General features: G+C 71.2%; 56 protein-coding genes (2 of these 56 only partly in view). 29 read left to right on the forward strand and 27 right to left on the reverse strand.

Annotation, left to right across the window (positions count from 1 at the left end; translation table 11 throughout):
- Positions 1 to 92, forward strand: the 3' end of a protein-coding gene (locus KAH28_RS06035; RefSeq protein WP_290575077.1) for an AraC family transcriptional regulator. 940 nt of this gene lie to the left of the window's left edge; 92 of the gene's 1,032 nt are visible here — the last part of the coding sequence; the start codon falls outside the window, past its left edge; the stop codon is at positions 90 to 92.
- A gap of 101 nt (positions 93 to 193) precedes the next feature.
- Positions 194 to 1,075, forward strand: coding sequence for a metal-dependent hydrolase (locus KAH28_RS06040; RefSeq protein WP_290575078.1), 882 nt, complete (start codon positions 194 to 196; stop codon positions 1,073 to 1,075).
- Here the strand turns inward: KAH28_RS06040 and KAH28_RS06045 are convergent, their stop codons facing one another.
- Together KAH28_RS06045 and KAH28_RS06050 are read right to left on the reverse strand one after the other, a co-directional pair.
- On the reverse strand, positions 1,076 to 2,206 hold the full coding sequence (locus tag KAH28_RS06045) for an EAL domain-containing protein (RefSeq protein ID WP_290575079.1): 1,131 nt from the start codon (positions 2,204 to 2,206) through the stop codon (positions 1,076 to 1,078).
- A gap of 33 nt (positions 2,207 to 2,239) precedes the next feature.
- Positions 2,240 to 2,761 (reverse strand): FHA domain-containing protein, encoded by a 522-nt coding sequence (locus KAH28_RS06050; protein WP_290575080.1) that lies wholly within the window; start codon positions 2,759 to 2,761, stop codon positions 2,240 to 2,242.
- 153 nt (positions 2,762 to 2,914) lie between these two features.
- Between KAH28_RS06050 and KAH28_RS06055 the strand changes: the two genes are divergently transcribed.
- The gene (locus tag KAH28_RS06055; RefSeq protein ID WP_290575081.1) at positions 2,915 to 3,721 is read left to right on the forward strand and encodes a helix-turn-helix transcriptional regulator; all 807 of its coding nucleotides are present in this window, start codon (positions 2,915 to 2,917) and stop codon (positions 3,719 to 3,721) included.
- Between the two features lie 4 nt (positions 3,722 to 3,725).
- On the opposite strand, the gene mtgA is transcribed toward KAH28_RS06055, so the two are convergent.
- The 3 genes from mtgA to KAH28_RS06070 form a co-directional block, all read right to left on the reverse strand.
- Positions 3,726 to 4,415 carry a monofunctional biosynthetic peptidoglycan transglycosylase gene (gene mtgA, locus KAH28_RS06060; RefSeq protein WP_290575082.1) on the reverse strand — a complete coding sequence of 230 codons (690 nt, stop codon included), beginning with the start codon at positions 4,413 to 4,415 and terminating at the stop codon, positions 3,726 to 3,728.
- Between the two features lie 88 nt (positions 4,416 to 4,503).
- A complete protein-coding gene (locus KAH28_RS06065) occupies positions 4,504 to 5,073 on the reverse strand; it encodes an exopolysaccharide biosynthesis protein (RefSeq protein ID WP_290575083.1) in 570 nt (189 codons plus the stop codon).
- Between the two features lie 6 nt (positions 5,074 to 5,079).
- Complete coding sequence (locus KAH28_RS06070) at positions 5,080 to 6,855, reverse strand: carboxyl transferase domain-containing protein (RefSeq protein WP_290575084.1); 1,776 nt, start codon at positions 6,853 to 6,855, stop codon at positions 5,080 to 5,082.
- Positions 6,856 to 6,973: 118 nt separating this feature from the next.
- On the opposite strand from KAH28_RS06070, the gene KAH28_RS06075 reads away from it, so the two are divergent.
- On the forward strand, positions 6,974 to 8,287 hold the full coding sequence (locus KAH28_RS06075) for a lytic murein transglycosylase (protein WP_290575085.1): 1,314 nt from the start codon (positions 6,974 to 6,976) through the stop codon (positions 8,285 to 8,287).
- Between the two features lie 54 nt (positions 8,288 to 8,341).
- The gene (locus tag KAH28_RS06080; RefSeq protein WP_290575086.1) at positions 8,342 to 8,794 is read left to right on the forward strand and encodes a hypothetical protein; all 453 of its coding nucleotides are present in this window, start codon (positions 8,342 to 8,344) and stop codon (positions 8,792 to 8,794) included.
- A gap of 12 nt (positions 8,795 to 8,806) precedes the next feature.
- Here KAH28_RS06080 and KAH28_RS06085 read toward each other — a convergent pair whose 3' ends face one another.
- Positions 8,807 to 8,950, reverse strand: a complete 144-nt coding sequence (locus KAH28_RS06085; RefSeq protein ID WP_290575087.1) for a DUF3096 domain-containing protein — start codon at positions 8,948 to 8,950, stop codon at positions 8,807 to 8,809.
- A gap of 92 nt (positions 8,951 to 9,042) precedes the next feature.
- On the opposite strand from KAH28_RS06085, the gene KAH28_RS06090 reads away from it, so the two are divergent.
- From KAH28_RS06090 to KAH28_RS06105, 4 genes are all read left to right on the forward strand, one after another.
- The gene (locus tag KAH28_RS06090; RefSeq protein ID WP_290575088.1) at positions 9,043 to 9,525 is read left to right on the forward strand and encodes a hypothetical protein; all 483 of its coding nucleotides are present in this window, start codon (positions 9,043 to 9,045) and stop codon (positions 9,523 to 9,525) included.
- Between the two features lie 73 nt (positions 9,526 to 9,598).
- A complete protein-coding gene (locus KAH28_RS06095) occupies positions 9,599 to 10,054 on the forward strand; it encodes a DUF2147 domain-containing protein (protein ID WP_290575089.1) in 456 nt (151 codons plus the stop codon).
- An 8-nt stretch (positions 10,055 to 10,062) separates the two neighbouring features.
- A complete protein-coding gene (locus tag KAH28_RS06100) occupies positions 10,063 to 10,908 on the forward strand; it encodes an OmpW family outer membrane protein (RefSeq protein ID WP_290575090.1) in 846 nt (281 codons plus the stop codon).
- A complete protein-coding gene (locus KAH28_RS06105; protein WP_290575091.1) occupies positions 10,908 to 11,336 on the forward strand; it encodes a hypothetical protein in 429 nt (142 codons plus the stop codon). Before KAH28_RS06100 ends, KAH28_RS06105 begins: the two co-directional genes overlap by 1 nt.
- A 13-nt stretch (positions 11,337 to 11,349) precedes the next feature.
- Here the strand turns inward: KAH28_RS06105 and KAH28_RS06110 are convergent, their stop codons facing one another.
- Entirely contained in the window at positions 11,350 to 11,928 is a 579-nt protein-coding gene (locus tag KAH28_RS06110; protein ID WP_290575092.1) for an NAD(P)H-dependent oxidoreductase, read from the reverse strand.
- Positions 11,929 to 12,021: 93 nt separating this feature from the next.
- Here KAH28_RS06110 and soxR point away from each other — a divergent pair, with 93 nt between their 5' ends.
- Complete coding sequence (soxR, locus tag KAH28_RS06115; protein ID WP_290575093.1) at positions 12,022 to 12,507, forward strand: redox-sensitive transcriptional activator SoxR; 486 nt, start codon at positions 12,022 to 12,024, stop codon at positions 12,505 to 12,507.
- On the opposite strand, the gene KAH28_RS06120 is transcribed toward soxR, so the two are convergent.
- From KAH28_RS06120 to rmuC, 4 genes are all read right to left on the reverse strand, one after another.
- Positions 12,504 to 13,070 (reverse strand): NnrU family protein, encoded by a 567-nt coding sequence (locus tag KAH28_RS06120; protein WP_290575094.1) that lies wholly within the window; start codon positions 13,068 to 13,070, stop codon positions 12,504 to 12,506. The two genes, soxR and KAH28_RS06120, sit on opposite strands and share 4 nt — an antisense overlap.
- A gap of 64 nt (positions 13,071 to 13,134) precedes the next feature.
- Complete coding sequence (locus KAH28_RS06125; RefSeq protein ID WP_290575095.1) at positions 13,135 to 14,451, reverse strand: DUF2252 family protein; 1,317 nt, start codon at positions 14,449 to 14,451, stop codon at positions 13,135 to 13,137.
- A gap of 75 nt (positions 14,452 to 14,526) precedes the next feature.
- Positions 14,527 to 15,654 carry a Fic family protein gene (locus KAH28_RS06130; protein WP_290575096.1) on the reverse strand — a complete coding sequence of 376 codons (1,128 nt, stop codon included), beginning with the start codon at positions 15,652 to 15,654 and terminating at the stop codon, positions 14,527 to 14,529.
- A 95-nt stretch (positions 15,655 to 15,749) separates the two neighbouring features.
- Complete coding sequence (rmuC, locus tag KAH28_RS06135; RefSeq protein ID WP_290575097.1) at positions 15,750 to 17,225, reverse strand: DNA recombination protein RmuC; 1,476 nt, start codon at positions 17,223 to 17,225, stop codon at positions 15,750 to 15,752.
- Between the two features lie 118 nt (positions 17,226 to 17,343).
- Between rmuC and KAH28_RS06140 the strand changes: the two genes are divergently transcribed.
- Together KAH28_RS06140 and KAH28_RS06145 are read left to right on the forward strand one after the other, a co-directional pair.
- Complete coding sequence (locus KAH28_RS06140) at positions 17,344 to 18,309, forward strand: ATP-binding cassette domain-containing protein (RefSeq protein WP_290575098.1); 966 nt, start codon at positions 17,344 to 17,346, stop codon at positions 18,307 to 18,309.
- Positions 18,306 to 19,112: an ABC transporter permease gene (locus KAH28_RS06145; protein WP_290575099.1), complete on the forward strand. Its 807-nt coding sequence runs from the start codon at positions 18,306 to 18,308 to the stop codon at positions 19,110 to 19,112. The genes KAH28_RS06140 and KAH28_RS06145 overlap by 4 nt, the downstream gene beginning before the upstream one ends.
- 15 nt (positions 19,113 to 19,127) lie before the next feature.
- Here KAH28_RS06145 and KAH28_RS06150 read toward each other — a convergent pair whose 3' ends face one another.
- Genes KAH28_RS06150 through KAH28_RS06160 form a run of 3 tightly spaced genes read right to left on the reverse strand, consistent with a single transcriptional unit; the run spans position 19,128 to position 26,453 of the window.
- Entirely contained in the window at positions 19,128 to 22,193 is a 3,066-nt protein-coding gene (locus KAH28_RS06150; protein WP_290575100.1) for an efflux RND transporter permease subunit, read from the reverse strand.
- On the reverse strand, positions 22,190 to 25,342 hold the full coding sequence (locus tag KAH28_RS06155) for an efflux RND transporter permease subunit (protein ID WP_290575101.1): 3,153 nt from the start codon (positions 25,340 to 25,342) through the stop codon (positions 22,190 to 22,192). Before KAH28_RS06155 ends, KAH28_RS06150 begins: the two co-directional genes overlap by 4 nt.
- Before the next feature lie 4 nt (positions 25,343 to 25,346).
- Complete coding sequence (locus KAH28_RS06160) at positions 25,347 to 26,453, reverse strand: efflux RND transporter periplasmic adaptor subunit (protein ID WP_290575102.1); 1,107 nt, start codon at positions 26,451 to 26,453, stop codon at positions 25,347 to 25,349.
- A 30-nt stretch (positions 26,454 to 26,483) separates the two neighbouring features.
- Between KAH28_RS06160 and KAH28_RS06165 the strand changes: the two genes are divergently transcribed.
- Positions 26,484 to 26,972 (forward strand): peptidylprolyl isomerase, encoded by a 489-nt coding sequence (locus KAH28_RS06165; RefSeq protein WP_366918136.1) that lies wholly within the window; start codon positions 26,484 to 26,486, stop codon positions 26,970 to 26,972.
- A gap of 39 nt (positions 26,973 to 27,011) precedes the next feature.
- Here the strand turns inward: KAH28_RS06165 and KAH28_RS06170 are convergent, their stop codons facing one another.
- Positions 27,012 to 27,497 (reverse strand): GFA family protein, encoded by a 486-nt coding sequence (locus KAH28_RS06170; protein WP_290575104.1) that lies wholly within the window; start codon positions 27,495 to 27,497, stop codon positions 27,012 to 27,014.
- Between the two features lie 109 nt (positions 27,498 to 27,606).
- On the opposite strand from KAH28_RS06170, the gene KAH28_RS06175 reads away from it, so the two are divergent.
- Complete coding sequence (locus tag KAH28_RS06175; protein ID WP_290575105.1) at positions 27,607 to 27,945, forward strand: zf-TFIIB domain-containing protein; 339 nt, start codon at positions 27,607 to 27,609, stop codon at positions 27,943 to 27,945.
- Positions 27,834 to 28,766: a thermonuclease family protein gene (locus tag KAH28_RS06180; protein WP_290575106.1), complete on the forward strand. Its 933-nt coding sequence runs from the start codon at positions 27,834 to 27,836 to the stop codon at positions 28,764 to 28,766. The genes KAH28_RS06175 and KAH28_RS06180 overlap by 112 nt, the downstream gene beginning before the upstream one ends.
- Here KAH28_RS06180 and KAH28_RS06185 read toward each other — a convergent pair.
- The gene (locus KAH28_RS06185) at positions 28,753 to 31,260 is read right to left on the reverse strand and encodes a bifunctional diguanylate cyclase/phosphodiesterase (protein ID WP_290575107.1); all 2,508 of its coding nucleotides are present in this window, start codon (positions 31,258 to 31,260) and stop codon (positions 28,753 to 28,755) included. The genes KAH28_RS06180 and KAH28_RS06185 overlap by 14 nt on opposite strands.
- Before the next feature lie 106 nt (positions 31,261 to 31,366).
- The gene (locus tag KAH28_RS06190) at positions 31,367 to 32,116 is read right to left on the reverse strand and encodes a tyrosine-protein phosphatase (RefSeq protein ID WP_290575108.1); all 750 of its coding nucleotides are present in this window, start codon (positions 32,114 to 32,116) and stop codon (positions 31,367 to 31,369) included.
- 172 nt (positions 32,117 to 32,288) lie between these two features.
- Here KAH28_RS06190 and KAH28_RS06195 point away from each other — a divergent pair, with 172 nt between their 5' ends.
- The 4 genes from KAH28_RS06195 (at position 32,289) to KAH28_RS06210 (ending at position 36,950) form a co-directional block, all read left to right on the forward strand.
- Positions 32,289 to 32,603, forward strand: a complete 315-nt coding sequence (locus KAH28_RS06195; RefSeq protein WP_290575109.1) for an HNH endonuclease — start codon at positions 32,289 to 32,291, stop codon at positions 32,601 to 32,603.
- A gap of 116 nt (positions 32,604 to 32,719) precedes the next feature.
- On the forward strand, positions 32,720 to 33,967 hold the full coding sequence (locus KAH28_RS06200) for a DUF3089 domain-containing protein (RefSeq protein WP_290575110.1): 1,248 nt from the start codon (positions 32,720 to 32,722) through the stop codon (positions 33,965 to 33,967).
- A gap of 85 nt (positions 33,968 to 34,052) precedes the next feature.
- Positions 34,053 to 35,819: an alpha/beta fold hydrolase gene (locus KAH28_RS06205; RefSeq protein ID WP_290575111.1), complete on the forward strand. Its 1,767-nt coding sequence runs from the start codon at positions 34,053 to 34,055 to the stop codon at positions 35,817 to 35,819.
- A gap of 81 nt (positions 35,820 to 35,900) precedes the next feature.
- A complete protein-coding gene (locus KAH28_RS06210) occupies positions 35,901 to 36,950 on the forward strand; it encodes a sodium:calcium antiporter (protein ID WP_290575112.1) in 1,050 nt (349 codons plus the stop codon).
- Positions 36,951 to 36,989: 39 nt separating this feature from the next.
- Here KAH28_RS06210 and KAH28_RS06215 read toward each other — a convergent pair whose 3' ends face one another.
- The 3 genes from KAH28_RS06215 to KAH28_RS06225 form a co-directional block, all read right to left on the reverse strand.
- Positions 36,990 to 37,859, reverse strand: coding sequence for a universal stress protein (locus KAH28_RS06215; RefSeq protein WP_290575113.1), 870 nt, complete (start codon positions 37,857 to 37,859; stop codon positions 36,990 to 36,992).
- 101 nt (positions 37,860 to 37,960) lie between these two features.
- A complete protein-coding gene (locus tag KAH28_RS06220; RefSeq protein ID WP_290575114.1) occupies positions 37,961 to 38,866 on the reverse strand; it encodes a fatty acid desaturase in 906 nt (301 codons plus the stop codon).
- Positions 38,867 to 38,892: 26 nt separating this feature from the next.
- Positions 38,893 to 39,501, reverse strand: coding sequence for a TetR/AcrR family transcriptional regulator (locus KAH28_RS06225; protein ID WP_290575115.1), 609 nt, complete (start codon positions 39,499 to 39,501; stop codon positions 38,893 to 38,895).
- A gap of 177 nt (positions 39,502 to 39,678) precedes the next feature.
- Between KAH28_RS06225 and KAH28_RS06230 the strand changes: the two genes are divergently transcribed.
- A complete protein-coding gene (locus KAH28_RS06230; RefSeq protein ID WP_290575116.1) occupies positions 39,679 to 41,121 on the forward strand; it encodes an alkaline phosphatase D family protein in 1,443 nt (480 codons plus the stop codon).
- Between the two features lie 5 nt (positions 41,122 to 41,126).
- Here the strand turns inward: KAH28_RS06230 and KAH28_RS06235 are convergent, their stop codons facing one another.
- A complete protein-coding gene (locus KAH28_RS06235) occupies positions 41,127 to 41,660 on the reverse strand; it encodes a hypothetical protein (protein ID WP_290575117.1) in 534 nt (177 codons plus the stop codon).
- Between the two features lie 144 nt (positions 41,661 to 41,804).
- On the opposite strand from KAH28_RS06235, the gene KAH28_RS06240 reads away from it, so the two are divergent.
- The gene (locus tag KAH28_RS06240; RefSeq protein ID WP_290575118.1) at positions 41,805 to 42,635 is read left to right on the forward strand and encodes a CHAD domain-containing protein; all 831 of its coding nucleotides are present in this window, start codon (positions 41,805 to 41,807) and stop codon (positions 42,633 to 42,635) included.
- 21 nt (positions 42,636 to 42,656) lie between these two features.
- Here KAH28_RS06240 and KAH28_RS06245 read toward each other — a convergent pair whose 3' ends face one another.
- From KAH28_RS06245 to KAH28_RS06265, 5 genes are all read right to left on the reverse strand, one after another.
- Positions 42,657 to 43,028 carry a hypothetical protein gene (locus KAH28_RS06245; protein WP_290575119.1) on the reverse strand — a complete coding sequence of 124 codons (372 nt, stop codon included), beginning with the start codon at positions 43,026 to 43,028 and terminating at the stop codon, positions 42,657 to 42,659.
- A gap of 79 nt (positions 43,029 to 43,107) precedes the next feature.
- Entirely contained in the window at positions 43,108 to 43,602 is a 495-nt protein-coding gene (locus KAH28_RS06250; protein WP_290575120.1) for a hypothetical protein, read from the reverse strand.
- Positions 43,599 to 44,507, reverse strand: a complete 909-nt coding sequence (locus tag KAH28_RS06255) for a crotonase/enoyl-CoA hydratase family protein (RefSeq protein WP_290575121.1) — start codon at positions 44,505 to 44,507, stop codon at positions 43,599 to 43,601. Before KAH28_RS06255 ends, KAH28_RS06250 begins: the two co-directional genes overlap by 4 nt.
- Positions 44,508 to 44,538: 31 nt before the next feature.
- Positions 44,539 to 45,822, reverse strand: coding sequence for a serine hydrolase domain-containing protein (locus KAH28_RS06260; protein WP_290575122.1), 1,284 nt, complete (start codon positions 45,820 to 45,822; stop codon positions 44,539 to 44,541).
- The gene (locus KAH28_RS06265; RefSeq protein WP_290575123.1) at positions 45,819 to 46,745 is read right to left on the reverse strand and encodes a LysR family transcriptional regulator; all 927 of its coding nucleotides are present in this window, start codon (positions 46,743 to 46,745) and stop codon (positions 45,819 to 45,821) included. Before KAH28_RS06265 ends, KAH28_RS06260 begins: the two co-directional genes overlap by 4 nt.
- A 103-nt stretch (positions 46,746 to 46,848) precedes the next feature.
- On the opposite strand from KAH28_RS06265, the gene KAH28_RS06270 reads away from it, so the two are divergent.
- From KAH28_RS06270 to KAH28_RS06305, 8 genes are all read left to right on the forward strand, one after another.
- On the forward strand, positions 46,849 to 48,087 hold the full coding sequence (locus KAH28_RS06270; RefSeq protein ID WP_290575124.1) for an acyl-CoA dehydrogenase family protein: 1,239 nt from the start codon (positions 46,849 to 46,851) through the stop codon (positions 48,085 to 48,087).
- Positions 48,088 to 48,167: 80 nt separating this feature from the next.
- Complete coding sequence (locus KAH28_RS06275) at positions 48,168 to 48,983, forward strand: alpha/beta hydrolase (RefSeq protein ID WP_290575125.1); 816 nt, start codon at positions 48,168 to 48,170, stop codon at positions 48,981 to 48,983.
- A gap of 95 nt (positions 48,984 to 49,078) precedes the next feature.
- Positions 49,079 to 49,984, forward strand: coding sequence for an alpha/beta hydrolase (locus KAH28_RS06280; protein ID WP_290575126.1), 906 nt, complete (start codon positions 49,079 to 49,081; stop codon positions 49,982 to 49,984).
- An 8-nt stretch (positions 49,985 to 49,992) separates the two neighbouring features.
- Positions 49,993 to 51,060, forward strand: coding sequence for a phosphotransferase family protein (locus tag KAH28_RS06285; protein WP_290575127.1), 1,068 nt, complete (start codon positions 49,993 to 49,995; stop codon positions 51,058 to 51,060).
- Positions 51,060 to 51,752: a histidine phosphatase family protein gene (locus KAH28_RS06290; protein WP_290575128.1), complete on the forward strand. Its 693-nt coding sequence runs from the start codon at positions 51,060 to 51,062 to the stop codon at positions 51,750 to 51,752. Before KAH28_RS06285 ends, KAH28_RS06290 begins: the two co-directional genes overlap by 1 nt.
- Positions 51,753 to 51,797: 45 nt before the next feature.
- Complete coding sequence (locus KAH28_RS06295) at positions 51,798 to 52,544, forward strand: SDR family oxidoreductase (RefSeq protein WP_290575129.1); 747 nt, start codon at positions 51,798 to 51,800, stop codon at positions 52,542 to 52,544.
- A gap of 16 nt (positions 52,545 to 52,560) precedes the next feature.
- Positions 52,561 to 53,040 (forward strand): SRPBCC family protein, encoded by a 480-nt coding sequence (locus tag KAH28_RS06300; RefSeq protein WP_290575130.1) that lies wholly within the window; start codon positions 52,561 to 52,563, stop codon positions 53,038 to 53,040.
- A 149-nt stretch (positions 53,041 to 53,189) separates the two neighbouring features.
- On the forward strand, positions 53,190 to 54,161 hold the full coding sequence (locus KAH28_RS06305) for a MerR family transcriptional regulator (protein ID WP_290575131.1): 972 nt from the start codon (positions 53,190 to 53,192) through the stop codon (positions 54,159 to 54,161).
- A gap of 6 nt (positions 54,162 to 54,167) precedes the next feature.
- Here KAH28_RS06305 and KAH28_RS06310 read toward each other — a convergent pair whose 3' ends face one another.
- On the reverse strand, positions 54,168 to 54,447 hold the end of the coding sequence (locus tag KAH28_RS06310; protein ID WP_290575132.1) for an SDR family oxidoreductase. Its footprint extends 575 nt past the window's final position; only the last 280 of its 855 coding nucleotides appear in the window; its start codon lies off the right edge, out of view; its stop codon occupies positions 54,168 to 54,170.

A 54,447-nucleotide genomic window follows, 5' to 3' on the forward strand; every position in this document is an offset into this window, starting at 1 on the left:
TCGGCTTCTCGGACCGGCGCAGCTTCACGCGCGCGTTCACCCGCTGGACCGGCGAAACGCCCAGCGCCTGGCGCGCCCGCGGCGGCGATTGACGCGGGCTGTCGCGAATGGTTCCCTGCCGTCGCGGGCGGTCATAGCGCCCGCCCCCGGCGCTGCCTAGAGTGCCAGGCGTACCAAGCTGCTGGAGACCGGCATGAGCGAACACGAGCGACGCATCGTTCCGCGTCAGGGGCCCGACCTGGACCTCGACGGCGACATCCCGAAGTACTGGTTCGGCGGCGACGCCTTCAAGACGCGCTTCTTCGACGCCATGTCGCTGCTCTTCCCGGAGGGCGAGAAGTTCTTCATCACCTGCGTGCGCGATTTCCGCGACCAGATCGACGACCCCGAGCTGGCCGCGCAGGTGAAGGACTTCACCTATCAGGAAGGCCAGCACGGCATGGTGCACACGCGCTTCAACAACCGGCTGAAGGCGCAGGGCATCGCCGTCGACGAGATCCTGGAGAACCAGAAGCGGATCATGTTCGGCACCTTCCGCAAGCGCTTCTCCAGGCGCTTCACGCTGGCGCAGACAGCGGCCGCCGAGCACCTCACGGCGATGATGGCGCACGGCTTCTTCAACGGCGAGCTGTTCGCCGATGCCGATCCGCGCATTCGTGCCATGTATGCCTGGCACGCGGTCGAGGAGATCGAGCACAAGGCGGTGGCCTTCGACGTCTACAAGCGGGTCGCGAAGGGCGGCTACGGCACGCGGATCGCCGCGATGATGATGACCTCGTTCACCTTCCCGTTCCACGTCTTCCTGATCATGCGGCACATGTTCGCGGTGGACGGCGTGGAGAACCGCGGTCGCGTCTGGCGCAAGGGCCTGTGGTGGCTGTACGGACCGGGCGGCCTCTATCCGCGGCTGATGCGCAGCTACCTGACCTACTACAAGCCCGGCTTCCACCCCTGGCAGCACGGGGACCTCAGCGTCTACGAGCTGTGGAACGACAGCTTCGAGCGCAACGGCGGCGATGCCATCGGCGCCGCCGATGCGGTCATGGCCGCGACCCGCGAGCGCGCGGCGGCCTGATCAACCCGCGAGCGGCGCGGGGCGACCGAACAGGAAACCCTGGCCGTAGGCCACGCCCAGGTCGACGAGCGCGTCGGCCTGGGCGTCGCTCTCGATGCCCTCGGCGATGCAGTCCACGTCGAGATCGCGCGCCAGCAGCGTGATGGTGCGCAGGATCTTGGCGCTGGCGGGATCGCTGAGCATGGTGGCGACGAAGCTGCGGTCGATCTTGAGCGCGGTCAGCGGCAGGCGGTGCAGATAGGCCAGCGAGCTGTAGCCGGTGCCGAAGTCGTCGAGCATGATGCCCATGCCGATCGCGCGCGCCCGGTCCAGCCAGGCGATGGCGCTGTCCCACTGCGTGAGCAGATGCGTCTCGGTGACTTCCAGCCGCATGCGCGCGGTCGGGATGCCGCGCTCGGCGAGCGCGTCGGCGATCTGGTCCAGCACCAGGGCATCGCCGAACTGGCGCACCGAGACGTTGATCGAGACGTAAGCCGCATCGTCCAGCGCCGCGAGGGCGGCGACGGCGGTCGCGCCCACCCAGCGACCGAAGCGGATGGCCAGATCCGAGCGCTCGGTCACCGGGATGAACTCGGGCGGCGGCACCAGCCGCCCGTCGCGCTCCCAGCGCGCCAGCGCCTCGTAGCCGACCGGCGCACGGTCCGACAGGCGCAGCACGGGCTGGAAGTGCAGGCGGAATTCCCCGTCATCGAGCCCGGCCGAGATGGCGTGCTCCTGCTGCAGCGCGCGCAGCGCATCCTGCGCGTCGTCCGGCTGGCGGTCGCGCGACGGCGGTGACGGGGTGTCCCCCAGGGTGGCGCGCAGCCGCGCCATGACCGTGCCGAGCACCAGCCGCAGCAGCGGATCGCTGGCGTCGAGACGCTGCTGCAGGTGGGCGCGGCTGATCGCGCGCAGCCGCGTCGGCTCCCGCGCCGAGGCTCCGGCCGCGCGCGGCTTGCGATTGACCAGCGCCATCTCGCCGAACACCTCGCCGGGGCCGAGCTCGGCGACCGCCTCGCGCTCACCGGAGGCTCCGACGGACCAGATCGCCACGCGGCCCTGCTCGATGATGAAGGCCTCGTCGCCGGCGTCGCCCTGGCGGAAGATGTCCTCGCCGGCGGCGTAGTCGCGGGTGTAGCGCGGGCTGTCCATGCGGCGAAGCGCCTGCGAGCCCGCGGACGGGCCTCAGCCCGTCAGCATCCAGGCCAGCGCCGCGCCGGCCACTGCCAGTACCGCCAGCACCCACCACAGCGTGCGCCGGGGTCGTGCCGGCTCCGGCGCGGCACCGCCGCCGGGCACCTCGAACACGAAATCGATGCGCCCGACCCGGATGTGGTCGCCATGCCGCAGCACGGCGCTGGTGGCGCGCTTGCCGTTGACGAAGGTGCCGTTGGTGGACAGCAGGTTGGCAATGCGCCAGTTGCCGCCGTCGCGCGTCATGCGGGCGTGCTCGGACGACACGCTGGCCTCGTCGATGACCAGGTCGCAGTGCGGCGCGCGGCCGATGACCAGGCTGGGCCTGTCCAGCGGAATGACGCGCCCGGCCACCGACTCCGAGGCACCGCGCAGCGACACGGTGGCGCCCGCGGGCACCTCGGTGACCGACTCGGCGATCAGCCGGTCGAGTTCGTTCTGCGAGAAGATCTGCGTGCCCTGCGGGCCGCGCCGCGTGCCCTGGTCGCCGGCGCCGGATTCCGGTTCCGCCATGGTCCTGCCCACCCCCTGTAAGGCGAGACCCCAAGCATACCCCCGGGCCGCCCGCAATCGAAGCCCCCCGGGTTCGGGGGCGCCCGCGGCGCGCGAGCGCGATGACCCTGCAGGTAATTGGCGCCGTTACCGGGTAGCGCTAGGCTGCGCTCCATGACCCGGCAAGCCCCCCACTTCGGCGATCTCCTGCGCACCTGGCGCCAGCGGCGCCGGCTCAGTCAGCTGGCGCTGTCGCTCGAGTCCGGCGTGTCGCAGCGCCACATCAGCTTCGTGGAATCGGGCCGTGCCACCCCCAGCCGGGAACTCGTCATGCGGCTGGCGCAGCACCTGTCGGTGCCGATGCGCGAGCGCAACACGCTGCTGGTGGCCGCCGGCTTCGCGCCGGTGTATCGCGAACGGGCGCTCGACGAGCCCGAGCTCGGGGCCGCGCGCGAGGCCATGGCGCAGATCCTGCGCGGGCACGAGCCGCATCCGGCGATCGCGGTCGACCGGCACTGGAACCTGGTCAGCACCAACCGCATGTTCGGCTTCCTGGTCGGCGGCGTCGATCCGGCGCTCCTGCAGCCCCCGATCAACGTGCTGCGCTGCAGCCTGCACCCGCGCGGCCTGGGTCCGCGCGTGCTGAACTACGCGCAGTGGCATGCGCATGTGCTGGAACGCCTGGCCGAGCTGGCGGAGCACACCGGCGACAGCGCGTTCACCGACCTCATCGCCGAGCTGCGCGGCTACCCCGAACCGGGCGAGCCGGCACCGCCGGCATCGCCCGCGGCCAGCATCGCGATCCCCTTCCGGCTGCGGCTGGACGACGGTACGGCGCTGTCCTTCATCACCACCACCACGGTCTTCGGCACCGCGGTCGACATCACGCTCTCCGAACTCACCATCGAGACCATGTTCCCGACCGATGCGGAGACCGTGGCCGCGATGCGCGCGCTCTGGGAGACGCTGCCGGCGGCGTAGGGCGCTAGTAGGCCACGGTGCCGAGCTGCCGCATCTGGCGCAGGATCCAGGCCTGGCGCTCGCGCAGGTAGGGTCCGGGTCGCGCCGCGTCGAGACCGTCCGGGTCGGGCAGCACGCCCGCCAGCAGGGCCGACTGCGCCGGCGTCAGCGTCGCGGCGCTGGTCCCGAACAGGCGCACTGCTGCCGCTTCGGCGCCGAAGGTGCGGTCGTCGAACTGGGCGATGTTGAGGTACACCTCCATGATGCGCGCCTTCGGCCACAGCAGCTCGATCCACACCGTGAGGTAGGCCTCGACCACCTTGCGCAGATAGGTGCGCGCAGGCGTCAGGAACAGATTCTTGGCGACCTGCTGGCTGATCGAGCTGCCGCCCCGGATCGACCCGCCCTCGAGATTGCTTTCCAGTGCATCGCCGATGGCCGACCACACGAAGCCGTGATGCTCGGCGAAGGTCTGGTCCTCGGCCGCGATCACCGCCTGCGACAGCGACGGCGCGATGCGGTCCAGGTCGACCCAGACCTGATGGATCCCGCCACCGTCGCTCTGCCAGTGCGCGCGCACCATGAAGGCCGAGGTCGGCGGATCGACCCAGCGCAGCAGCAGCACCAGCAGGCCGGGCCCGGCCACGACCGCCAGCACGCTCCACAGCAGCCACCGCCGCACGCGACGGCGCCATCCCTTGCCGGATCTGCGCATAGCCAACTCGAAAGCCCCCGGGGCAACCCTGCGCACAGTCTGCCCCACCCTCGCCGGACCGCCGATGAACGCGGCGCCGGTCGCCCGGTCAGACCAGCAGGAGCAGCCCGAAGGCGCCGCCGGCCACCGCCAGACCGGCGATACCGAACAGCCCGTCATTGGCGGTGAGCGACAGGGCGAGCAGCGCGATGGCGAGCGCGGGCAGCGCGGCCGCGAAGGGCACCAGTTCGAGCGGCACCATGATCGCGGCCAGCAGCACCACCACCAGCGAAAGCGCACGCTGCATCGGGCCGGTCGTCAGCGCATCGAGCCGCGGCCGCAGCAGCCGGTCGACGCGCTGCGCCCACGGCCGCAGACGGCCGAATGCCGTCACCATGCGCGCGCGCGACACGCTGCGCTCGCGCAGTCTCCGGGGCACCCAGGGCTCGGCGCTGCCCAGCACGCGCTGACCCGCGATCAGCACCAGTACCGCCGCCATCGCGCTCGGAACGAAGGGGATCATGCCCACCGGCGTGATCACGATCAGCGCCGGAACCAGCAGCATCGGGCCGAACAGGCGCCCGGAGAACGCGTGCAGCAGATCCGCCACCGCGACGCGCCGCTGTCCGCTCGATGCGCGCTCGAGCCGGTCGAGCACGCTGGTGATGTTCTCGGCCACGCGCCGCTAGTCCGCGCCCAGGACCGCTGTCAGTACCGCCCGCGTCCGCTCCGGCTCGATCACCGCATCGAGCTCCAGATGCGCGGCCATCTCGGTGGCGCGACCGCGCTCGTAGGCCTCCGCCAGCAGCGCGTCGAAGCGGCGCTGGCGCGCTTCCGGATCGGTGATGGCCTCGAGCTCCCGGCGATAGCCGAGCTTGACGGCACCTTCCAGCCCCATGCCGCCGAACTCGCCGCTGGGCCACGACACGGCGTAGGCCGGCCGCGCGAAGCTGCCCCCGGCCAGCGCCATCGCGCCCAGGCCGTAGCCACGCCGCAGGAACACCGCCAGCCAGGGCACCGGCGCCTGCACGCCCTCGGCGAAGAGACGCGACATGCGGCGCACCGCGCCCTGCGCCTCGCTCTCCGGACCGACCATGAAGCCGGGCGTGTCGATCAGCGAGACGATGGGCAGGCCCTGGCGGCCGCACAGGGCGACGAAGTCGGCCACCTTGTCGGCGGCCTCGGCATCGATCGCGCCGCCGAGGTGCCGGCAGTCGCTCGCCAGCACGCCCACGGGCCGGCCATCGAGGCGCGCCAGCGCGGTGAGCACGGCACGGCCCCGGGCCGCGCGCAGCTCCAGCACGCTGTCGGCATCGAAGAGCTGCGCGACGATGCGGCGCACGTCGTAGGCGTAGCGCCGATCGGCCGGCAAGAGGGCGCCGATGCCCTGCTGATCGGGCGCCACGCCGGAAACCCGTGTACCGCGCAGGAGGCCGAGCGCGCGACGCGCGAGCCGCGTGGCGTCGGCCTCGTCCTCGGCCAGCAGATCGACCACGCCGTTGTCGACCTGCTCGGCGGCGGGGCCGATCGCGGTCGGCGCCACCTTGCCGAGGCCGCCGCCCTCGATCATGGCGGGGCCGGCCATGCCGATCCACGAGCGGCGCGTGGCGATGGTGATGTCGGCGGCCCCGAACAGCGCGGCATTGCCCGCGAAGCAGTAGCCGTTGGCCACCGCCACGCGCGGCACGACCCCGCGCAGCCCCGCCCACAGCGCGAAGGTGGTCAACTCGAGACCGGCCACCTGCGTAGTGACATCGGTATCGCCGGGCCGACCGCCGCCGCCCTCGGCGAACATCACCACCGGCAGCCGCTCGTCGCGCGCGATGCCCAGCATGCGGTCGAGCTTGCGGTGATGGAAATAGCCCTGCGTGCCGGCGAGCACGCTGTAATCGTTGACGATGACCGCCGCCTCCGCGCCATCGATGCGGGCACGGCCGGTGATGACACCGTCGGCAGCGGTATCGCGGCGCAGGCTGTCGGCATCGCGCCGGCCGCGCTGTGCGGCCACTGCCAGCTGTCCGTACTCGACGAAGCTGTCGCGGTCGCAGAGATCGGCGACATTCTCACGCGCGGTGCGGTAGCCCCGGGCATGGCGGGCATCGCGCTGCTCGGCACGGGCATCGTCGCCGGTGGCGTGCAGCCGCGCCCGCAGATCCGCCCGGCCCGGCTCGCCGCCGCCGGTGTCCGCGGTCGCCGCCTGCGGGCCGGATGCCGGCAGCGCTGCAGCCTCGAACCGGGCCAGCGGCTGATCCTGCGTGACGGTATCGCCGTCCGCGACCAGCCACTCGGTGACACGCCCGGCGGCGCGCGCAGCCACCGGAATCTGCATCTTCATCGATTCGAGCACCAGCAGCGTCGCGCCGGCATCGACGGCCTCACCCGGCGCGGCGACACGCCGCGCGACCACCGCAGCGGTCGGTGCCAGCAGCCAGTCGGGTACGGATTCGGCGGATGCGGTCATGCGGCGACCAGCGTGGGCGTGCGATGAAGCGTAGCAACAGCGCGCGCCGGCGGCTCGCCATCGCGCGGATGCCCTGCGCCCGCTACGCTTGCGGGACTCGCCATCGCCCCGGAAACGCATGATCCGACCAACCGCCGTGCTCACCTGCCTGCTGCTCGCCGCCTGCGCCAGCGCGCCGGCCGAACGCGCGCCCCGCGACAGCGCGCCTGCAGAGACGACGGCGCCGTCACCGGATCCGGATCCGGCTCGAGCGCCGGAGCGCGACTCGGCCGCCGCCGATTCGGGTGAGGGCGGCGACCGGGCCGCATTCGCCGACTGGCGTGCCGATTTCCGAGCGCGCGCCCGAGCCGAGGGCATCGCCGAGCCGGTACTGGCGACGGCGCTGGCATCGGCGCGCTACCTGCCCGCGGTCATCGAGCGCGATCGCGCCCAGCCCGAGCTCACCCGGCAGGTATGGGAGTACCTCGATATCGCGGTATCGCCGTCGCGCGTGAGCCGGGGCCGGGAGCAGCGCGAGGCTCACGCCGGCGCGATCGAGGCGGCGGCGCAGCGCTACGGCGTCGACCCGACCGTGCTGGTCGCGGTATGGGGCCTCGAAAGCAGCTACGGAAGCAACTTCGGCGACACTCCGACCATCGACGCGCTGGCGACGCTCGCCTTCGAGGGCCGGCGCCGTACCTTCGCCGAACGCGAGCTGCTGGCCGCGCTGCGCATCATCGGCGACGGCGACATCGCCCCGGACGCGATGCGCGGCTCATGGGCCGGCGCGATGGGGCACACCCAGTTCCTGCCGACGAGCTTCCGCGCCTACGCCGTGGACGCGGACGGCGACGGGCGGCGCGACATCTGGCACAGCATTCCCGATGTGATGGCGTCGACCGCCCACTACCTGAGCCGTGCCGGCTGGCGGCAGGGTCAGCCCTGGGGCGCCGAGGTGGTGCTGCCCGCCGACTTCGACTACGCCCTGGCCGGCTCCGGCAACGGCCGTCCGGCGAACGCCTGGGCGGCACTCGGGGTGCGCGCCGCGGACGGCGGCGCGCTGCCCGAGCTGCCGGCGGCGACCGTCCTCGTGCCGGCGGGGGCGCGCGGACCGGCCTTCCTGGTCGGCGGCAACTTCGACGCCATCCTGCGCTACAACAACGCCACCAGCTACGCGCTGGCCATCGGCCTGCTCGCCCGGCGCATCGACGGCGGCGACGGCCTCGCCGCGGAATGGCCGCGGGCGCTGGAGGCGCTCACCCGCGACCAGGTCACCGAGATGCAGCGCCTGCTCAATGCCCGCGGCTTCGACGCGGGCGCGGCGGACGGCCTGCTCGGCCCCAACACGCGCTCGGCGCTGCGCGCCTTCCAGACCGCACAGGGGCTGGTACCCGACGGCTTCCCGACCGTCGCATTGCTGGCGCGTTTGCGGCACAGTCAGCAGGATCGCTAGTCCGTCGTCGGGCCCGCAGCCGGCACCGACCTTCCGCATGCAGAGGAGCATCCGATGAAGTCAGCCATCCGTCTCACCGTGGGTGCCATTGCCGGCGTGGCGATGTCGGCCACCGCGCTCGCACAGGAGCGCGAGCCGATGTCGGCCGCCCAGCTCGAGCAGTGTGCGCAGCAGGTACAGGCCCTGCGCGCGGAATCGGCGCGCCTCAACGCCGCCGCCGCCGAGCAGGACGCCGAGCGCGATGCGCTGGCCGAACTGCGTGCCGCGGTGGGTGAGTCGCGCGAGGCCGCGCAGCGCTACAACGAGCGCGCCACCGCCTTCAACGAGCGCATGGCCCGCTTCCGCGACGATCTCGCGGAGATCAATGCAACCCGGGACGCCTACGCCCAGCGCTGCGCCGAGCGCCCCTACCGGCGCGCGGACCTCGAGGCCATGCCGGCGCCGCTGCGCAACGCCATGCGCCAGGGGCTGGCCGACGTGCGCGTGCCCAACGCCGGTCCGCGCTGAGCCGCGGCGCGGTCAGCTCACGATGCCCAGCACGCCGGAGATGATCAGGTAGCCCGCGACGATGTAGTTGAGCAGGCGCGGCACCACCAGGATGGCGATGCCGGCAGCGAGCGAGATCATCGGCACGAGCGTGCTGGCGGCGAGGGTGATGGTCATATGCTTGTGCTCCCGGGTGGTGGACGACCGTTCGGGCATCATCCCGCGGCCGTGCGTCGGTCGCAATCCACAACGACCCGGAGGAGACCGGCATGCACCCACACGCAACCCACCGTCTGATCCGTCACGGCATCGCCGCCATGATCGTGGCGCTGATCGGCGGCTTCGCGCTCACCTTCGAGATGCTGCAGGGCATTTCGCTGTCGCCACTGCCGGTGTTCCTGGAGTACGACCTGCCGGGGACGGAGCGCGGGTGGCGCATCCTCCATCTCGGCATGCTGCTCAACGGGATCATGGCGATCGTGCTCGGCTTCGCGCTCGCGCGCGTGGCCGTGACCGCCCGCGGCGCCGCGATCGCGAGCTGGGGCATCGTGATCGCAGTCTGGGGGAACGGCATGTTCTACCTGTTCGGGATGTTCGCCGCCAACCACGGACTCAGCCTCCAGGACTCGCCACTCGGCGAAGCCAGCCTGGCGGGGGCGGCCGCCTTTCTGCCGGCACTGATCGGTGCGGTGTCGCTGCTGGTGGCGCTGATCGTCATGCTGATGGCCGGCCCGGGCCGCGAACCGGCCTGATCGTCCGGCGGCGTTCGCCGCGCGTTCAGTATCCGCCGACCACGATCGGGTCTCGGTTCCACCCGGAGGAGACATGATCGCAAGGACAGCGCGATGCCTCGCGTCCGCACTGCTCGCCCTGGTCCCGGTGCTGGCGTTCGCCGATGCGACGCCCGCGGGCACCTGGACGACGATGGACGACGACAGCGGCGAGCCGCGATCGGTGGTGGCGATCCGCATCGAGGACGGCGAGCTCCGCGGCCGCATCGTCGAGCTCATCGATCCACCCGAGCCCGATCCGGTCTGCGAGGCCTGCGAAGGCGAGCGCAAGGGACAACCGGTCGAGGGCATGGAGATCCTCTGGGGCCTGACCCGCGACGATGACCGGTGGAGCGGCGGCCACATCCTCGATCCGGAGAACGGCAAGGTCTACGATGCGCGCGTCTCGCTGCAGGACGGCGGACAGACGCTGAAGGTCCGCGGCTTCCTGGGCGTATCCCTGCTCGGCCGGACCCAGCGCTGGGAGCGCCGCAGCGCCGAATCGCCGTGAGCGCGGCCATGATGCGTCGACTCGGCAGGGCATCCGTTGCGCTCGCCATGCTCGCGCTGGCGATGCCGGCCTCGGCCTATCGCGAGGGCGCGCTGGTACTGCAGGCGGGATGGTTCCATCTGGCGCCGCAGGAATCCAGCGAGCCGTTGCGCACCCGGCTGGCACCGAGCGTGGTGGGCAGCCTGCTGGGCATCGATCCCGACTTCACCTCCGAGGGCACATCGACCGGCGTCAGCAACGCCCACACGCCGGCGCTGACGCTGTCGTACTACCTCACCGATCACTGGGTGCTGAAGGCCGAGGGCGGTGTGCCCGCCGAGTTCGACCTGTACGGCGACGGCGTCGTGCGGCCCACCGGACTGTCGGGCCTGCTCATCAACGTCGATCTGGGCGCGCCCGAGAACAATCCCATCGCCAGCGCGCGGCAATGGAGTCCCGCCATCCTGCTGCAGCGCTACTTCCGCGACGCGTCGGCCCGGCTGCGCCCCTACCTCGGCGTCGGCGCTTCCTATACCTGGTTCACCAACGTCGAGCTCAAGCCGGCCTTCAGCGATGCCCTCAACCGCAACTTCGGGCGATCGCTGGCCGTGGTCACCGGCAATCCGGGCCAAACCGTGGTCCGCGGCGACTCCGACTCGGCCTGGGCACCGATCGTCAACGCCGGCCTGTCCTACGCGCTGACGGATCGGTTGAGCCTGTCGCTGTCGCTGTCCTACCTGTTCCTCTCGACCACGTCGCGCATCACCATCGAGGCGGCCAACGGCACGCGCCTCGCCGAGAGCACCACCGAGCTCGATCTGGGCACCGCGGTGTCGTCGCTGCTGCTCTCGTGGCGCTGGGGTGGCGGCGACTGATGCGGGCACGCGCACCGGCCATGCGGATCATCGGCTGGTGCGCGGGTCTCGGTGCCCTGCTGCTGACGGGCTGTGGCGATGATCCGGCTGCCGACGCCGGCACGCTGTCGGCCGGTCGCTTCCAGGGCACGGTCGACGGCATCGCGTACGCGGCCGACGTGCGCTGTGTGGCGATCGACGCGCAGCGCTTCCGGTTCCGCTCGGACCGGAGCGATGTCGCCGACACCGACGGCGACGGACTGGTCATCACCGGCACGCAGACCGACGACCGCTTCGCGCTCACCGTGATGGTCGGCGATATCACCCACGAGAGCACCCGGCTGGACCGCTTCTCGCGCGACACCGGCAGTGCCTCCGGAAGCGGAACCATGACCCGGGAGGGCACCATCGGCCGGGTCCCGGTGCGATTCACGGTGCGCTGCAACTGAGCACTGCCGGGGATCAGGCGGCGCGGCGAAAGGGCTCGTCCGCGCGCGCATCGCGCAGTGCCGAGGCCCACCAGCGCAGACGGCCCAGCATGGTCGCCATTGCACGCGCCGAACGGCCGTCATCGCGCGGCATCCCGGTTCCGTCGAAGATGTCCCACGGGCCCGCGAAGCTCACCGTGTCGCGCACGCTCACCGCATGCAGCTCGGCGAATACCAGCCGCAGCTGCTCGACCGCGCGCAGCCCGCCGGAGACCCCGCCGTAGGACACGAAGGCCACCGGCTTGCCCGCCCATTCCACATCGACCAGATCGATGACGAACTTGAGCACGGACGGAAAGCTGTGGTTGTACTCCGGCGTGGCAATGACGAAAGCATCGGCGCGCGCCAGGCGCCGGCGCAGCGCGCGCACCTCGTCGCAGTCCTCGGACTCGTGCCGGTGCGGCATCAGGGTCAGTTCCGCCGGATCGACGACGTCCAGCGTGAAGCCGCCGTCGGCGGCGATGCGCGCGGCCGTCCACGCCCCCACGACGTCGCAGAAGCGGCCTTCGCGCGTGCTGCCGTAGATCAGGGCGATGTGCAGGGGGCGGGGCATGAGCGGTCCTCCATTGGCGCGCGGAGCGGGATTGCGCCGCGCACATCGTTCAGGGTAGAACCTCAACTTAAATTGAGGTCAAGGGCCCCGAAGATGGCGCTCGCGCATCCCGACGACAGGCACAAGCCGCTGACCGTCAGCCAGGTCGCCCGGCGCAGCGGCGTGGCGGTGTCGGCCGTGCACTTCTACGAGGCCAAGGGCCTCATCCACGGCTGGCGTACCGAGGGCAACCAGCGGCGCTATCACCGCGGCGTGCTGCGGCGCATCGCCATCATCAAGGTGGCGCAGCGCACCGGCATGCCGCTGGACGCCATCCGCCAGGCGCTGGATACGCTGCCGAGCCGGCGGGCGCCAACCGCCGAGGATTGGCAGCGCCTGTCCCTGAACTGGCGCGCCGAGCTCGATCAGCGCATCGAGAAGCTCGCTCAGCTGCGCGACCAGCTGGATGACTGCATCGGCTGCGGCTGCCTGTCCATCGAGACCTGCCCGCTGCGCAACCCCGCCGACACGCTCGGTGATCGCGGACCCGGGCCGCAGATCCTGGAGCCGGGCCCGGCGCGCAGCGACGATTCCGCCTAGCCCATCATCAGGACCGGCCGCCCGGCGATCCACGGGTGCACGACGATGAGCAGCGCCGCAATGGCGAGTCCGATCAGCGCGCTCACGAGGGTCTTCGGCCAGCCCACGCGCGGGGGCTTCCGACGGGCACCGTCACGGCGATTGATGAAGATGACCTCCAGCACGGCCCAGGCGAGCAGGCCGCCGAAGAGGATCACCGAGCGCACCTCGCCGTTGGCCAGCAGATGCGCCACCGCCCACAGCTTGACGCCGGTGAGCTGCGGATGCCGGATGATCTGCTTGATGTCGGTGGGCGCGCGCGAGCTGATGAACAGCACCACCGCGATCGGCACCAGCAGCATGGTCAGATGGCGCAGCGCCACCGGCGGGTTGTACAGCGCTTCCGGCGGCATGGCACGCCAGCCGAGCACGATCAGCACCAGCGCCAGCACGAGCACCAGCGAGAACAGACCCTTGTAGGGACCCTCGCCGATGCGCGCGATGATGCCCGCGCGCGCTCCCGGCGCCATCGCCACGAAGAGGTGCGTGACGGCCCACAGGACCAGCCCGAGAATCAGCAGCATGACGCCTCTCCTGCCTTAGTTGTAGTGCCGGCAGGCTAGCACCGGCCGCTGCCGGCCGCGAGGCTCACGCGAGCGTGGTCAGGAAGCGCTCGTAGTCGCTGGTGACGCAGTCGGCGTAGTGGCGCGAGATGGCCGTGAACAGCCGCTTGAAGCCGGCTGCGTCGCCGTCGGTGGCGTCCTGCAGGCTGCGCTCGAAGGTGAAGGGCGCATCGGCGTTGAGCACCCGGCCGGCGCGCCTGTGCTCGGTCGCCAGCACTTCGCCCCAGATGCCCGCCATCTTGACGAAGCGCTTGCCGCCGTCCAGGGAGTCCGACGGAAAGTCCTTCTTGAACGGCGAGCGCTCGCGCACCGAGTAGACGCCATCGTCGAGCGCCAGCCAGCCGAGGTAGCGGTCGGGATGCTCGGCCAGCGCGTGGAAGCCGAGCGCATGACGCTGGCCTTCGTGCGCGAAGACGCCGTGATAGGTCGCGCGCTCCTCGGCGCTCATGGCGCCGTAGGCGGCCGGGCCGTCCTGGCGCTTGACGTCGAGGATGATGTCGTCATGCTCGCCGCCCCCTGCACCCTCGATCAGCACGTAGTAGCGCGGCGTGCCCAGCGAGCCGGTACCGGCACGCACGCGGCGCGCGATGTCCTTGACGGCGAAGAAGCCGGGGGCGCGGGCGTCGGCCACCGGGTCCTGCAGAGTCTGCCGATACGCCTCGAAGGCGGCGGTGAAGGCCTTGCGCTGCTGCGGCGACAGGCGCTTGAGCTTGGGATTGTCGAAGTCGAAGGCGCGCCGTCCGTTCTTCCGCTCGCGCGTCCACTTGCCGAGCATCTTCGCGCGCGTCTTCCGGCTGCCCACCTTCTCGAGAAAGCCGGCGAGCGGCGCCGGCGCGGTGTCGGCCGTGAAGTGCACCGCCTCGTCGGCGCGCTCGGGATCGAAGGCGGTGGCCACCTTCAGGTAGCGCTTCGCCATGCGGCGCAGCGCCTTCTCGATGGTGGCCTCGTCGTGATGGCCGTTCTCGCGTGCGTCCAGCACCAGGCTGATGCCGAGGCGCCAGAGGTCGTACTGGTAGTCGCTGACGATGGCGTCGTCGAAGTCGTCCAGCCCGTAGATCACTTCACCGTCGTGGTTGGCGAAGGCACCGAAGTTGTAGACGTGCGCATCGCCCTGGATCCAGGTCTGCGTGCCGGCGGTGCCGCCGTAGAAGGTGAAGCGCCAGTCCTTGTACAGATCCGCCCAGAACAGGTGGCTGGTGCCGCGGAAGAAGCGGTACGGGCTCTCCGCCATGGCGCTGTACTTGCGCTGCCGCGCCTCGCCGTCAAGATCGGCGTTGGCCTCGGCGATGGCCGTGCAGATCCAGTGGCGGCGGTTCTGCTGGGTGAGCTGCTTGATCTCCATGGTGGGTGCTGCGCCCTCTTGGCCCGCGGAGCCGCCGACCCTAGCACTCCGACAGCGCGAACCGCTCCTAAGGCGTCACGACCGGAAGAGCTGGGTGTAGCGCTCGAACATGTAGAGCCTGCCGCGGCGCGCGCCGGTCATCTCTCTGAGCAACCCGAGCCGCTCCAGGTCTTCGATCAATCGATAGGAGGGAGGAAGCGTGAGACCGGTGATCTCGCTCACCTTGGCCGCGTCGATGATCGGCGACTGGTATAGCGCCCTGATGACCCTGGACGCGTTCGCCGCCCGCGCGCCGAGCACCTGCACCGCCTCATCGACCTCCCTCTGCAGCTGCAGGATCGCGTCGAAGGTCGCTATGCCGCGCTCAGCGGTTTCGATCATGCCGACGAGAAAGAACTTGAACCACTGGGCAAGATCGCTCTTCTCGCGAACGCGCATGAGGTTGTCGTAGTAGTGCGTCCGATTGCGTTCGAAGAAGTCGGACAGGTAGAGGACCGGTCGCTTCAGGATGCCCTGATGCACCAGATACAGGGCGATCAGCAGGCGTCCCACGCGACCGTTTCCGTCCAGGAAGGGATGGATGGTCTCGAACTGGTAGTGCACCAACGCAATCCGCAACAGATCGGGCAGGAATATCGACTCGTTGTGCACGAATTGCTCAAGGTCGCCCATGAGCTCGGAGATGCTGGAGTGGACGGGCGGCACGAAGGATGCATCGGAAATGCTGGCGCCCCCGATCCAGTTCTGGCTGGTTCGATACGCACCGGGCTGCTTGTGCTCACCGCGCACCCCCTGCATCAGCACCCGGTGAACCTCTCGAATCAATCGCGAAGAAATGGGAAGCCGCTCCAGGGCGCCGATGGCATGGTCCATCGCGGATATGTAGTTCTGAACTTCTTCCCAGTCGTCGCGCTTCTCGGAAGGCACGTCGTCGCGATCCAGCAGTGCCTCATCGACACGGGTCTGGGTCCCTTCGATCCGACTGCTTTCGGTGGCCTCCTTGACCACGTGCATGCGGATGAACAGATCGATGTTGGGAACGTACTCGGAGACCATGTCCAGCCTTCCGAGCTGGCGATCCGCCTTGCTGAGCAGGTGCTGGATCTCCATGTCGTCCAGCACCCAGGGCCGATTGATCAGCGCCGGCTGGAAGCTCTTGTAGCCTCGCTGCGGAATCCAGCGTCCTGCGTGAAAGGTGCGCATCGCTGAGCTTTCATTACCCGACCCACTATTTAAGATACAGGGCGAAAACTTAAATAAGCAACCCGGCTATTTACGGGTGCGCGCAGCAGCCCGCGCTATGCCGGCTCCTCCGGCTCGTGACCGAGCGCGCCGTCTTCCGGCGGCTGCATCTCCGGCGCCGAAAGCGGGCGCGCGGCGTGGTCGAGGGTCTGCAGCTGCTCCTGTTCCTCGCCGCCGACCTGCAGGTCGCGGAACTTGCGCGCCGACACCAGCACGCGCGTCTCCAGCGAGCCGACGGCGCTGTTGTAGGCATCCACCGCGCTGTCGAGGCTCTTGCCCACCTTCTGCCAGTGACCGGCCAGCGTGCCGATGCGGTCGTAGAGCTCGCGGCCGAGCTTGGCGACCTTCTCGGCATTCTCGGCCAGATCCTGCTGGCGCCAGCCGTAGGACACCGCCTTGAGCAGCGCGATCAGGGTCGTCGGCGAGGCGACGATGACCTTGCGCTCGGCGCCGTATTCGATGAGGCTCGGATCGGACTTCAGCGCCTCGGAGAAGAAGACCTCGCCGGGCACGAAGAGCACGACGAACTCGGGGGTGCGCTCGAACTGCGCGAAGTACTTCTTGTCGCCAAGCGCATGGATATGGCTGCGCAGCTGCTGCGCGTGCTGCTTGAGCAGCCCGTTGCGCGCGGTCTCGTCGGCGGCCTCGATGGCCTCCAGGTAGGCCGACACCGGCGCCTTGGAATCGACCACGATGCGCCGCCCGCCGGGCAGGTGCACGGTCATGTCCGGACGCAGCCGGCCACCCTCGGCGCTGACGCTTTCCTGCTCGCTGAAGTCGACGTGCTCGGTCATGCCGGCCATCTCGGCGACGCGCTTGAGCTGGACCTCGCCCCAGCGGCCGCGCGTGTGCGGCTGGCGCAGGGCCTTGACCAGGCGGTCGGTCTCGCCGCGCAGCGCCGGAAGATGGGTCTCGATGAGCGCCTTCATCTGCTGGTTGATGGCGCCGTAGGCCTCGCTGCGCGCGGCCTCCAGCTTCTGGTTGTGGCTCTCCAGCTTGGTCAGCGATTCGCGCAGCGGCTTGACCAGCTCCTCGACCGCCTGCCTGCGCTTCTCCAGATCGTTCTTCGCCAGCTCCTCCTGGCGCTGGAAGCGCTGCTCTGCGAGCTGCAGCAGCGACTTCTTGCTGGCTTCCAGAGCCTCCGAAGACAGCGACTTGAAGCGCTCCTCGAGCTGCTCGCGGGTCGCTTCCAGCAGCTTCTGCTTCTCCTGCGCGGCCTGCTGCTCGGCCGCCATGCGTGTGCGCAGCTCGGCGGCGGCGGTCTGCTCGGCGTGCAGGCGGTCGCGCAGGTCGGTGGCCTCGGCGCGCACGCGCTCCAGCTCGGCCTCGCGCTCGGCGAGGCGCGTGGCCTGCGACTCGGCACGCGCCTGCAGGGCGGTGCATTCGTCGCGGGCGGCCTGCGCCGTATCGCGGCTGCGGCCGAGCGCGGCGCGCAGCATCACGGTCGCGATCAGCAGCAGCACCGCCAGCGCGGCGAGCGGGCCGGCGATCAGCCAGAACAGCGGTTCCTGCGCGAGGATTTCGATGGTCATGGCGCCAAGCGTGCCACGGTAGCGGGCTCACCACGTGATCCACGCAACGGCGCGGGGATGTCGACACCGCGTCACGCGGTGCGACTAAGCTTGCACGCCCCGCCCGACCCGCAGTGCCATGACCCTCGACGGCATCACCGCACACGGCCTGACCCGGCGCTTCGGCGCCACCACCGCGCTCGACGGCGTCGATCTCGCCGTGCCGGCGGGCTCGGTGCTGGGCCTGCTCGGCCCCAACGGCGCCGGCAAGACCACGGTCGTGCGCATCCTCGCCACGCTGCTGGAGGCCGATGCCGGAAGCGCCTCGGTCGGCGGCTTCGACGTGCGCACGCAGGCGCACGACGTCCGCCGGCGCATCGGCCTCACCGGCCAGTACGCCTCGGTGGACGACAAGCTCACCGGCCGCGAGAACCTCAAGCTGATCGCGCGGCTGCTCGATCTCGACCGTCGCGCGGCGGCGCAGCGCGCCGACGAGCTGCTCGCCGACTTCGATCTCGCCGACGCCGCCGACCGCCCGGTGCTGGGCTATTCCGGCGGCATGCGGCGGCGTCTGGACCTCGCCGCCAGCCTGGTCGGGCGGCCGGCCTTCCTGTTCCTCGACGAACCCACCACCGGCCTCGATCCGCGCGCCCGGCTGGCGCTGTGGCGGCTGGTCCGGCGGCTGGTGGCCGACGGCACCACCGTGCTGCTCACCACACAGTACCTCGAGGAGGCCGACGCGCTCGCCGACCGCATCGTCGTGCTCGACCGCGGCCGCGTCATTGCCGAGGGCACCGCCGACGAGCTCAAGGCGCGGGTCGGCGCGCAGACGCTGGTGGTGCGCGCGCAGGATCCGGCGCGGCTGCCCGAGCTGATCGCCATCCTGGAGGCGGTCAGCGGCCAGCGCGCCGAGACCGACGAGCGCCGCGCCAGCGTGCCCGCCGCCGATCCGGCGCTGCTGCCGCAGGTGCTGCGCCGCCTCGACGGCGCCGGCATCGCGGTCGACGAGCTGCTGCTGCGCGGCGCCAGTCTCGACGATGTCTTTCTGGCGCTGACCGGCCATCACGCCGAATCGGCAGACGGTGAAACGGAGGACGCAGCATGAGCCCCGCCCGCGAAGCGCACCCGGAACGCATCGGGGCGGCACGAACGCTGCGCCAGATCCGCGCGCTGGCTTGGCGCAGCATCCTGCAGATCCGGCACAACCCCTTCGAGCTCGGCGACTACAGCATCCAGCCGATCATCTTCCTGGTGCTGTTCCTCTACGTCTTCGGCGGCGCGGTGGCCGGCTCCACGGCCGACTATCTGCGCTTCATCCTGCCCGGCGTCGTCGTCATGAACATGGCCTTCGTGACCACCTACGTCGGCCACGGGCTCAATGCCGACCTCACCAGGGGCATCTTCAACCGGCTGCGGGCGCTGCCCATCGCGCGCGCTGCGCCGCTGGCCGGCCGCATCTGCGCCGACCTGGTCAAGCAGGCGTGGTCGGTGGTGCTGCTGCTGGCGGTCGGCTTCCTGCTCGGCTTCCGGATGGAAGCGCCGTGGCCCGGCGCGCTCGCGATGATCGCGCTGCTGCTGGTGTTCGCGCTGGCACTGTCGTGGATCATGGTGCTGGCCGGCGTGCTGGCGCGCGACCCCGAGCACGTGCAGATCTTCGGCTACACCACGCTGTTCCCCATCACCTTCGTGAGCAGCGCCTTCGTGCCGGTGGACACCATGCCGGCATGGCTGCAGCCGGTGGTGGGCGCCAATCCGATCTCGCTGCTCACCGACGCCTGCCGCGGCCTGCTGCTGGGCGGCCCGGTACTGGCACCGGCGGCCGGCGCGCTGCTCTGGGCGGCGGGCATCGCGGCGGTGTTCGTGCCGCTGTCGCTGTGGGCGCTGCGGCGCCGGCTGGCGCGGGGCTGAGCGTTCCGGTCGGGCTCAGGCCCGGCCGCGGGCCGTACCGGCGGTGCCGCCCACGGCGGCCCGCGCCACCCCGGCGCTCCAGCGCGCCAGGTCGTCCAGCAGCGTGTAGACCAGCGGCAGCGCCAGCAGGGTGAGGATGGTGGCGGTGAGCAGGCCGCCGATGACGGCGCGCGCCATCGGGTAGTAGGGCGGCCCCTCGCCGCCGATGGCGACGTCACCCAGCGCCAGCGGCACCATGCCGAGGATGGTGGTGAGCGCGGTCATGACGATGGGTCGCAGGCGCTCGCGCCCGGCGACCAGCAGCGCCTCGGTGCGCTCGACGCCCTCGCGGCGCAGGCGCTGCACGAGGTCGATCAGCACGATGCCGTTGTTGACCACGATGCCCATCAGCACCAGCACGCCGATCAGCGCCATCACCGTGAAGCTGGTGCCGGTGGCGGCGAAGAACCAGAACACGCCGATCACCGCGAAACCCACCGACGAGACGATAGCGCTGGGCGCGAGCCAGGACTCGAACAGCGCCGCCATGATGAGGTAGATGAGCGCGAGCGCCAGCAGCATGTTGACCATCATGGCGTTCATGGCCTCGGCCTCGCGGTCGAAGGCGGCGCCGAAGGACCAGCCGGTGCCGGGCGCGAAGGTCCAGGCATCTAGCAGCCCGGCGATGGCCGCGCGCGCATCCTGCGGCGTCACGTCCTCGGCGGTGGTGAACTGGAGTTCCACCGCGGTGCGTCGGTCGTGCCGCGAGATGCGATCCGGCGCACCGCCGAAGCCGAGCTCGGCGACCTGATCGAGGGTCAGCCGCTGCCCGTCCGCACCCTGCAGCGGGAGGCTGCGCAGCGCGTCGATGTCGGCGCGGTCGGATGCGCGCAGCTCCAGCAGCATGTCGTGCTCGCCGCCCGGTCCGCGCAGCGGGTCGAGCTCGGCGCCGCGCAGCGCGCCCGCCACCACCTCGGCAACGTCCTGCGCGCTCAGGCCGAAGTTCTGCGCACGCTCACGAATGACGCGCACGCGCAGTTCCTCGGCGCTGGCGAGATCCTCGGCGCCCACGGTGGCGATTTCGGGGAGCCCGCGCAGCACCGGCTCGAGCGCCTGCGCCATCGCGGTCACCGCCTCGACCCCGTCGCCGTGAATGCGCACCGCCATCGGATCGGCCTGCCCGATCCGCCCCGACTGGAAGCCGGGGCGGCCGATGGCGATGGGCGGCAGCGCCTCCAGGATGCGCTCGCTGATGCGCTGACTGCTCTGGGTGCGCGCATCCTCGGGGAGCAGGCTGATGACCGTCTCGGCGCGGCTCTGACGATAGTGCGTATAGATGCCCTCGATCTCGTAGGCGACCCGGTTGGCCAGCAGGTGCGCCTCGATGGGCTCGACCGCCTGCGCGCGGACGGTGTCGAGGGCATAGCTGCCGTGCAGGTTGTAGCGCAGCTCGATCTGGCTGGCCTCCTCGCGCGGGAAGAGGTCGATGCGCACCCACTGCGCCGGAAGCGCCACGCTGGCGACGAAGGCGATCACCAGCAGCGTGGTGATCAGGCGATGCGACAGCGTCCAGGCGAGCAGACGCTCGTAGCCGGCCGGCACGCGCTGCAGCCACGCCGGCACGCGCGGGGGTCGCGGCGCCGGCAGGCGTGCAGTGAGCTGCGGAATCAGCAGCAGGGCCACCGCCAGCGACGCCGCGAGGGATACCGCGATGGTGACCGCCACGTGCGACAGGTAGATGGTGACCTGGTTCTCGGCGCCGACGATGTTGGGCAGGAAGACGATCGCCGAGGTCGCGGTCCCGGCCGTGACCGCCAGCGCCACGCGGCGCACGCCCGACAGCGTCGCGTCGCGGGCGTCGGCGCCCGCCAGACGGTGGCGGTGCACCGACTCGCTGACCACCACGGCATTGTCGACCAGCATGCCCACCGACAGCATGAGCCCGGTCAGCGTCAGCACGTTGAGCGAGTAGCCGGCGAAGTACATCACGCCCAGGGTCACCGTCAGCGAGAGCGGCACGGCAGCGGTGACCAGCAGGGTCGTGCGCCACTCGCGGACGAAGGCGTAGAGCACGACCAGCGCGAACAGCGCGCCCAGCAGGCCGGCCTCGACGAGATCGTCCAGCGAGCTGCGCACATCGTCGGCAGCGTTGAAGCGCACCTGCACGTCGAGATCGGACAGCGCCGGCACCTCGCGCACGCGCGCGATCTCGGCGAGCGCGGCATCGGCCACCGCGACCAGATTGGCGTCGGAGGCCTTGTAGACGTTCACCCCCACCGCCGGCCGACCGTCGACGCGCCGCCCCTCCTCCGGAACCGGCTGGGCCAGCCGCACGTCGGCGATGTCGCCGAGCCGCAGGCCGTCGTCGCGAATGATCTGCGCGCGCACTGCCTCGACGCTGTCGAGCTGGCCATCGAGGCGCAGGCGATAGCGGCGATGGTCGCTGTCCAGGTGCCCGCCGGCGCGCTGGAAGTTGGCGCGACGGAGCCGGGCCGCGAGCTCGGCGAGCGCGATGTTGTGCGCCGCCATGCGCGCCGCCGACAGCGCGATGCGCACCTCGTCCGGCTGCACGCCGTAGATCTCGACCTGCGAAACCCCGGGCTGGCGCTCGATGGCGCGCACGAAATGGCGCTCCAGCAGCTCGTAGGCATCCGACAGATCGCGCTCCGCGGACAGACGCAGGTTGAGCACCGGCAGCGACCCGGAATCGAAACGGCGCACGCTGATGGTGGTCACGTCATCCGGGAACAGCGAGCGCGCCGCTTCCAGTCGGTCGCGTACCTCCATGCTCATGCGCGAGAGATCGGTGTCCCAGCCGAAGTGCACGAAGATGCTGGCACCGTCCGAGCTCGACCGGCTGCGCATGCCCTCGATGTTGCCGACCGTGGCCAGCGCGTCCTCGGCGGGTCGGGTGATGCGGCGCTCGATCTCGCTGGGGGTGGCATTGCGGTAGGGGATATCGACCGCAAGCGCGGGATAGCTGATATCCGGCAGGAAGGCCAGCGGCACCCGCTGCCCGCCCACGAGGCCGGTGACGAAGAGCAGCACGAAGAGCATGCTCACCCCCACCGGCCGCGCCACCGCCCAGGCGGTCGGGCTCATCCCGGTCGCGCTCCGCGCTCCACCAGCGAATAGACCGCCGGCAGCACCACCAGCGTCAGCAGCGTCGACACCGAGATGCCGCCGATCAGTGTCAGCGCCAGCGGACGGCGCAGCTCGGCGCCCTCGTCGCCGCCGAACAGCAGCGGCGCGAGGCCGAGCACGGTGGTCAGCGTGGTGATCAGGATGGCGCGGAGCCGCACGCGCGCCGCCTCCGCGATGGCGGCGTCGGGCGCGAGCCCGTCGGCGCGCAGCCTGCCGGCGAGATCGATCATGACGATGCCGTTCTTGACCACGATGCCGGCGAGCACGATGAAGCCGATCAGCGCCACCACATTGAGCGTGCTGGCGGTGGCCCACAGTGTCAGCACGGCACCGATGCCGGCCAGCGGCACCGTCAGCAGGATGACCAGGGGCTGGCTCAGCGACTCGAACTGCGCGGCCATGATCAGGTAGACCACGAACACCGCCAGGGTCAGCGCCAGCAGGCCGCTCGACAGGCTGGCATCGAGCTCGTCGGACTGCCCGGTGACCCGGGCATCGACCTCGGCGGGCAGGTCCATCGCCGCGATGTCCGCGGCCAGTGCCGACGCCGCCGCCCCGAGGCTGTCATCGGCCGGTCGTGCCGACACCACCGCCACGCGACTGCCGTCGGCGCGGCGGATCTCGGCCGGGCCGCGCTCGCGGGTCACGTCGGCCACCGCGGACAGCGGCAGGGCCGCCCCCCCTGCGGCCGGATTCACCGGCAGCGCGCGCAGCGCCGCGATGTCGCTGCGCAGCGCGTCGCCGCCGCGCACGCGGATGGCGATCTCGCGGTCGGGCAGGCGGTAATGCGTGGCCACCAGCCCGTCCACGGCGTTGGCGACGGTGTCGGCGATGCCCGCGCTCTCCAGCCCCAGCGCCGAGGCGCGCTGGGTGTCGAAGTCGACGCGCAGCTCGGGCTGCCCGCGGCGCGCGTCGTTCTCGACCTCGCCGTACCCGCGCGCATGCAGCATGGCTTCCACGCGTGCCGCCGCGGCGATCAGCGTGTCGAGGTCGTAGCCCGCCAGCTCCACGGCCAGCGGCGCGTCGAAGTTGAACAGGGTGGGCTCGGTGAATCGATAGTCGAGCTGACCGAAACCGTCGAGCGCGCGCGCCACGGCGGCGCGCACGACGGTCTCGGGAACGCCGGCGTCGCGATCGAGGCGCACCGACAGCTCGGCCTCGAAGTCAGCGCCGGTCTCGGCGCTGAGATTGAGTCGCGTGCCGACTCCGGCGCTGCCGTAGACGCCGGCCACGCCGGCGACCGATTCCGCGGCACGCGCCGCACGGGCGGCCACCTCGTCGGTGCGCGCCAGTGGCGTGCCCGGCGGAAGGGTCAGGTCGACGCGGAACTCGTGCTGCGCGAAGGGCGGGATCAGCGACACGCCGATGCGCGGCAGCAGGGCCAGCGCCAGCAGCCCGAGCAGCAGGGCGCCGGCGACAACGGTGGCGCGATGGGCCAGGCTGACGCGCAGCACGCGGTCGTAGCCCGCCGCAACCCGGCCGTGGCCGCGACGGAAGCCCGCCGATGCCGCCGTCAGCACGCGCAGCACCGGCCGGACGGCAAGCGCGGCGCCGCGATGGAGCGGCCGCATCAGCCGGCCGACGCGGCGCGCCCCGGCCGGGGCGGACGCATCCGCGCTCGCGCCACCGCCCCGCGCCGCAAGCGCCGGGATCAGGGTCAGCGCCACCATCATCGAGACGATCAGCGCACCGCTGATCACCACCGCCTGGTCGGCGAAGAGCTGGCCGGCAACGCCCTCGACGAAGACCAGCGGCAGGAACACCGCCACCGTGGTGGCGGTGCTGGCGATGACCGGGCCGGCCACCTCGCGCGTGCCGTCGATCGCCGCGTCCAGCGTGCTTGCGCCCGCATCGCGGCGCCGCGCGATGGCCTCCAGCACCACCACCGCGTCGTCCACCAGCATGCCGATGGCGAGCGCAAAGCCGCCGAGCGACATGACGTTGAGACCGATGCCGGCCGCGCCCATGATGCTGAAGGTGGTGATCACCGCCACCGGGATGGTCAGCGCGATCACCGCAGTGATCCAGCCCCGGCCCAGGAACAGCCAGAGCACCGCCACCGCCAGCAGACCGCCGAGGACGGCCGCGGTGCGCACCTCGTCGATGGCCGCGCGGATGAAGCGCGACTGGTCGAACAGCGGCTCCAGCGCGAAGCCGGCGGGCAGCTCACCGGCCAGCGCGTCGAGTGCCCCGCGCGCGGCATCGGCCACCGCCACGGTGTTGGCATCGCCTTCCTTGTAGATGGCGATCTCGACCGCTTCGACCCCGCCGACGCGGAAGACCGTGTCGCGCTCCGCAAAGCCCTCGCGCACCTCGGCGACGTCGCGCACGCGCAGGTCGCGGCCGCCGCGACGCTCGATGATGGTGTCGCCGATCTCGCCGATGCTGGCGAAGGGGTTGAGCGTGCGCACCAGGTAGCTGTTGGTGCCCTGCTCGACCTGCCCGCCGGAGATATTGGCGTTCTCCGCGGCGAGCCGGTCGCCGATGCGCTGCAGCCCGATGCCGAAGCGGGCCAGGCGCTCGACATCGGCAACCACGGCGATCTCTTCCTCCAGACCGCCGGCGATCTCCACCGCCGCGATGCCCGCCACCGATTCCAGCGGCCGCGCCACCGCGTCCTCGGCCAGCCGCCGCAGCCGTTTCAGCGCTTCGGGATGCTCGGCGCCGTCGGCGCGCACCAGCGCGTAGCGCACGATGGGATCGCCCCCGGGATCGAAGCGCAGCACCACCGGGCGACCGGCATCGCGCGGCAGGGTCAGCGCATCCAGGCGCTCGCGCACGTCGAGCACGGCCTCCGCCATGTCGGTGCCCCAGTGGTAGCGCAGCGTGACGTCGGCGCGCCCGATCTGCGAGCGCGACTCGATCCGGCGCAGCCCGCGCACCGCCCCCAGGGTTTCCTCCAGCGGTCGCGCCAGCAGGGTTTCGACCTCCTCGGGTGCCGCTCCGGGCAGTTCCGCCTGCACGGTGACCGTGGGATAGGACAGATCCGGCAGCAGGGTCACCGGCAGCCGGCCGGCCGCGACCAGTCCGAACAGCACCAGGCCGATGAAGACCTGGGTCACGGCGATGGGTCGCCGGGCGCTGCCGGCGATCAGGGCGTGCAGCATGCGCTCAGCCTTGCTCGCCGCCGGGCGGCGCCGCCTCGGCAGCGGCGATGTCGCTCAGGCGCATCCCGTCGCGCAGACCGCCGACACCGCTGACCACGACGCGCTCGTCGCCGGAGAGGCCGGCCGTGACCTCGACCCGCCCCGCCGAACGGTAGCCCAGCGCCAGTTCGGTGCGGCGTGCCACCAAGCCGTCGTCCGCCGTCTCCGCGGTGAACACGAAGGCCGCGCCGTCCTCGCGCTGCACCGCAGCCTCCGGCACCGTGAGCACGTCCTCGCGGCGATCGAAGACCACCGCCACGCGCACGAACATGCCCGGCATCAGCGTGGCCCCGGCACCGTCCACGGCGACGGTCACCGCCACCGTGCCGGTGTCGGCGTCCACCGCCGGGCTGATGCGCGCGACCTCGCCGCTGAAGTAGCGCTCGGGCAGCGCGTCGGCGCGCAGCTCGGCGGGCTGGCCGACGGCGAGCTGCGCGACGTCGCGCTCGGGTACCGCCAGCGTGGTCTCCAGCGTGTCCAGATCCACCACCCGGAAGGCGGCCTCCCCGGCGGCGATGGTGTTGCCGAGGCGGATATGGCGCTCCGCGATCCGCCCCGGGAACGGGGCGCGCACGGTGGCCTCGCGCACGGTCAGGGCGGCCAGCTCGTACTCGGCGCGGGCCGTCTGGAGGTTCGATACCGCCTGCTCGTGCTCGTCGTCCGAGATAAGCTCGCGCGCCAGCAGCCGTTCGGCCCGTTCGGCCTCGGCCTGGCGCTGGCGATAGAGGGCCCGGGCGCGGTCGGCCTCCAGCGCCAGCCGTTCGTCATCGAGCCGGGCCAGGGCCTGCCCCTGCTCGACGCGATCGCCGACCTCGACCCGGATCTCGGCGATCGCTCCGCCCACCCGCGCGGCGACCTCGGCATCGCGCCGCGCCACGAGGGTGGCGGTCCCCTGCCAGCTGGCGGTGACGCTGTCGCGCGCTACCGGAGCGAGCGCCACCGGAAGCGGCCGCGCCGCGGCATCGCCCGTCACGGGGGGCGTGCGCGGCGGCGCGTCGCGCCCGCAGGCGGTCAACGCGAGGGTCAGCGCGAGGGCGCCGAGCAAGCAGGCGCCACGCTTCTCGCGTAGCATCGACGGAACATGCATTTTCAGGTGAATCCCTTGCAAATCACCGAGCGAACCATTGCCGAATTCCACTACACCCTGACCAACGATGCCGACGAGGTGCTCGATTCGTCGCGCGACCGTGAGCCGATGCGCTATCTGCACGGCGCGAACAGCATCGTCTCAGGACTCGAGCAGGAAATGGAAGGCAAGCAGGCCGGCGATAAGTTCCAGGTAGAGGTCGCGCCCGAGGACGGCTACGGCCCGCGGGTCGAGCAGCTGGTGCAGAACGTGCCGCGCTCCGCCTTCGAGGGCATCGACGAGATCGCGCCCGGCATGCGATTCCGCGCCGAGACCCAGCAGGGTCCCGTCACGGTGACCGTCACCGAAGTCGGCGACGAAGAGGTCACGGTCGACGGCAACCACCCGCTCGCGGGCGAGACGCTGCACTTCGACATCGAGGTCGTCTCGGTGCGCGAGGCCAGCGAGGACGAGGTCGAGCACGGCCACGCCCACGACGAGAACGGCGAGCACGCCGAGCACTGAGCCGGCAGCGGGGGCGGTGACACGATCACCGCCCCCGCACTATTCGAAGGATTCGAGCCCGTTGCGCTGGTGCCACTCCGCCAGCGAACAGTCCGGATAGGCCGTGGCCACATCGTCCCGCGGCCCGGGCTCGAGCGGCACCCACGGCGCAGCAGACCCGGTCATCAGATGCAGATGATGCGGCGCGACTGGCAGCGGGGTGTCGATGGCCGACGCAGCCGGATGCACCAGTTCCGGCCAGCGCGGATCCCAGACCCAGAGGGCGCTTCCGCAATGCGCGCAGAAGTGGCGCTGACCGGGGCTGCGGCTGGCCTCGTCCGGGCCGGTGCGCGCGCGGTAGACGCTGATCGCGTCGCGTCCCTCCACCGTGAGCGTGCTGTTGTCGGCACCGATATTGATCGCGTAACCGCCGCCGCCGGCGGTCTTGCGGCAGATCGAGCAGTAGCAGCGGGCGAAGGGCACCGGATGCGGCGCATGCACGCGGAAGCGGACCGCGCCGCAGTGACAGGATCCGTCGAGCCACATGGCATCGGCTCCGATGAGGGGAGGCGCCCATTGTGCGCGCATTACCGGCGCGACAGAACTGCCGCATGCTGCTACGGTCCAAGATGCGTGAGTCGAGCCGGAGCATGCGATGGATTACAAGGATCGTCTTGGCGACACCCTGCGGCGTCGGGAGCAGGCCGACGAGAATCGCTACTTCGCGGCACTGGAGCGACACCGCCGGGAGGCGCGGCAACAGGGCCCCGACAGGATGGACGACTCCGGGCCCGCGTCATCGGCGGAACCGGCGGAGGGCCACTGCCCGCGCTGCGGCGTGACGCTGGCGCCGGCCCGGGTCGGCACGCTGGACGTGCACCAGTGCCGGCACTGCGGCCGCGTCTGGCTCGATCGCGCCGCGCATCGCCCGTTCCCGGGCAGCGACTTCCGGGGCTGCATGTACTACGTCGAGGCGTTATTCCGCGCGCGCTGACGCGGCTGGCGGTCTGGCTGCTCGTCACCGGTGTCGTCCCCGGTGCGGTCGGCGCCGGGATCTACCGCTGGCACGAGGACGGCGTCGTGCACTACGGCGATCGACCGCCGGCCGGCGCCGAGGCAGTCGGCGAAAGCGCCTCGGAGATGCCGCGCAAGATCGAGGTCGCTCGGGTCATCGACGGCGACACGGTCGCGCTCGCCGACGGGCGGCGCGTCCGGATCATCGGCATCGATGCCCCCGAGGTCGCGCGCCGCGGCACGCCCGGCGAAGCCGGCGGCCTCGCCGCCAGCCGCTTTCTGCAGCAGCTGCTCGATGGCGTGCCGGTCACGGTGGAGACGGGCGCCACCGCGCGCGATGACTACGACCGCCTGCTGGCCTATCTGGCGCTGCCCGGGGGCGATGACGTCGGCGAGCGCATGCTGCGGGCCGGGCAGGCCATGGTGTCGGCTCACCCCGACAACATGCAGCGGATCGCACGCTACTTCGCGGCCGAGGCCATTGCACGGAGCGCCGCACGCGGCCTGTGGCGACATGACGCCTATCGGCCGCGACCGGCGCGCGATGCGATGCGGTTCCGCAACAGCTACCGGCAGCTCCAGGGGCGGGTGGCCGATGTGCGGGTAGGCGGCTCCGGCGCCGAGATCCGGCTCGAGGCCGGGCTGCAACTGCGGGTGACCGAAGCCCTGCTGCCGCGCTTCGATGCCGAACGGCTGCGCGGCCTGACCGGCCGGCGGGTGCTGGCGCGCGGCACCGTGCGCCAGCGCGACGGATCGCCGGTGATCCGGCTGCGCGACCCGGCTCAGCTCACGGTGCGATAGCCGCGGGCGGCTCGCGTACCGCCTCGTCCGGCCCCGACGCCAGGCGATTGCGCCCACCCTGCTTGCTCCGGTAGCAGGCGGCATCGGCGCGGTGCATCAGCTCGCTGCCGCTGCATTCGCCGGTCACCGGCGTCATTCCCACCGAGAGCCCCAGCGGAAGCCGCTCGTCCCCGAGCATGACCGCGATGTGATTCACCGCGCGGATCAGGCCCGCGCCGATCTGCCGGGCGTTGGATTCGGTGCAGTTGCGCAGGATCAGCGCGAACTCGTCTCCGCCGATGCGCGCCAGGATGTCGCTGGCGCGAAGCCGCTGCTGCATGACGGTAGCGACCTCCACCAGCACCTGATCGCCGCGCTGGTGGCCGCAGCGGTCGTTGACCGCCTTGAAGTGGTCGAGATCGAGCATCAGCAGCTGGTGGGCGCCGCCGCGCGCCCGCGCCTGCAGGCGCAGCGACTCCAGTTCGCCCTCGAACTCGCGCCGGTTGGGAAGGCCGGTGAGCGGGTCGTGGCTGGCCTGGTACAGCAGCTGGCGCGACAGCCGGCGGGTGTCGGAGACATCGCGGAACACGAACACGCTGCCGATGAGCTGCTGCCGGTCGTCGCGGATCGGCGTGGCCGCGCCCTCGATCGGCAGGCGCGTGCGGTCGCGCAGCAGCAGCGCGGCGTCGGCCGGGATCACGCCGGGCATGCCGTCCTGCAGCACGCCGCGGATCGGCGATCGCAGCGGCTCTCCGTCGATCTCCGATACCAGCTGCACGTTCTCGTCGAATGGGCGCTGCAGGATGTCGCCGGTCACCAGCCTGAGCAGACGCAGCGCCTGCTCGTTGATGTAGCTGACGCGCCCCCACTTGTCGGCGCGCACGACACCGTCGGCGATCGAGGCGAGCGTCACCTGGGCGAGCTCCTTCTCGCGCAGGATGGCGTCGCGCATGCGGTGGCGCTCGGTGACGTCCTGGATCTGCGACATGAAGTAGAGCGGCAGACCGTCGGGATCGCGGATGATGGTCACATCGAGCTGGGCATGGACGACGCCGCCGCCGGCATGGATGTAGCGCTTGTCCATGCGGTAGTGCTGGCCGCGGCCCTCGATCAGGGCCTGCACGTTGTCGAGATCGGCGTCCAGATCGTCGGGATGGGTGATGTCCTGGAAGGTCAGCCGGCGCAGCTCCGTCTCCGAGTAGCCCAGGATCGCGCACAGCGCCTGGTTGACCTGCTGCCACTCGCCCTCCAGCGAGACGATGGCGGCACCGATCGGGGAATGATCGAAGGAGGCCGAGAACAGCCGCTCGCGCTCGTCGAGCGCGCGCTGGGCCTCGATGAGTCGGGTGATGTCGTGGCCCTCGGGCACCAGCAGGCTGACTTCGCCGCTGTCATCGCGCAGCGGCTTCAGCGAGAAGTCGATGATGGCGCTGCGCCCGTCCGGGCCCTGGATCGCGGCCTGGTACTGCACGGTCTCTCCCCGCCGCGCCCGCACCACCGCCTCGCGCAGCCGTTCCTGGGTCGCGGCGTCGCGCGGCCACCAGGGACAGTCCCAGAACGGGGTTCCCCGCACGACGTCGGGCCCGACGCCGGCGAAATCCAGCGCGGTGCGGTTGGCCTCGAGCAGCGTGCCGTCCGGCTCGAGCAGGCCGATGAACTGGTGGGCCGAATCGAACATGCCGCGGAAGCGGGCATCGGCCTGTCCGGCGACGTCTTCCAGATACTTGCGGCGGTCGATGTCGCTGTGCGTACCCACCACCCGCAGCGGTGTGCCGTCGGGGGCACGCTCCACCACCTGCCCGCGGGTCAGGATCCACTTGTAGCGCCCGTTCTTGCAGCGCATGCGGATCTCGTTGCGATAGGCCTCGCTCTCGCCGCGCAGATGCGCATTCAGGATCTCGTAGGCGCGCTCCTTGTCGTCCGGATGCAGGCGTCGATCCCATTCGGTGAAATCATTGGCGATCTCGTCCTCGGCGTAGCCCAGCATGGTCTTCCAGCGCGCCGAGAAATAGACCTTGTTGGTGCTCGCATCCCAGTCCCAGACACCGAGCCCGGAACCCTCGGTGGCGAGCTTCCAGCGCTGCTCGAGGTCGGCGTTGCGCGCGGCCAGCGCCGCCGCGCGCTCCTCGGCAACACGCCGCGCATCGATGTCCTGGATGGTGCCGACCACGCGCACCACGCGTCCGTCCTCGACCACGGGCTCGCCGGTGGTATGCACCCAGCGCGTGACGCCGGCCGCCGAGACCAGCTCCAGGTCGAGCTCCCAGCCACCGTCGTTCGCGATCGCGGCTTCCACGGCCGCGGCGATGACGGGCCGGCAGCGTTCGGTGTACTGGGCGAGCGCCGCCTCGACGGCGGGCAGCGGTGCGTCGTCCGGCCAGTCGAGCAGCGCGCGCGTACCGGCCGACCACCACAACCGCGGCGGCTGCTCGGGCCACAGGATCCAGGTGCCCGAGCGCGTGACGCGCTCCAGCGTTGCGAGGGCATTCTCGGATTCTCGGCGGCTCTCGTGCATGCGCAGCTCCGGAACGGGCGCCCATGCTCCCGATCCGCGCGCGATGTCGGCGCCCCGGCGCGACGAACGGCGGCTGTGGGCCGCGAAACAGCCCGTCCGGGCGGTGCTACTCCAGCAGGCGCTCGCGGAGCCGTGCGATCAGGGGCTCGTTGACACCGTAGGTGGCGACATAGTCCCGCACACTGCCGTGCACGGTGCGGATGCCCTCGAGGAAGGTGACCATGTGGTGCGGACGCGCATTGAGCGCCTCGGCGGGCGGACCATCCTGCTGATAGGCGTGGAATACCGCGGCCCGATCCTCGGGCCGGATGTCCTGGCCGACGAGCTCGGTGAGCGCATAGTCGGCGACGATGACCTCGTCGGGCACGCCGAGCAGCTCGAGCAGCACCGCCGCGATGATGCCGGTGCGGTCCTTGCCCGCCGCGCAGTGGAAGACCAGCGGGACGGCATCGTCGGCGGCGATGCACTGCATGACCCGCGCCAGCACCGGTCCGACGCCGCGCGAGATCCAGAGATAGACCGCACCGAGATCGTCCATCTCGGGCAGCGGATCGTCATCGGGGACATCGGTGCGGTTGAGCGGCAGATGGTGCAGACGCACGGTCTCGCCGTCGGCGAAGGCCGCCGTGCCCTTGAGCGCGCACTCGCGCGCATGACGCAGATCCACGACGGTGCGCACGCCGAGCTCGCCGCGCACGCGCTGGACGTCGCCGTCGCTCAGCGTGCCCAGTGCATCCGCGCGGAAGAGATGACGCCAGCGCACGCGCCGGCCTTCGCGATTGGTGTACCCGCCTAGATCGCGGAAGTTGCGGCTGCCTTCCAGCGGGATCCAGCGTCGTTCGAGTTCCAGAACCAAGGTGACGATCTTCCGTTGATGGCGCGTCCGCGGCGGGCGCGCCGCGCTCGACGCGGGGCGCACGTGCGCAGTCGCCATCGGGGGCGCCGGGTAAGGTGACGGGCATGGCACGCATCCCGGCCACGCGTCCTATCGACACCATTGTCGCGCACTCGTGGCGCGGCCGCGCGTCATGAGCCCGCATCCCCCCGGATGCGCGCTGTGCGGACGCGACGTGCCGCTGAGCTTTCACCACCTGATCCCGCGCCGCAATCACCGCCGCCCCTGGTTCCGGCGGCACTTCAGCAAGACCGACATGCAGCGTCGCGGCGTCATGCTGTGCCGCGAGTGCCATCGCGCCGTGCATCGCTTCTTCGATGAACAGACCCTGGGCAGGCGGCTCAATACCCTCGAGGCGCTGCGCGCGGAGCCCGCCATCCGGCGGCACGTGGCGTGGGCGCGGAAGCTGCGCGCCGGACGGCGCGCGCAGACCCCCGCGACCGACTGACGGCGCGGCGAGCCGGCTCGCGCCGGCTTCGACATCATGCGTTTTCGCGATGCGCGGATGGCGCGACCTGCGGCATTGTTACGCGATTACTACACAACCATTAAGGGGAGGAGACCATGCTGCGATCACGGTCGGCCCGCTGGGGGCTCTGGCTGGCAGCGGGCGTCGTGCTCACGGGCTGCGGCGGCGACGGCGGGCAGGGCAGCAGCGACGGCAACGCCGGCAATCCGTTCGACGGCTACGTCAGCGCCAACTACGAGGGTCCGGACAACTGGCTCTGTCATCCGCAGCTCGCGGACGCAAGCGACGTCTGCGCCACCGACCTGCGCAGCACCTCGGTCGCGGCCGACGGCACCGCCTCGGAGATCGCCTTCCTGCCGGCGGCGGACGCGCCCTTCGACTGCTTCTACGTCTACCCGACGACCAGCGTCGACCCGGGTCGCAACTCGGACTTCAACCCGGGCGCGCAGGAACGCGACACCGTGGCCTCGCAGTTCGCGCGCTACGGCGAGGTCTGCCGCACCTTCGCCCCGGTCTATCGCCAGATCACGCTGAGCCGGCTGGCGGTGTCGGTGCTGACGGGCCCGCTGCTCGGCGGCGGCATCCCCGAAGCGGCCGCCGAGCTGGCCTACGGCGATGTCCTCGACGCCTTCCGCCGCTACATCGCCGCCGACAACAACGGGCGCGGCTTCGTGCTGGTCGGGCACTCGCAGGGCTCCGGACTGCTGCGCCGCCTGATCGCCGAGGTCATCGAACCCGACGACTGGCTGCACGAGCGCCTGATCGGCGCGCATCTCATGGGCACCTCGGTGGCGGTACCGCCGGGCGCGGATGTCGGAGGCGACTTCCGGCGCACGCCCGCCTGCCGCGCGGCCGATCAGACCGGCTGCGTGGTGAGCTACGCCAGCTTCCGCGCGGGCGACCCGCAGCTCGACGACCCGCGCTTTGGCACCACCGCCGACCCCGACACGCGCGCGCTGTGCACGAACCCAGCGCAGCTCGCCGGCGGAGAGGCGGCACTGTCGCCGCAGATGCCGCGCAGCTACCCGCCGGCCTATCAGGCGCTGGTGATCCCGCGCGGCAGCGGCGGCCCCTACGCCAGCCGGGCCCGCAACCTGGCGCTGGACACGCCCTACTTCACGGTGCCGGAACAGATCCGCGCCGAGTGCGTGCTGGATGCCAACGGCACCAGCTATCTGGAGATCCGCATCCAGGCGGATCCTGAGGACCCGCGCGCCGACGACTACCCCGGCGAATTCCTGGGCGGCATCGGCTGGGGACTGCATCTGGCCGATGTCGCACTGGCGCAGCAGGATCTCGTCGACCTCGCGGGCCGCCAGGGCCATGCCTGGCTCAGCCGCTAGGCGATCGGCGGCATCGACAACCGTGAACGAACGACATGACACCGCCCGGACGGCCGGGCGGGTCGACCATGGAAGGAGGAGACCGATGACCATGCAGAGAGTGGGCGCCCTCGGCGTCCTGGCGTGCGCGCTGCTGAGCGCGTGCGGTGGCAGCAGCAGCGGCGACGGCGCCGCGCAGCCGGGCGGCGATCCGCGTCCGGGCGTCGTGGAGCGCGTCGAGATCCCGTCGCCGGTCGACGGCGTCATCGTCTTCCAGCTCTTCGAGCCGAGCGAGGTGGTGCCCGGCCAGCGCTATCCGCTGATCCTGGAGGGCCACGGCTACGGCGGCAGCCGGCAGACCGAGGCCGGCGGCACCATCGCCGCGCTGATCGATCGCGGGTACTACGTCATCAGCATCGACCAGCGCGGCTTCGGCGAATCCACCGGGCCGGTGCGCGTCATGGATCCGGACGCCGAGGGCCGCGATCTGGTCGCGATCCTGGACTGGGCGGAGGCGAATCTCGATCAGGTCGCGCGTGACGGCGGCGACACCATGAAGGTGGGGACCTTCGGCTCGAGCTACGGCGGCGGCTATCAGTTCCTGCTGCAGGCGGTGGACCCGGAGCACCGCGTGCGCGCCATGGTGCCGGACATCACCTGGCACGACCTGACTTACTCGCTGAATCCGGCCGGCGCCATCAAGTCGGGCTGGGCGCTGTTCCTGGTGGCGGGCGGCGAGGCCGGGTCGCAGCTCGACCAGGACAACGTCATCCGCGAGACCCTGCTGCGCGGCCTCGCGACCAACACCTTCCCCGACGGCGCGCTGAACTTCTTCCGCTACCACAGCCCGCGCTACTTCTGCGACGGCGAGCCCATCGACGCCATCGAGTTCCTTGCCACGACCGAGATCCCGCAGACGCCGCCGGTGGCGCCGCCGGCGGTCGACGTGATGCTGTGGCAGGGATTCCCGGACACGCTGTTCAACGTCACCGAGGCCTTCGACAACTACCGCTGCCTGCGCGAGCGCGGCGGCGACGTGCGCCTGCTGACGCACCAGACCGGGCACGTGCTCCCGCTCGGCGCCGAGGCACTGGCCGGCGAATCGGTCGGCGACGCGCTCGATGCGCTCTCCGGCCTGGTGGCCGTTCCGGAGTTCCAGGGGCCGGCCGGCGCGAACGCCTGCGGCGGCATCGACCGGCAGGCGGCGACGCTGGCGTGGTTCGACGCCAAGCTCAAGGACCGGCCGGCGGAGCTCGCCGCGACCGTCCCCACCGGCGACAGCATCTGCCTCTCGCTGGCCGACGGCGATGCGGTCGCGGTTTCCGAAGTGCCGGTCGGCGGCGAGGATCTGCCCTTCGCCACCGACCTGCCGGCGGTCAGCGGCGTGATCGGCGCGGCCACCAGCGTGCTCGGGCCGGACCTGCCCGGCGGCATCGGCGCCGTCGAGCTGACCACCATCGGCGACGAGGGCGCCGTGCTGGGCGGCCAGCCCACCTTCCACCTCGAGGTTACCCCGGCGGTGCCCGCCCTGGCGCTGGACGACTGCCTGCTCGACTTCCTGCCGCTGGCCTGCGACCCGATCGTCTACATCGGCCTCGGTTACCGGCGCGACGGCAGCTGGCAGCTGATCGACGATCAGCTCACCCCGGTGCGCGGCTTCGGCAGCCACGGCACCCCGCAGGACCCCGAGCGACTGGTGGCGGTCGCCGAGCGGCTCGAGGCCGGCGACACCCTCGGGCTACTGCTGTTCGGCTTCCATCCGCAGTATCTCGGCACCTTCTCGCGCGACCTGCTGGTGCCCGCGGTCAATCTCACCGGCCGCGTGCAGGTGCCGCTGCTGAGCGACGCGCAGATCGTGGCCGAAGGGTTCTAGCGCGGTTCGGCTTCCACCGGTCGCGCCCCCGCGGCGCGACCGGTACCCTTGGGCCCTGCGCATCGAGGCCCGCGAACCGCCATGCCGGCACTGCTTCTCTGGACCGCCGTGGCGGTCGTCGCGACCGCCGTCATCTGGAAGGGCAGCGGGCTGCTGGAAAGCGCCAGCGCCCGGCTCGCCGCCCACTACCAGCTGCCCGAGATCGTGCAGGGTGCGATCGTGGTGGCGGTGGGGTCGAGCTTCCCGGAACTGTCGACCACCGTCATCTCGACGCTGATCCACGGCGAGTTCGAGCTCGGCGTAGCCGCCATCGTGGGCTCGGCCCTGTTCAACATCCTGGTCATCCCGGCGGCCGCCGGCCTCAGCGGCCGCGAGCAGCTGCGCGCCAATCGCGACCTGGTCTACAAGGAAGCGCAGTTCTACATGATCGCGGTGGCGGTGCTGACGCTGACCTTCGCCTTCGCCGCCATCTATCACCCGGTGCGCGGCGACGGCGAGGCCATCCGCGGCGAACTGACGCGCTGGCTGGCGATCATGCCGGTGGCGCTGTACGGGCTCTACCTGTTCGTGCAGTACCAGGACACCCTGGACCACGAGGACACCGTCGACGTGTCCGGCATCCGCGTCGGGCGCGAGTGGGCGAAGCTGGCACTGTCGCTGGCAGTGATCGTGATCGGCGTGGAGGGCCTGGTACGCGCAGCGCTGGCCTTCGGCGAGATCTTCGATACACCGAGCTTCCTGTGGGGCATCACGGTGGTGGCGGCCGGCACCTCCATACCGGACGCCTTCGTCTCGATCCGCGCGGCGCGCGACGGCCGCGGCGTGACCAGCATCGCCAACGTGCTGGGCAGCAACACCTTCGATCTGCTGGTCTGCATCCCGGCGGGCGTGCTCATCGCCGGCGCGACGGTGGTGAACTTCTCGGTCGCGGCGCCGATGATGGCGGTGCTCACGGTAGCGACCATCGCGCTGTTCCTCATGATGCGCACGCGCATGGTGCTGTCGCGGATCGAGTCGGTGGTGCTGCTCGCGCTCTACGTCGGCTTCGTGCTGTGGATCGGGATGGAGACCTTCGGTGCCGTCGACTTCGTGCCGAGCCTGCCGCCGGCCTCCCCCGCGCCGGCCCACTGAAGCGGGACGGCGGAACTGCCGCCGTCCCGCGCGCAGCCGTCATCCCTGGTGGCGGTGCACCAGCACCGGACACGGGGCGTGCTGCACAACGCGGTCGGCGGTGCTGCCCAGCAGCACGCGGCCGAGCGCCGAGTGACCGGTTGCGCCGAGCACGATGAGATCGGCGCCGCCGGCTTCCGCCGCGTCGACGATGGTGCGGATGGCGGGCCCGACCCGGACGTCGGTCTCCGGGGTCACTTCCAGCGGCGTGCGCTCGACGAAGCCGGCGAGCGCGGCGCGGCCCTGCTCCGGATCGGGGTCGCCGATCACCTGCCCCATGTCGTAGGGCGTGCCCATCTGCGGCTCCATGACGTGCAGCAGCGTCATCGCCGCTCCGTTCATGGCGGCCAGTCGGGCCGCGTGCCGCACGGCGCCGTCGGCGGCTTCGGAGAGGTCGGTCGCCACCAGGATGCGCTTCGCGGGCGTGGCGCCTGCGCTGTCGCGGCCCACCACGAGGACCGGCGCATCGGCGTGATGCAGCACCTTGAGCACCACGCTGCCGACGAAGAAGCGCTGCAGCGTGTCCACCTTGTCGGTGCCCATGACGATGAGGTCGGCCGCGTGCTCGCCGGCGTAGGCCAGCACCGCGCCGGCCGGCGATTCGTCGGTGCGCACGGCGCGCTCGATGGTCAGCCCGGGCTCGTCCGGAATGGCATCGAGCGATTCGCGGCAGCTCGCCATCACCGAGGCAACGTAGTCATCGGCCTCCTTGAGGCCGCGATAGTCCATGTGCAGGGCCGACAGCACGTTGACGTGCAGGATGTGCAGTTCGGCGCCGTGGTCGCGCGCCAGCTGCAGCGCCGCTTCGCGGGCGCGGGCGGCCTTCGGGGACAGATCGGTGGCCAGCAGGATCTTCTTGTAGACGGCCATTCGCATGCTCCTCTTGTCGGATGTCGCGCGGCGCGGTCTCGATGCCACCACGCCACCGCGATACTGTCGCCCCGCGGCGCGCCGGGGGGCAATGATCTGGATCAGCCGTCGAGCGGTCCCTGCGCGGGCCGCACGATGCGCGGCCGGATGGCGAAGCCCTCCTGGATGGCGAGCTCGTGGCGTCGGAGCACCGGCTCCAGCAGCCGCCACGCGCGTCCGTTGTTGTAGAACGGCATGGTCGGGAACAGGTGATGCAGCAGGTGGTAGTTCTGGTACTGGAGCAGCGTGTCCATCAGCCACTCGTGACCCTCGCGAATGGTGCTGGCACGGGTGAAATGGTCCGCCTGCGCGACATCGTGCGGTGCGTGCGGCAGCCAGAAGAAGCTGAAGCCGAGCATCATCTGGATGAGCCGCGACGGCACGAACCACAGCATGAGGACCGCCATGCCGTGACCGGCTGCCACCAGCAGCGCGACCACCACCGCGAAGGCCCCCGCCATCCACAGCGAGCGCCCGAGGAAGCGACGGGCGCGATGATCGCCGTGGCGGGTGACGTACAGCAGGTAGGCCACATCGATGAACGCCCAGCGGAACGGCAGCTGCCACCACGGGCCGCGGAACACCCGGTCGGGATCGTCCGGCCCGACCGCGAAGCGGTGGTGCTGCACGTGCCCCCAGCGGAACAGTCCGAGGTGTACATAGGGCGCAATGGTGAGGACCGTGATCTGGCCGATCGCATCGTTGATGGCGGGGCGGTCCGAGACCGCGCGGTGGATGGCATCGTGCGCGACGCTGAACGCGAAGTATCCGAGCAGGCTGTTGAGCAGCGCGCCGCCCCACAGCGGCAGCGCACCGGTCAGCGCCAGCGCATCGACGGTGACGGTGCCCACCACCACGGCCACCGCCAGCATCAGCGTCGGAACCGCCACGCCGCGCACGCGTGACAGTCGCGCCAGCTCGCGGCGCTGCGCGGGGTCGAGGTGCCGGCGGATATCTTCGGGCTTCATGGGCGTCTCCTCCCGTGATGCAGCCGCTATCCGGCAGCGCTCGTGCCACCGGCGATGAGGCGGTCGATGATCGGATCGACGAGCTCGTCGAGCGCGCATCCGTGGACCAGCTGACGCGCGGTGTAGAGCATCATCAGCCCGTGCAGGTTGATCCAGAAGGCGTGCGCGATCAGCCGCGGATCGCCGAGCAGCTCGCCGGCTTCGACGTAGAAGGCGATGGCCGCGACCGCATGCTCGAACATGTCCTGGCGCGCGGCCAGCAGCTCCGGATAGCGGTCGGGCGGCGGCTGCTCGGTGCTGAACATCAGCACGTAGTCGCCGGTGTGCTCCTCCGCGAAGGCCACGTAGGCGTGCGCGATGGAGTGGAAATGCGCGAACATGCCGGCATCGGTGATCTCGCGCGCGCGCACGAAGGCGTCGAAGCGCAGGAAGCAGTCCCGCCGCGCATGGGCCAGCAGCGCATCCTTGTCCGGGAAATAGCGGTAGATGAGGGTATGGCTGACCCCGACGCGCTCGGCGACGCGACGGAAGCTGATCGCGTCCAGTCCGCGCTCGCGATAGATCGCCAGCGTGGCCTCGGCCAGGCGGCCGCGCATGGCGGAGAGCATCTTGTCGTCGAGTGCCGGTCGTCCCATGGTGTTTATTTAACAACGTTCAATTAACATGTCAACCGACGCCGTTCAGCGGCGATCGGCGCGACTCCCGCACACTGGTCGCAGCGGCCCGGCAACCCGGCCGCATTCCGTGATGCCGTGTCCGCCATCCATGAGCCACTTCCCGCCATCCGCCAACGCCACCGACCGGGCAACGCCATGACCGGAACCGACGCCGGCCCGCCGCGCCGCATGGGGCCGGTACTCTTCTTCCGCGGCTACGCCGACGGCGGGATCGCGCTCGCCGTGCTCGCAGCGACACCGTGCGGGACGCCGGCACCGCAGCTGGAAACGCGCGACGGCGCGATCACGGCGGAGCCGCTGGCGGCGGCAGCGGACCGGCAGCTGTGGCGCTACCGCTTCACCCTGCCCGCCACCCGCGACGCGGCCTATCGCTTCGACGGCGAGGCCTTCGCGGTCAGCGCGTGCCTGGATCACGATCTGCGCATCGCCTTCGTGTCCTGCAACGGCCGCGAGCACGGCGACGCGGAACGCGACCCGCACGAGCGCAATGCGCTCTGGCGCCATCTGGCCGACGCGAACGACGCGCGGCCGGTGCAACTGCTGCTCAACGGCGGCGACCAGCTCTACGCCGACGAGATGCTCGACGTCCACCCGCTGGTGCGCGAGTGGCGCGACGACGGCGACATCACCGACCCCGATGCCGACACCATGGCCGTCATCACCGAACGGCTGCGCGCGGCGCTGTTCACGCGCTATCTGGCGCTCTACGCGCAGGAGGGTCCGGCGCGCGTGACGGCGCGCGTGCCGTCCCTGTGCATCTGGGACGACCACGACATCTGCGACGGCTGGGGCTCGCTCTACCCGCGCCAGCTCGACGCCGCCATCGGCCGTGCGGTATTCGTGGTCGCGCGCGAGGCCTATCTCCTCTTCCAGCACGCCTGCGCGCCCGACGAGGTCCCGCCGCTGTGCCCGGACCGCAGCGGCACCTCGCTGAGCTGGTGTGCGCGCCTGCCGGGTCTCGCGGTGATGGCGCCGGACCTGCGTTCGGAGCGACGGCCGGATCGCGTCATGGGGCCGGCCGGGCACGCCTTCCTCGCGGATGCGGCGGCGGCATCGGACGAGGCCCGCGTGCTGGTGCTGTCCAGTGTGCCGGCGCTGGGGCCGCGCCTGTCGTGGGTGGAGGGCGCGATGCGCCTCATTCCCCATGCCCAGAAGTACGAGGACGACCTGCGCGATCAGTGGCAGAGCCGTGCACATCGCGACGAGTGGTGCCACTTCCTGCGCACGATGCTGAGCATGCACGAGCGCCCCCGCACCCGGGTGACGCTGCTGTCCGGCGAGATCCATCTGGCCACGCGCGGCGCCATGTACGGCGCCCGCGATGCCATGCACCAGCTGGTCGCATCGGGCATCGCGCACCCGCCACCGCCGCAGGCCTACGCGCGCGGGCTGGGGCTGCTGGCGGCGCTCGGCGAATCGCCGCTGCCGGAGCACCCCATCCGGCTGCACCCGCTACCCGGGCAGCGCGCGGTCTATACCGCGCAGCGCAACTACCTCATGCTGGAGCGGCGCCACAACCGCTGGCGCGCCTGGTGGGAACTGGAGCGCGACGGACCGACCCCGGCCCTGGCGCTCTGAGCCGGTCAGTCACCGCCACCGATACCCCTGCCGTCCGGCTCGACGGGCTGCCCCTGCCGGCACTGCGCGCGCGCCGCCGCAACCGCCTCGGCAAAGGCCTGGGTGGAAACCGGATGCGCGTCGATCCGGTTCTCGCCGCGGGCGTAGCCGATGTCGGGGCTGTCGCCGATGGCCGTGAGCAGATCCGCGATGTCGCCGTCCGACTGCAGCAGCCCGCGATCGGGGTGCGCAATCATCGCGATCGCGCGGGCCTCGGCACCATTCGAGAAGCCGATTCGCAACCGGTAGCGCGCGCCGTCCTCCAGACCGGCCACGCCCGCATCCAGCAACTCGAGGCGCTCGGCGATGCCGTCGGCGCGCGTGGTGCAGAAGTAGCGCAGGCGCATCCCCTGCGCCGGCGCGATCTGCTCGGCGCTGGCAGCGCGCGCGCCGTGATGCAGCACACGCCAGTTGCCGTGCATCTCACCGCGCTGCGCCGCGTCCGCGGCCATGCCGACGGTCAGCGCCAGCAGGGCAAGAAGCCCGACGATCGATTGCATGCCCGATTGCATAACCCTGGCTCCCGAATACGGTTCCGGCCGATACCCTAAGCCCATCCACCGGCACGCTTCCACCGCCGAGCGCTAGGCAGGGGCGACGGGGCTGCGGTTTAATCGGGCACCGTTCGCACTTCGGAACGCCGCATGGCACCGCCGCTCCGCCCGCTGCACGCCCAGCTCCAGGATGGCCTCGTGGGCGAACTGACGCGCGCGGCGACGCACTGCGCGCGCGACGTGCACGATGCGCGCAAGTGCTGCAAGAAGCTGCGCGGCGTGCTGCGCCTGCTCCGCAAGCCGCTCGGCACGCGCTACGGCGAGGCCAATCGCGCGGTGCGCGACGCGGCGCGCCTGCTGGCCGGCCGACGCGAGCACCAGGTGGCCGTATCGCTGTGCGCGACGCTGGAAGCGCGATTCCCGGACAGCGGCTGGCAACGCTTGGCCGACGGACTGGACCGGCCGGCGGAAGATGGAGACGAGCATGCCGGCGACCGGGCGCGCACCCTGCTCGACGCGCTGCGCGCGGATCTCGAGGCCGAGCCGCTGCCGCCGCTGACTCCGGAAGACCTGGCCGAGGGCCTGCTCGAAGGCTACCGGCGCGCGCGCAGGGGTTTGCGCAACGCGCAGGCGCATCCGGCCCATCCGGCAGCCCTCCACGAATGGCGCAAGGACGCCAAGTACCACATGCACCAGGTGGCGTTGCTGGCGCCGCTGTGGCCCGCGCTCAAGTCGCGGCGCAAGCGGCTGGCGCGCCTCTGCGACGCGCTGGGCGACCATCACGACCGACACGATCTGGCGCTGCGGATGGCGGCCATGCGCGGCGGCCCCGCGGCCGGTGAGCGCAGCCTGCTGCACGCCCAGCTCCAGCGCGAGCAGGAACGGCTGGCGGCACGCGCACTGCGCCAGGGCGAACGCTGCTTCTCGCGCGGCGCGCGGACGTGGTGGCGCGAGACGGTGGCGGGACCCGTGTACCGCTGACGCCGGGCGGCGACGACCGGCTCAGTCGACGCCGCGGCGCTGCCGGATCTCGTCGGCCGCCGTGACAGCGGCGCGGTAGTGGGCGATCAGCTCCTGGATATCGCCGGCGCTCAGCGCGCGGTAGGCGGTCGCGCGGATCTCGAGCTCGCTGCGCCCGGCCGCACAGTCCGCGAGCACGCGCAGCGCCTGCAGTCGCGCCTGACCGCCCGGCCCGCGCCGGTCGAAGAAGGCGCCGAAGGCCAGCGCGATGGCCTCCCAGACCGCGAGCTCGCACTCGGGATCCTGGCGCGCCGCAAGCTCGGCCATCCAGGCATCCTGGCTCTGCGCACGCACGTCGGCGAGCGCCTGTCGCACCGCGGCAACACGCCTGGCAAAGCCATCCGACGGGATCATGGTCGTTCCGGGATCAGGAGAAGCAATGCGACCACGATAGCGGGTCGCGCGCCGCGCGCAAGTGCCGGGCAGTGCGGGTTCAGGCCACGTCGTCGCCGATCTCGGGCCCGCGGCCGCCGAACGCCCGCACCAGCACCGCGTGCCGGTGGCGGAACAGGGTGCGCACCAGCGGCACCGCCGGTATCGCCGCGATGCGCGGCCGGAAGCGCAGACGGTCGACGAGGATCACGCCGGGGGCATCGGGACGGTCGTCGATGCGGCGCTCGTGGTGCCAGAACGCCATCGACCCCATCGGTGATTCCTCGACGAAGCCGTTGCCGGGCGTGAGCGCGATCAGCGTGAGGTCGGAGTAGTCCACCGGCACCACGCCGCCGAGGAGGATCACGCTGCGGAACAGGCGCTCGCCGGGTACCACCTGCACATCGTCCAGGCGGCGGATGCCGCGCGGCACGGTCATCCGCATCAGCGGCATGAGCTCGCGGGTGATGCCGTCGAACCCGGTGATCCACTGCCAGACCGCGTTGCGCCCCGCGTCGAGCCGCGAGCGCAGCACCAGCGCGTGCGTCCGGCTCACGCCCAGTCGGGCCGGGGCGGCACGACGTTCTCCGGATCCGGCTGCTGCTCCGGCGGGGCCTGGGTGTAGTCGCCGAAGGGGCCGTCGCGCTGCGCCACGGCCGCGCGCACCCCGTCGCCGCCGGCACGGTCGATGAAGGCATGCGCATCCGGCGTGTTGCGCATGAGGCCGTCGAGGATCGGCCCCAGCGTCTGGGTACCGGCCAGCCCCATGTTCTCGTAGGCCTGATTGACCACCAGCTTCATGGCCGCGAGCTGGGAGGCGGGAATGGATGCCAGCTGCTGCGCCTGCGCGTGGACGGCATCCTCGAGGGCGGCAAAGGGCACGGCGCGGTTGATCAGGCCGATGTCGGCGGCCTCCCGGCCGGAGAGCGGCTTGCCGGTCAGGGCGTATTCCTTGGCGCGGGTCAGCCCCAGGCGGTACAGCCACATGCCGGACAGATAGGCCCCCCACATGCGCGCGTAGGGCGTGCCGATGCGCGCGTCCTCGGAGGCGATGACGAGATCGGCGCACAGCGCCGTGTCGCTGCCGCCGCCGACGCACCAGCCGTGCACCTGGGCGATCACCGGCTTGGGGGAGCGCCACATGCTCATGAACTTCTGCGTGGGCGCCAGCTGCGGGGCGGTGGCGAAGGCGAAATCCTTGCCCGGATCCCAGCGTCCGTCGGTGGTGATGTAGCGATCCCAGTGCTCGAAGCCGCCGCCGAAGTCGTAGCCGGCGCAGAAAGCACGGCCGGCCCCGCGCAGGACGATGACCCTGATCGCATCGTCGTGCACCGCCTCGTTGATCGCGGCCTCGAACTCGTCCGGCATCGGCGGCACGATGGTGTTGAGCCGATCGGGGCGGTTGAGGGTGATGCTGGCGATGGCGCCGTGGGTGTCGTAGAGCAGCGTGGACGGACTCATGGCGATCTCCTGCGCCGTCGGTGCGCCGCGCTCAGGCGGCGCGGTCCAGCCTGGCAGCGTCCGGTGCGTCGCGTGGAATGGTGCGCCCGATGGTGTTCATCAGCTGGAGGAAGCGCATCAGCGCGGTCGGCGCCAGCGTCTTGCCGGTATTGATCAGGGCGCCGGCGATCTCGCGGCTCGGGTCGGCCCAGCAGACGATGTTCATGAAGCCGAGATGGCCGTACGCCTCCCGGCTGTGCGGGCCGTAGAGACCGAACGGGCTCTCGCCGAGGAACATGCCCATCGAGAAGCGCACCGGCAGCATCAGCGAGCGATCCAGCCGGATGCCGCTGACCGGCGCCACCGCGCGCGCGATGGACTCCGGCGCGAGCAGGCGCCGGCCCTTGTAGACGCCACCCACGCGCAGCATCTCGAAGAAGCGGGTGGCTTCCTCCGCGGTGGCGTAGAGATTGCCGGCCGGGATCACCGCCGACATGAACTCGGGGCTGTTGGCGATCGCCGGCACGCGATCGAAGTCGGCGCCCAGCACGCGCCGGGCCAGCACGCGGAGCGGCAGCGGCAGCGGACCGCCGGTGCAGGCGTTGCGGGCCGCCTCGTGCTGCCGTTCGCGCGGCATGCCGTAGGTGAAGTTCGCCATCCCCAGCGGCTCGGCGAAGTGGCGCGCCAGATAGTCGTTGAGGGGCATGCCGCTGGCGCGCTGCACGAGCTCGCCCAGGATGAAGCCGGCGGTGATGGCGTGATAGGCCTGCTGCTCGCCGGCGCCGTGCAGCGGCTTGGCCGCGCACAGGGTCGCGATGGCGCGATCCCAGTCCCAGAGCAGGCTGGGGTCGGGGCGCGGCAGCGGTATGCGGGGAATGCCGGCCTGGTGGGCGAGCAGGTGCCGCACGGTGGTGTGCTGCTTGCCGCGCTGGCCGTACTCCGGAATGGTGTCGGTGACGGTGGCATCGAGATCGATGAGACCGTCCTCGGCGCACTTGTGCACCAGCATGGCGGTGATCGCCTTGGAGGCGGAGAACAGGCAGACCGGCGTGTTGCGGCGCATCTCGCGGCGCGCGCCGTGCAGCGGGTCGTCGCCGGCGACACCGGAGGCGTATCCGATGGCGCGGTCGTACAGGATCTCGCCGCGCCGCCGGATGCACAGCTGCAGTCCCGGGTGCAGGCCGGTGCGGTAGAGGTCGACGAAGGCGCTGTGGATGGTCTGCGTGGCGTCCGGCGCCAGCCCGAGGCGCTCGGGTGCCATCTCGGCCGGATTGCGGTCGGTGATCAGTTCCAGATTGCGGCGGATGTGCACGCGGTTGCGGCGCAGCGGATTCATGCTCGGTCCCCTTCCTCGCTGGCGACGCTCGCACTGCGGATCACGGCGCGGATGCGCTCGCGGAGCCATCGATTGCCGGCGTCGTCGTGAGCCGCATGATGCCAGTAAAGCTGCACGCGGAACGACGGCAGGCGCAGCGGCGCCGGCGCCAGATGGAGCGGGAACACGGCGGCCTGTTCCTCGGCCACGCGACGCGGCAGCGCCAGCAGCAGATCGCTTGCGGCCACCGCCGCGCAGCCCGACTGATAGCTCTGGCAGCGCAGCGCGACGTGCCGGTGCAGGCCGGCGCGTCGCAGCGCATCGTCCTCCAGCGACAGGCCCGAGGGCCTGCCGGACGCCACGACGTGGGCGGCTGCCAGCCAGTGCTCGCGGGAGAGGGGCCGGGCGGCGAGGGGATGATCGGCGCGCATGGCGATGCACAGCGCGTCGTCGAACAGCGCCTCGCGCCGGATCTCCGGCGCCAGCGGCAGCGGAATGTCGAGGACCAGGTCCAGATGGCCGCGCGCCAGGTCGCGCGCCACCGTCTCGCGCGCGAAGTGCACCGACTCCAGCACCACGCCCGGCGCCTCGCCGCGCAGGCCGGCAAGCAGCGGCGGCAGCGTGGTGGTCTCGACCGCCTCGCGCAGGCCGACCACGAAGCGCCGCTGGACGCTGGCCGGGTCGAAATGGCCGGCGCTGCGGATGCCGGCGTCGAGGAGCTCCAGCGCGCGCCGCACATCGCCGGCCAGCGCATGCGCGCGCGGCGTCGGCACCATGCCGCGGCCCTCGCGACGGAACAGGGGATCGTCGAAGCGATCGCGCAGCCGCGCCAGCGCATGGCTGACCGCGGGCTGCGTGAGGTGCAGTGCCTCGGCGGCCCGCGTCAGGCTTCCGCTGGCGTAGATGGCGTCGAAGACGCGGAACAGGTTGAGGTCGAAGCGCACGCCTCATCATGCACGAGCTGCATGAATGTGCATACACAACCGCCATTGGATTAATGCGCATGCCGGCGCTACCGTGGCCATCCGTACCCGAGGAGACACCGTCATGGATTTCGCCCACAGCGACCGCACCCGCGACTACCTCAAGCGCATCGAGACCTTCATCCGCGAGCGCGTCACGCCGGTGGAGGAGGCGCACGTGCGCGAGATGCTGGAAGCCGGCCGCGGCGGCGACTGGCAGCGGTGGTCGGTCAATCCCGAGATCGAGCGCCTCAAGGCCGAAGCCCGTGAAGCCGGCCTCTGGAACCTCTTCCTGCCCGACCCCGAGCTCGGCGCCGGTCTCAGCAACGTCGACTACGCGCCGCTCTGCGAGGCCATGGGCAGGAGCCTGATCGCGCCCGAGGTGTTCAACTGCAACGCGCCCGACACCGGCAACATGGAGGTGCTCTACCACTTCGGCAGCGAGGAGCAGAAGGCGACCTGGCTGCCGCGCCTGCTCTCCGGCGAGATCCGCTCGGCCTTCTGCATGACCGAGCCCGAGGTGGCCTCCTCCGACGCCACCAACATGGCGGCCACCGCCGTCGTCGACGGCGACGAAGTGGTGCTCAACGGCCGCAAGTGGTGGTCGTCCGGCATCGGGCATCCCAACTGCCGGGTGCTCATCTTCATGGGCCTGACCGACCCGGAGGCCGACCGTCACCACCGCCACAGCATGGTGCTGGTGCCGATGGACACTCCCGGCGTGCGGGTGGAGCGCATGCTGCCGGTCTTCGGCGAGTACGACGAGCCCTTCGGCCACGGCGAAGTGGTCTTCGACAACGTCCGCCTGCCCAAGTCGGCCTTCATCAAGGGGCCCGGGAAGGGCTTCGAGATCGCCCAGGGCCGGCTCGGCCCGGGCCGCATCCATCACTGCATGCGCGCACTGGGCGCGGCCGAGCGCGCGCTCGAGCTCATGATCCGGCGCGGCCTGTCGCGCGAGGCCTTCGGCAAGTCGCTGATCAACCTCGGCGGCAACCGGGAACGCGTCGCCGATCTGCGCGCCGGCATCGACCAGGCGCGCCTGCTCACGCTGTACGCGGCGTGGAAGATCGACCAGGTGGGCGCGCTGGCCGCGCTCACCGAGATCTCGGCGATCAAGGTGGTGGCGCCCGGCGTCCTGCAGCAGGTCATCGACGAGGCCATCCAGATCCACGGCGGTGCCGGTGTCTCCAACGATGTCCCGCTGGCGATGATGTACGCCCAGGCGCGCGTGCTGCGCATCGTCGACGGCCCGGACGCGGTGCACCGGGGCATGATCGCGCGCGTCGAGCTCGCCAGGTACGCGCAGGCCGGCGGCAGGCGTTGATCGGCGCGCGCACCGACGCCTGGCTCTACCGCGGACTCGCCGGTCGCCGCCGACGTGCCGCGCGGCGGTGGCCGGACGGGATGCGGTGGATCGACACCGCGGCCGGGCCGGTGCGCGTGCGCGACACCGGGGGCGACCGCCCCCCGGTGGTGTTCGCGCCGGACGGGCCGTGCACGGTGGAGCACTACGACACGCTGGTGGCGCTGCTGCGCGACGACTACCGGGTGGTGGTGTTCGATCTGCCCGGCTTCGGCTTCAGTGAGCCGGACCCGGACTACGGGCACGGTCTTGCCGAGGGCGGGCGCGTGGTGACGGCGGTGCTCGAGGCCCTGGACCTGCCGCCGGCGACGCTGGCGCTGTCCTGCGTCAACGGCCTCTATGCAATGGCTGCGGCGCGGCTCGCGCCGGAGCGCGTGGCGCGACTGGTGCTGTGCCAGACCCCCGACGTGACCGCCCTGAAGGCATGGGCGGCGCGCACCATCCCGTCGCCGATCGAGACACCGCTGATCGGGCAGCTGCTCAACTACTTCAGCCGGCGCCGGCTGGCGCGCATCTGGCTGCGCATGGCGGTGGCCGACGAGGCCCGGCAACCGGACTTCCTGGCCACCGCCGACGGCACCCTGCGGCAGGGCGGATGCTACTGCCTCGCCGGTGCCGTGCAGGGCATGCTGAACACCGGTGACGACGATGCCCTGCTGCAGGTGCCGGCCTCGGTGCCCGTGACCCTGGTGTGGGGCCGCGCCGACCGGACGCATCGCCGCACCGACCCGCAGTCGCTGCGCACGCACTGCCCCCACCTCGAGGTGGTGACCTTCGACGACGCCGGGCATCTTCCCGACCTCGAGGCGCCCGAACGCTACGCCGCGCTGCTGCGCGACCTTCCGGCGGCCTCGTGAGCGTCCGGATGCCCCCCGGGGATGGCGCTGGCCCGCCCGCAACGGCACTATGGGCGTCGGGGAGACGAAGCGGCGGGAGAGACACCGCGAGCGACATGATCGGTCCGGCATTCGATGCAATGGCCTACCGGCTGGTCGCCGGCAAGCGTGCGCGGGCGGCGGCCGCGTGGCCGGCCGAGCAGCGCCTGCTCGCCACGGCGGCGGGTCCGCTGTGCGTGCGAGACAGCGGCGGAACGCTGCCGCCACTGGTGATCGCGGTCGCCAGCCCCTGCGTGATCGCCCACTACGACGCCCTCTACGACGAGCTGCGCCGGGAATTCCGCGTCATCATCTTCGACATGCCGGGCTTCGGCTTCAGCGTCCCGCGGGCGCGCGACCGGCACCGCCTCGCCGACGGCTGCGCCACCATCGGGGCGCTGCTCGACACGCTGGACCTGCACGATGTCACGCTGGCATGCGCGTCGATCAACGGCCTGTACGCGATCGCAGCCAGTCAGCAGCAGCGCCGGCGACTGGCCCGGCTGCTGCTGGTGCAGACACCGGACTGCCGCAACATGAAGGCATGGTTCGCGCGCGTCACGCAGCGCATCATGCGCACCCCGGGTGCCGGGCAGTACGTCAACTTCATCAGCCGGCGGCGGTTCCCGCCGGTCTGGTACCGCATCGCGGTCGCCGACCGCGCCCGGCACGCCGCCTTCACCGATCCGGCACGGGCGGCCCTGGAATCCGGCGGCTGCTACTGCTTCGCAAGCTTCGTCCAGGGCATGGTAGAGACCCGCGAGGACGATCCGCTGCTGCGCGTGCCCGACGACCTGCCCGTGACCGTGGTCTGGGGCACGCGCGACCGCACCCATCAGCGGACCGATGCCGGCTCGGTGCAGAATCACTGCCCGCACGCCGAGATCATCCGGTTCGACGCCGTCGGGCACTACCCCGACCTCGAGGCACCCGAGGCCTTCGCGGCGTTGCTGCGCGAGCGCGTGCCGACGCCCACCAGCTGACTTCACCAATGAACGAGACGGTTATCGACACCGCGGGCGACGTCCGCGACGGGGAGGAATTGGACATCGCGGCCGTCGACCAGTGGCTGCGGGCACGCGTCGACGGTCTGCAGGGAGAGCCCGAGGTCACCCAGTACAGCGGCGGCGCATCCAACTGGACCTATCGACTGGCGTACCGCTCCCACGACCTCATCCTTCGCCGTCCGCCCGCGGGCACCAAGGCCGCGTCGGCGCACGACATGGGGCGCGAGTTCCGGGTGCAGTCGCGGCTCAGGCCCGCGTTTCCCTACGTACCCGAGATGGTCGCCTACTGCGACGACGACGCCGTCATCGGCAGCGAGTTCTACGTCATGGAGCGGCTGCGCGGGCTGATCCCGCGCGCCGGCATGCCGCGGGGCGTGCATCTCGACGAGGCGGCCACCCGCGCGCTCTGCCTGTCCGTCATCGACAAGCTGGTGGCACTGCACGCGGTGGACGTCGATGCCGCCGGCCTGCGCGATCTGGGCAAGGGCGCCGGCTACGTGCGCCGCCAGATCGAGGGCTGGACCGAGCGCTACGCGCGCGCCCGCACCTGGAACGTGCCGCGCTTCACCGATGTGACGCGCTGGCTGGCCGCGCACATGCCGGAGGACGCGGGCACCTGCGTCATCCACAACGATTTCCGCCTCGACAACTGCGTGCTCGACCCCGAGGACCCGACCCGCGTGCTCGGGGTGCTCGACTGGGAGATGGCGACGCTGGGCTGCCCGCTCATGGATCTGGGGACGACGCTCGCCTACTGGATCCAGGCCGACGACGACCCGCTGGCGCGCGCCACGCGCCGCCAGCCCACGCATCTGCCCGGCATGCTGACGCGCGACGAGGTGGTCGACTACTACTGCCTGCGCACCGGTCGCACCATCGACAACTGGGCCTTCTACGAGGTCTACGGCCTGTTCCGGCTGGCCGTGATCGCGCAGCAGATCTACTACCGCTATCACCACAAGCAGACGCGCAACCCGGCTTTCCGTAATCTCTGGGTCGTCATCCACTACCTGTACTGGCGGTGTCGCGGCATCATCCGGAGGGCCCGCTGATGGGCGCGGTCTATCTCATCCGTCACGGTCAGGCCAGCTTCGGCAAGGCCGACTACGACCAGCTTTCCGACACCGGCATGCGACAGGCGAGCCGGCTCGGCGAGGCGCTTTCGCTGCGCCTGCCGCATCCGGACGTCATCGTGTGCGGCGGCATGCTGCGCCACCAGCAGACCGCGGCAAAGGCGCTCGCAGCCATGGGCCTGCCGCCCGAATGGGAAACCGACACGCGCTGGAACGAGTTCGATCACGACGAGATCATCCGCGTCTACGAACCGCGCTACGCCAATCACGCCGTGCTCACCGCGGACCTCGCGCGCACGCTCAAGCCGCGTCGCGCCTTCCAGGACATGTTCGCGAAGGCGGTCGGTCGCTGGATCGACGGCGCCCACGACGACGACTACGTGGAGGCCTGGCCGGCCTTCTGCACGCGGGTCAAGAACGCCAGCGACGAGCTGTGCGGCCGGCTCGGCCGCGGACGCTCGGCCTTCGTGTTCACCTCCGGCGGCGTCATCACCAGCCTCGCCGCCGATCTCATGAAGCTGGGCACGCGCGAGACCATGCGCCTGAACTGGACCATCGCCAATGCCAGTGTCAGCAAGCTCATCTTCTCCGACCGCGGCGTCTATCTCAGCACGCTCAACGAGCACGCCCATTTCGAGGGCGAGCACCGCGAGCTCATCACCTATCGATAGCGGACCGCCCCGGCCGCCGATCATCGTTTCCAGGGAGACCCCAGCATGCGCAGGAACATCCTGATCACCGGCGCGTCCTCCGGCCTCGGCGCCGGGATGGCGCGCGTCTTTGCCGGCATGAACCGCAATCTCGCGCTCTGCGCGCGCCGCACCGACCGGCTCGAGACGCTGCGCGATGAGCTGCTGCGCGATCATCCGGACATCCGCGTCAGCATCCGGCCGCTGGATGTCGACGACCATGACGCCGTGTTCGAGACCTTCCGCGCCTTCGACAGCGACCTCGGTGGACTCGACCGCGTCATCGTCAATGCCGGCATGGGCAAGGGTCAGCCGCTCGGCACCGGCTACTTCTACGCCAACAAGCAGACCGCGTACACCAACTTCGTTTCGGCACTGGCGCAGATGGAAGCGGCCACGGAGCTCTTCCGGGCCGCCGGCCAGGGACACCTGGTACCGATCTCCTCGATCAGCGCGTTCCGCGGCTTCCCGCGCAACCTCACCACCTACGCCGCCAGCAAGGCCGGCCTGGCCACGCTGGCCGAGGGGCTGCGCGCGGACCTCGTCGGTACCGACATCAAGGTCACCACCATCTATCCGGGCTACATCCGCTCGGAGATCAACGAGAAGGTCAAGAAGACGCCGTTCATGGTCGACACCGTGACCGGCTGCCGCGCGCTGGCGCGCGCCATCGAGAAGGAGCCGGCCGAAGCCTCGGTACCGGCCTGGCCGTGGGTGCCGCTGGGCGCGGCCATGCGGCACATGCCGCTGCGCTTCATCTCGCGCATGGCCTGACAGGAGAGCGACCATCATGCAACGACCCGAGACCCTGGGCGCGCTGCGCGCCCATTTCCGCGAGACCGTGGCCGCACCGAAGGCGCGCGTGTTCGCCTTCCTGGCCGATCACGACCGCTTCGGCACGCTGTTCGCCCCGCCCTTCGCGGCACAGCCCGGCGCGCTGATCCGGCGCACCGAGGCGGCGCCGGGCGACGATCCCAACGGCGTCGGCTCGAAGCGCGCCATCCGCATCGGCGGTCTGACGCTGCTCGAGGAGGTGATCATCACCTACGAGCCCGACACCCTCATCGAGTACATCGCCACCCGCGGGCCGATCCGCAATCACCTCGGGCGCATCGAGCTCGGCGATGCCGCGGGCGGCGGCACCAGCCTCGACTACCGCATCTGGGCGGACGGCAAGCTGCCCGGTGTCGGCGCGCTCGTCGGCGCTCAGCTGCGCGCCGCCTGGAAAGGCGGCTGGGCGCGGGCGGCGAAGCAGCTCAGCGCCGGCTGATCCGGCACGGCGTCGGTCCGCGGTACCGCCGGAGCGCACCGTCGCGCCGGTAGGCGACCTTTGTCATACACTCGTCGCTTTCCGGATCACGGTGGAATCGTTTCAGCGCTCCGGGCTTCACGGTGGCGCGAACGTACGGGGGCAGCGCGATGACCGATCGCAAGCGAGCGGAAGAAGGCCGCGGCGGGGAGACCTCCGCCGCCAGCGAACGCGAATACACCATCGACGAGCTCGCGCGCGCGGCCAAGACGACGGTGCGCAACGTCCGTGCCTATCAGGACCGCGGATTGATCCCGCCGCCCGAGCGGCGCGGGCGTACCGGCTACTACGGACCCGAGCATCTCTCGCGGCTGCGCATCATCGGGCAGATGGTCAACCGCGGCTACACGCTGTCCTCCATCGGCGAGCTCATGGAGGCCTGGGAGAACGGCCGCGACATCGCCCAGCTCTTCGGCCTGGAGACGGCCGTCTCCAGCCCGTGGACCGACGAGGCGGGCGGCTACTTCTCGCTGCCCAAGCTGGTCCGCATGTTCGGCGGGCGCTTCGAGCCGAAGTGGCTGATGAAGGCCACCGAGCTCGGCATCCTGCGGCCGGAGGGCGCCCGCTTCTACGCCCCCAGCCCGCGCATGCTGCGCGCCGGCGCCGAACTGGTGAAGGTCGGGATTCCGCTCGACCAGATGCTGGACGTGGTCGGCAAGCTGCGCGAGAACGTCGAGGTGGCCGCGGACGAGATGGTGCTGCTGGTGGAGCAGCACATCTTCGACCGCTTCGGTCCGGGCCTGCCACCGTCCGAGGAGGTTCCGGCGCTGGGCGAGACCATCTGGCGGCTGCGCCCGCTGGTGGAGGTCGCGGTGCTCGCCGAGGTGGCGCGCGCCATGGAGAAGGCCGCCACGCGCCACCTCGGGGATCGGCTCGCCTACGTGCTCGACCATCTGCACGACAGCAAGCAGACGGCGACGCCGGCATCCGCCACGGAAGCCGCCGGCACGGCGCCCGAGCCGGCGCCGGCGCCGGCAAGGAAAAAGGCGGCGGCCAAGCGCTCCGGCGCCGGGAAGACCACCGCGCGCAAGCGCAGCTCGGGGGCCGCCAAGAAGAGCGGCTCCGGCCGACGCTCGCGCTGAGCGGCCTCAGCCGCGCTGCATCAGGCGCCGCGTGGCGCTGCCGACGAGCCGCTGGTAGCCGGTCGGCAGCAGCCGCTGCATGGCATCGACGGCGTAGGCGTCCGGACCGATCAGCACGCGCCGGGCGTTGCGTGCGACGCCGCGCAGGATGGTGTCGGCGGCCGACTCCGGGGTGGTGATGAAGAGACGCTCGAAGCGCTTCTTGCCGGCCTCGGCGCCGTCGGGCGCAATGCCGTCCATGTTGTCGGCGAAGCGCGCCGCCTGCGCGATGTTGGTCTTGATGCCG

The sequence above is a fragment of the Algiphilus sp. genome (assembly GCF_023145115.1).
GTDB lineage: Bacteria > Pseudomonadota > Gammaproteobacteria > Nevskiales > Nevskiaceae > Algiphilus.

What these genes read in the sequence shown, in the direction of transcription:
- soxR (WP_290575093.1), top strand. Translation starts at nt 12,022, where the DNA reads ATGGCGCTCGCGCATCCCGACGACAGGCACAAGCCGCTGACCGTCAGC.
- KAH28_RS06120 (WP_290575094.1), bottom strand. Translation starts at nt 13,070, where the DNA reads ATGCTGCTGATTCTCGGGCTGGTCCTGTGGGCCGTCACGCACCTCTTC.
- KAH28_RS06055 (WP_290575081.1), top strand. Translation starts at nt 2,915, where the DNA reads ATGACCCGGCAAGCCCCCCACTTCGGCGATCTCCTGCGCACCTGGCGC.
- KAH28_RS06175 (WP_290575105.1), top strand. Translation starts at nt 27,607, where the DNA reads ATGGATTACAAGGATCGTCTTGGCGACACCCTGCGGCGTCGGGAGCAG.
- KAH28_RS06090 (WP_290575088.1), top strand. Translation starts at nt 9,043, where the DNA reads ATGCACCCACACGCAACCCACCGTCTGATCCGTCACGGCATCGCCGCC.
- KAH28_RS06285 (WP_290575127.1), top strand. Translation starts at nt 49,993, where the DNA reads ATGAACGAGACGGTTATCGACACCGCGGGCGACGTCCGCGACGGGGAG.
- KAH28_RS06210 (WP_290575112.1), top strand. Translation starts at nt 35,901, where the DNA reads ATGCCGGCACTGCTTCTCTGGACCGCCGTGGCGGTCGTCGCGACCGCC.
- KAH28_RS06100 (WP_290575090.1), top strand. Translation starts at nt 10,063, where the DNA reads ATGATGCGTCGACTCGGCAGGGCATCCGTTGCGCTCGCCATGCTCGCG.
- rmuC (WP_290575097.1), bottom strand. Translation starts at nt 17,225, where the DNA reads ATGACCATCGAAATCCTCGCGCAGGAACCGCTGTTCTGGCTGATCGCC.
- KAH28_RS06230 (WP_290575116.1), top strand. Translation starts at nt 39,679, where the DNA reads ATGACCGGAACCGACGCCGGCCCGCCGCGCCGCATGGGGCCGGTACTC.
- KAH28_RS06245 (WP_290575119.1), bottom strand. Translation starts at nt 43,028, where the DNA reads ATGATCCCGTCGGATGGCTTTGCCAGGCGTGTTGCCGCGGTGCGACAG.
- KAH28_RS06130 (WP_290575096.1), bottom strand. Translation starts at nt 15,654, where the DNA reads ATGCGCACCTTTCACGCAGGACGCTGGATTCCGCAGCGAGGCTACAAG.
- KAH28_RS06205 (WP_290575111.1), top strand. Translation starts at nt 34,053, where the DNA reads ATGACCATGCAGAGAGTGGGCGCCCTCGGCGTCCTGGCGTGCGCGCTG.
- KAH28_RS06080 (WP_290575086.1), top strand. Translation starts at nt 8,342, where the DNA reads ATGAAGTCAGCCATCCGTCTCACCGTGGGTGCCATTGCCGGCGTGGCG.
- KAH28_RS06290 (WP_290575128.1), top strand. Translation starts at nt 51,060, where the DNA reads ATGGGCGCGGTCTATCTCATCCGTCACGGTCAGGCCAGCTTCGGCAAG.
- KAH28_RS06185 (WP_290575107.1), bottom strand. Translation starts at nt 31,260, where the DNA reads ATGCACGAGAGCCGCCGAGAATCCGAGAATGCCCTCGCAACGCTGGAG.
- KAH28_RS06255 (WP_290575121.1), bottom strand. Translation starts at nt 44,507, where the DNA reads ATGAGTCCGTCCACGCTGCTCTACGACACCCACGGCGCCATCGCCAGC.
- KAH28_RS06195 (WP_290575109.1), top strand. Translation starts at nt 32,289, where the DNA reads ATGAGCCCGCATCCCCCCGGATGCGCGCTGTGCGGACGCGACGTGCCG.
- KAH28_RS06300 (WP_290575130.1), top strand. Translation starts at nt 52,561, where the DNA reads ATGCAACGACCCGAGACCCTGGGCGCGCTGCGCGCCCATTTCCGCGAG.
- KAH28_RS06240 (WP_290575118.1), top strand. Translation starts at nt 41,805, where the DNA reads ATGGCACCGCCGCTCCGCCCGCTGCACGCCCAGCTCCAGGATGGCCTC.
- KAH28_RS06040 (WP_290575078.1), top strand. Translation starts at nt 194, where the DNA reads ATGAGCGAACACGAGCGACGCATCGTTCCGCGTCAGGGGCCCGACCTG.
- KAH28_RS06085 (WP_290575087.1), bottom strand. Translation starts at nt 8,950, where the DNA reads ATGACCATCACCCTCGCCGCCAGCACGCTCGTGCCGATGATCTCGCTC.
- KAH28_RS06160 (WP_290575102.1), bottom strand. Translation starts at nt 26,453, where the DNA reads ATGCTACGCGAGAAGCGTGGCGCCTGCTTGCTCGGCGCCCTCGCGCTG.
- KAH28_RS06220 (WP_290575114.1), bottom strand. Translation starts at nt 38,866, where the DNA reads ATGAAGCCCGAAGATATCCGCCGGCACCTCGACCCCGCGCAGCGCCGC.
- KAH28_RS06105 (WP_290575091.1), top strand. Translation starts at nt 10,908, where the DNA reads ATGCGGGCACGCGCACCGGCCATGCGGATCATCGGCTGGTGCGCGGGT.
- KAH28_RS06200 (WP_290575110.1), top strand. Translation starts at nt 32,720, where the DNA reads ATGCTGCGATCACGGTCGGCCCGCTGGGGGCTCTGGCTGGCAGCGGGC.
- KAH28_RS06170 (WP_290575104.1), bottom strand. Translation starts at nt 27,497, where the DNA reads ATGTGGCTCGACGGATCCTGTCACTGCGGCGCGGTCCGCTTCCGCGTG.
- KAH28_RS06070 (WP_290575084.1), bottom strand. Translation starts at nt 6,855, where the DNA reads ATGACCGCATCCGCCGAATCCGTACCCGACTGGCTGCTGGCACCGACC.
- KAH28_RS06305 (WP_290575131.1), top strand. Translation starts at nt 53,190, where the DNA reads ATGACCGATCGCAAGCGAGCGGAAGAAGGCCGCGGCGGGGAGACCTCC.
- KAH28_RS06145 (WP_290575099.1), top strand. Translation starts at nt 18,306, where the DNA reads ATGAGCCCCGCCCGCGAAGCGCACCCGGAACGCATCGGGGCGGCACGA.
- KAH28_RS06275 (WP_290575125.1), top strand. Translation starts at nt 48,168, where the DNA reads ATGCGGTGGATCGACACCGCGGCCGGGCCGGTGCGCGTGCGCGACACC.
- KAH28_RS06050 (WP_290575080.1), bottom strand. Translation starts at nt 2,761, where the DNA reads ATGGCGGAACCGGAATCCGGCGCCGGCGACCAGGGCACGCGGCGCGGC.
- KAH28_RS06225 (WP_290575115.1), bottom strand. Translation starts at nt 39,501, where the DNA reads ATGGGACGACCGGCACTCGACGACAAGATGCTCTCCGCCATGCGCGGC.
- KAH28_RS06295 (WP_290575129.1), top strand. Translation starts at nt 51,798, where the DNA reads ATGCGCAGGAACATCCTGATCACCGGCGCGTCCTCCGGCCTCGGCGCC.
- KAH28_RS06140 (WP_290575098.1), top strand. Translation starts at nt 17,344, where the DNA reads ATGACCCTCGACGGCATCACCGCACACGGCCTGACCCGGCGCTTCGGC.
- mtgA (WP_290575082.1), bottom strand. Translation starts at nt 4,415, where the DNA reads ATGCGCAGATCCGGCAAGGGATGGCGCCGTCGCGTGCGGCGGTGGCTG.
- KAH28_RS06280 (WP_290575126.1), top strand. Translation starts at nt 49,079, where the DNA reads ATGATCGGTCCGGCATTCGATGCAATGGCCTACCGGCTGGTCGCCGGC.
- KAH28_RS06045 (WP_290575079.1), bottom strand. Translation starts at nt 2,206, where the DNA reads ATGGACAGCCCGCGCTACACCCGCGACTACGCCGCCGGCGAGGACATC.
- KAH28_RS06270 (WP_290575124.1), top strand. Translation starts at nt 46,849, where the DNA reads ATGGATTTCGCCCACAGCGACCGCACCCGCGACTACCTCAAGCGCATC.
- KAH28_RS06075 (WP_290575085.1), top strand. Translation starts at nt 6,974, where the DNA reads ATGATCCGACCAACCGCCGTGCTCACCTGCCTGCTGCTCGCCGCCTGC.
- KAH28_RS06155 (WP_290575101.1), bottom strand. Translation starts at nt 25,342, where the DNA reads ATGCTGCACGCCCTGATCGCCGGCAGCGCCCGGCGACCCATCGCCGTG.
- KAH28_RS06150 (WP_290575100.1), bottom strand. Translation starts at nt 22,193, where the DNA reads ATGAGCCCGACCGCCTGGGCGGTGGCGCGGCCGGTGGGGGTGAGCATG.
- KAH28_RS06260 (WP_290575122.1), bottom strand. Translation starts at nt 45,822, where the DNA reads ATGAATCCGCTGCGCCGCAACCGCGTGCACATCCGCCGCAATCTGGAA.
- KAH28_RS06095 (WP_290575089.1), top strand. Translation starts at nt 9,599, where the DNA reads ATGATCGCAAGGACAGCGCGATGCCTCGCGTCCGCACTGCTCGCCCTG.
- KAH28_RS06235 (WP_290575117.1), bottom strand. Translation starts at nt 41,660, where the DNA reads ATGCAATCGATCGTCGGGCTTCTTGCCCTGCTGGCGCTGACCGTCGGC.
- KAH28_RS06215 (WP_290575113.1), bottom strand. Translation starts at nt 37,859, where the DNA reads ATGGCCGTCTACAAGAAGATCCTGCTGGCCACCGATCTGTCCCCGAAG.
- KAH28_RS06110 (WP_290575092.1), bottom strand. Translation starts at nt 11,928, where the DNA reads ATGCCCCGCCCCCTGCACATCGCCCTGATCTACGGCAGCACGCGCGAA.
- KAH28_RS06125 (WP_290575095.1), bottom strand. Translation starts at nt 14,451, where the DNA reads ATGGAGATCAAGCAGCTCACCCAGCAGAACCGCCGCCACTGGATCTGC.